The sequence below is a fragment of the Helicobacter pylori genome, from assembly GCF_003638305.1.
Lineage (GTDB): Bacteria > Campylobacterota > Campylobacteria > Campylobacterales > Helicobacteraceae > Helicobacter > Helicobacter pylori_DJ.
In genome coordinates, this window is sequence record NZ_MVYP01000001.1 from 114421 (window position 1) to 172091 (window position 57671).

Below are 57671 nucleotides of genomic sequence, written 5' to 3' on the forward strand. Positions count from 1 at the left end.
AGTAAGCCCCCATTTGTGGATATTGTAATCGGCTTTTAAAATAAACACATTCCCAGTCGTGGCGGCTAAAGCGTAAGTATCGGCTAATAAATGCCCCCTAGCTGTCGGCCAAGAGCGAGCTACTGAGAAAGTCCCTACGAAATTTTTATATTGCACATTCCCTGAAACTTCATAACCATAAATGTTAATGGTTTCGGGTAAATTCCCTGACATGTTTTTTGCAGTCGCGTTACCCCCACCATTTTTAGAAGTGTCTTGCCCGTAGCTGTTGATGAAGTTATTGATCACTTGATAGAACGCTGCCCCGCGCACATTGAAATACTTGCTGTTGTAATCCACATTGAATTCCACATTTTGACCGATTGATGGGCGCAAGTTCCTTTGATAAATCACCGTGGGATCGCGCATCAAAACGCCATCGCCAGGCAAAGCCCCCTTAGTTACATACGCATAACTCACTTTCAAGCCAATGCTTTCAATGGGGTTATAAAGCACGGTCGCAGAAGGCGAAAATCCAGAAGTTACATGCGTGCGGCCATTTTTATCCAACAAAGTATAAATATCATAACGAGTTCCCGCACCCACGATGAGGTTTTTCAAGAGATTGTAGTTCGCTTGCATAAACCCACCGATGATATTCCCAATCGCATGCGAATTTTGAGGCATGTTACGATAGAGCGGGTTAGGCGCATTTAGATTTTGGGGGTATTGAGAGCTTTGATCGGTGTAGTAATGGCGGTAAGGCAAGCCCGGCCCATTAGGGTCGTTAGGGTCAATGTTGTTTTTATAATAGCCGTTTTTGCCTTTATCCAATCCAGAGAAAACGCTCAGGTTTTGATAAATCATGCCGTATTCAAACACGTTCCCATAATCTTCGCTAATGGGGTGGGTTACTTTAAAATTAACGCCTGAGTTGATTAAGAAAATCCTTCTGGCTAAAGTCCCCTCAGCGTCCGCATTCCCTAAAGTCCAATCGTTTGCGCTAGGGTTTTGAGCGTTAGGGGGGGTCATGTCATAATCAGGATTTTTAGGGACAAGCCCATGATAAACATTCGCGCTTGTAGAAAGCATGGTAGCGCTAAGTTGCCCGTATCCTGCTTGCGCCCCTCCACTAGAATCGCTAGTCCCTTGCCAATTAATAGAGTTAGGCGCACCATAGCCTATTTGATACCCTCCATTAGAAGGCCTGATAGCCCCTTGCGTGCACTGGCTGATATTGTCTGGGTTGTTACACCACTCTCTCACTTCAGGGATGTAATCCGGGTTAGCCGGCTCGTTAGAATTGTAAGCGAAAGGATTCACCACAGGGTTATAATCGCCCCCCCTTACCCCTAAAAAGGCAGTAGATTCAACGCGCGGCTGACTAAAACTAGTGCCTCCATCATGCTTATATTTCAGACTCAAATTGTGGTTGAAGTTGATCGTATGGGCTAATTCTTTCCCAAAGTCAATCACAAAAGGCGCTGGCTGGCTTCCTGGGTCGTTGGCTTTAGAGAGGGCTGAAGTGGTGTTAGGGCGTAAAAGCCTGGTGGAATTCTCCCTTGTCATGTTGTAGCTTAAGCTGATGGTATCCGTGTCGTTGATATAGCCATTGACTTTACCTAAAACGCTATTGACTTCGCTTGGAGTCCCTATGCCAATGTCGCTATTGCTCGGGTCTTGTAAATCGTAGTTAGGGTGGAAGAGATTCCTAAAAGCGTTGTTCCCGTCTCTGTAATAAAAAATATTTTGATGGTTGTAATAGGCTAGGATGTCCCAATTTTTACCGCGATAGGCTGCAGTGGCGTTCATGCGGTATCCAAAGTTAGTGTAAAAGCCCGCTTCCGCTTTAGCACCATAAGTTTGGTTCTTTCTTAAAAAGTCGTTAGCGTCAATCGTGGTGAAAGATAATTTACCCGCAACAGCACCTGGACCCGCTGAAGCGTTCGCCGCCCCCTTAATCACTTCCACTTCTTTAATCATGTTGGGATCGATCACGGTGTTAGCGTCATGGTGGAAAATGTTACCATTTTGAGCGACGCCATCTATGGTTACCCTTAAGAGACGGCTCTCAATCCCCCTAACATAGATCTTTTGCGCCATTAAGCCCCCACTGGCCACATTCACATCCGCCCTAGTCCTAAAAATATCACGGATTTGGTTGCTTTGGCGTTGTTGGAGCTCTTTCCTGTTAATATACATTTTATTGTTGTATTCAAAAGTCCTTTCACCCTTAGTGGTTACCTTACCCAAAGTGTGGGTATTTTCTTGAGCTTGCAAACTGCTAGCGACAATACAAGAGACAAACACGATACGAAATTGATTTCTAAGCATTTCTTTTAGCCTTTTTATTTACTTTCTTCTAAAAATTTAGTCAAGTTTTAAACCTAAGGTTATTATTACATTATTCTATTTAATAATACCTTAAATTTGTTTTAGGATTAAGAAAATATGAAGAAAAATGTGATTAAAAAAAGTTTTAGCATTTTACTGAGCGGCTGATTACTGAGCGACCGAATCGATCACTATTCGTGAAGAAGCGCTGCTGATCCCTCTTAAAAAAGTTTGAGAAGACACATTGATTTCAGCGTTTTGGCGGAAAATATCGCTTGGCTGGTTGCTCTGGCGTTCTTCTAAATCATGGCGTTTGATGATAATGGTATTCCCCCATTGAAAAGGTCTATAAGCGCGCTTTTTTTTAATGACAAAATGAGGTTCTAAATTTAAAAATTGCGCGTAACTGGGGAAATATAACGGCTCTAATAAAGGGTTTATGGGGTGCGCTTTTAAAACCATAAGGAGAAAAAAGAGGCTAAAGATTGGTTTCATAGCAAATTTTCACGCTCGCTCCCACTTGAGAATTGGGAGAAATTTCTAACTTGCTGATTTTTAAATAAAGCTCAGAGATTCCACTATAGCGCGTTTTTAAAACATGGCTTAAATCTTTCAGGGCGTCTTCAATGAGAAGATATTGTTTTTCTTGCATCATCTTTTGAATAAGCTCTTGGATTTCCATGTAGTCTAAATAAGCCTTATTGGGTAATTCCGTGTAGAAAAGATCCAAATTCACGCTTATTTTTTGGGGTTTTAAGCGTTCAAATTCTAAAATCCCTAAAATCGTTTCAAACACCAAGTGGTGGATATGGACGGCTTGTTTAGTTTTCATAAGACTTTCTTTTCTTTGCCGGTCAATAAATTAAAAATATTACCCGCATGTTTGATAAGGGTAAAAATAAAAATAAGCACCATCGGCGTTTGTGTGCCGACTTCTTTAAGGATATTGACGCTGTCTGGGATATGCATATAAGGGATAAAAAAGATAAGAACAGTCGCTGTGCCTACCCCTAAAATGCTAGCGAGTGAAGAGATTTTAAGCACCTTACCCACAAAAAACCACACCGTTAAGCCGATGAGGCTTTCAATAGGGATGAGCAACACCACAGAGCCCATGATTGTAGAAACGCCCTTACCTCCATTGAAATTCAAAAAAGGCGAATAACAATGCCCTAAAATGCTAGCGATAGCGACCATCCATTGCAAACTATAATCTAACCCAAACAATTTGCTCAAAAACACCGCAAACATGCCTTTGAATAGATCCAAGATTAAGACTAATAGAGCCATTTGTTTAGCGTTGCTCACGCCCTTACTTTGTAAAGCGCGTAAGACATTTGTTGCGCCAATGCCCCCCGATCCGATTTTAGTAATATCCATGCCGTAAAAGATTTTCATTAACGCATAGCCAAAAGGAATCCCCCCAATCAAATAGCCCAAAAGGGTGAAAATCACATTGATATTGGTTAGGAAATTTAAAACGCCTTCCATAAATACCCTTTCAAATAAAATAGCGATCATTATAACATGTTGCTTTTTAAGTGAAAGCGTTAAGTTGTTAGGGTATAGTGGCTTAAAAATTTTAGGATATTGAGAATGCTTGAAACTTCTAGCCATTTTTTAAAATCGTTTCGCTTGAAGCGTTATATAGGGTTTTTATTGATTTCTTTAGCGCTACTAGTCACGCCCTTTGTTCGCATTGATGGGGCGCATTTGTTTTTGATCTCCTTTGAGCATAAGCAACTGCATTTTTTAGGCAAGATCTTTAGCGCTGAAGAATTGCAAGTTATGCCTTTTATGGTTATTTTGCTTTTTATAGGGATTTTTTTCATCACCACTAGCCTTGGGCGTGTGTGGTGCGGTTGGGCTTGCCCGCAAACCTTTTTAAGGGTGCTTTATAGAGATGTGATTGAAACTAAGATTTTCAAACTCCATAAAAAGATCAGCAACAAACAAGAAAGCCCTAAAAACACCCCAAGCTATAAGATCCGTAAAGCGTTGAGCGTTTTGTTATTCGCTCCTGTTGTGGCGGGGCTAATGATGTTGTTTTTCTTTTATTTCATCGCCCCAGAAGATTTTTTTTCGTATCTTAAAAACCCTAGCGATCACCCTGTTGCTATGGGTTTTTGGCTTTTTAGCGCCTTAGTGGTGCTGTTTGATATAGTGGTGGTTGCGGAGCGTTTTTGCATCTATTTATGCCCTTACGCTAGGGTGCAATCGGTGTTGTATGACAATGACACCTTAAACCCTATTTATGATGAAAAGCGCGGCGGAGCGCTTTATGACAATCAGGGCCGCCTTTTTCCCTTACCCCCCAAAAAACGCAGCGCTGAAAACGAATGCGTGAATTGTTTGCATTGCGTGCAGGTTTGCCCCACGCATATTGACATCAGGAAGGGCTTGCAATTAGAATGCATCAATTGCTTAGAGTGCGTGGATGCATGCACCATCACCATGGCTAAATACAACCGCCCTTCACTCATCCAATGGTCTTCAACCAACGCCACCAACACGCGCCAAAAAGTGCGCCTAGTGCGTTTAAAAACGATCGCTTACATGGGGGTTATCGCTGTTGTGATAGCTCTTTTAGCCATCACTTCGTTTAAAAAAGAACGCATGCTTTTAGACATTAACCGCAACAGCGATCTGTATGAATTGCGATCTAGTGGGTATGTGGATAACGATTACGTGTTTTTATTCCATAACACGGACAATAAAGACCATGAGTTTTATTTCAAAATTTTAGGGCAAAAAGACATTCAAATCAAAAAGCCTTTGAATCCTATCGCCATTAAAGCCGGGCAAAAGATCAAAGCGGTAGTGATCTTAAGAAAACCCCTAAAAAGTAACGCCACAGAATACAAACGCGCTAAAGACGCTTTAATCCCTATTACCATACAAGCTTATAGCGCAGACGATAAGAATATTACGATAGAAAGGGAATCGGTGTTTATCGCACCCAGTGAGGATTGAAGCCTAAAACTAGCGCTCAATCACTTCATAAGGCAAGCCTTGTTTGATCAATTCTTCCATAAAGGGATCGGTGTTTAATTCTTCTATGTTAAACACCCCGGCCCTAAAATGATCCGCGCTCCAAGTGTCATTACAAATCATTTTAGCCGTGCACATCGCTGGCACACCGGTGGTGTAGCTTATGGCTTGCGATCCCACTTCTTCATAGCATTTTTTATGATCGCACACGTTGTAAATGTAGAGCGTTTTGTCTTGGTTGTTTTTAATGCCGGTCATATAGCACCCGATGTTGGTTTTACCGGTGGTGTCTTTGGCTAGAGTCGCTGGATCAGGAAGCAAGGTTTTTAAAAATTGTATCGGCACGATTTTTACGCCTTGATGCTCTATTTCTTTAATGCCTAGCATGCCGACATTTTCTAAGCATTTCATGTGGGTTAAATAATTTTGGGAGAAAGTCATAAAAAATCTCGCCCTCCTCAAGCCTTTAATGTTTTTGACTAACGATTCCAATTCTTCATGGTATAAAAGATACGAATCCATTTCGCCAATCTGTGGGTAAGCCCACACTTGCTTGATTTCTAAAGGCTTGGTTTCAATCCATTTGCCGTTTTCATAATAACGCCCTTTAGAGCTGACTTCTCTTAAATTGATTTCAGGGTTAAAATTCGTAGCAAAAGGGCGTTTGTGATCCCCGGCGTTACAATCTAAAATATCTAAAGTGTGGATGGTGTCAAAATGGTGTTTTTGAGCGTGAGCGACATAAGCGTTAGTAACGCCCGGATCAAACCCAGCCCCTAAAACCCCTAAAATCCTTGCTTCTTTATAGGCCCTATCAAACGCCCATTGCTCTTTGTATTCAAACTTCGCTAAATCCGGGTGCTCGTAATTGGCGGTATCAATGTAATGCGTTTTAGTCTCTAAACATGCTTGCATGATCGTTAAATCTTGATAAGGTAAAGCCACATTAACAACGACTTTAGGCTTGTGTTTTTGGATTAAAGCGACTAAGGCTTGCGTATCGTCTGCATCCACTTGCTCAACGCTGATCTCCCCCAAACCCTTTTTGAGCATGCTTTCTTTAATCGCATAGCATTTGTCTAAGCTCCTGCTCGCTAAAATGATATTTTTAAACACATCTCTGTTCATGCCCATTTTGTGTGCTACCACACTGCCTACGCCACCAGCTCCAATTTGTAATACTGTATGCAAGGAACACCTACTTTCTAACTAATCTCGTTCTTTTAGGGGGGTATTATATTATAATAAGATAAATTTGATTAATAAGGATGCAAGCTTGCAAGAAATTAAGTTGGATATTTATGCCACTTTGGTGTGCATGGTTTTAGTGTTACTCTTGGGGCGTTATGTGATTTCTAAAGTCAAGTTTTTGCGCGATTATGATATTCCAGAGCCTGTTGTGGGCGGGGTTTTAGTCGCTTTTTTTATCATGTTAGTGCGTCAGTTTTATAATTTTGGCTTGCAGTTTGATTCTTCTTTAAAAGATCCTTTAATGCTGACTTTTTTTATCACCATTGGTTTGAGCGCGGATTTCAAATCTTTACAAAAAGGCGGGAAAATGCTTGCGGTCTTTTTGCTGGCTGTGGCGGGGTTTGTGGTGTGTCAAAATGCAGTGGGGATTTCTATCGCTAGCCTTTTAGGGGTCAATCCTTTAATGGGGCTTTTAGGGGGATCTATTGCTTTAGTGGGAGGGCATGGCACTAGCGCGGCATGGGCTAATTTTTTCACCCAACCACCTTACAATTTTAGCTCTAGCTTAGAAGTGGGCATGGCGTGCGCGACTTTTGGCTTGGTGAGCGGAGGGATTATTGGAGGGCCTGTCGCTAAATATTTGATTTCTAAATACAAACTAGAGCCTAAAGACACCAAAGAAAAAGACACTTTAGAGGGCGTGGTGTCTAAAGGCTTTGAAACCCCTAAAGAGCAACGCCTGATCACCGCATCCAGTTTTGTAGAAACTTTAGCTTTGATTGCGATCGCTTTATTGGTGGGGACTTTTTTATCGCATTTGATGCCTAAAAGCTTCACCTTGCCGACTTTTGTGTGGTGCTTGTTTGTAGGGGTTATTTTAAGAAATGCCTTGTCGTTTTTTAAAATCCATAGCGTGTTTGACAGAGAGGTTTCAGTCATAGGGAACGTGAGCTTGAGCTTATTTTTAGCCTACGCTTTAATGAGCGTGAATTTATTGGAATTGTTAAAACTCGCTGTGCCGTTAGCGGTTATTTTGAGCGTTCAAGTGGTGGTTATGATCCTTTATGTGGTGCTTGTAACCTTTAGGGTATGCGGGAAGGATTATGATGCGGCGGTGTTGTGCGCGGGGCATTGCGGTTTTGGGCTTGGAGCGACTCCAACGGCTATGGTGAATATGCAAACCATCACCAACCACTATGGACCATCGCATGTAGCGTTTATCGTCGTGCCTTTAGTGGGGGCGTTTTTTGTTGATATTATTAACGCTTTAGCGATTAAAGGCTTTTTGCTCTTGCCTTTTTTCCCATCATGAGACTTTATGAAAGTTTATTAGAAATGTGCTTGAATAAGGCATGGGAGCATCAAACCCTAGCCTTAGAAAACCCAAGCGTGGCTTGCATGGTGCTAGATAAAAACCATGAGATCTTGAGTTTAGAAACCCACAAAAAAGCCAAAACCCCGCATGCAGAAGTCTTGGCCGCTAAATCAGCGCTAAAGATTTTACGCCCCCATTTAAAAAACGATTTAGAAAAATTAGAAGACCCTAAAACTTTAAGCGATTTTTTAAAAACGCGCCACGATAACGCTTTTAAAGACTGCGTTTTTTTAATCACCCTAGAGCCATGCAATTCTTATGGCAAAACCCCGGCGTGCAGCGAATTGTTAGAAATTTTAAAGCCTAAAAGGGTGGTCATTGCCGCAGAAGAAAACGAAGCTAAAAAAGGGGGTTTAGCAAGGCTACAAAAGGCTCGTATTGAAACAATAATTTGTCATAATTTAGAAAACAAGGCTAAAGACTTGCTCTTGCCTTTTAGAGTAATGGAACAAAAGGGGCGTTTTAATTTGTTCAAACTCGCTTTAAGGATGAATGGGGATTATTACCATGGCAAGATCACCGGGCCAAAAAGCGTTATTTTTACGCACAACCAGCGAGCAATATGCGACACGCTCATCATTTCTGGGAAAACCATAAGAACGGACAACCCCTTATTAGACTCTCGCTTTTGCGATAGCTTTTATCACAATAAAAACCCCAATATCGCTATTTTATCCAAGCACTCAATTAATCCTAATTCAAAAGTTTTTTTTGCACCCAATCGTTTGGTTAATACTTTCCATGACCCCAAAGATTTACCCCTAGAGAAGGGGTTTAATTTCATTGAAGGGGGGTGGGGATTGTTTGAGAGCTTGAGAGACAAAATTGATGTATTGCTTTTGCATTCGCATGCGTCTATGATTAGCGAAGCGTTTAATACGCTCACTCTAAAAACCCCTTTTAAGGGGCGGTTGTTGCATGCGCAAATCTTAGAAAATGAAGCCCTTTTATGGATAGAAAACTCTTAAGATTATACCAGCCCTTAAACGCTTATTCTTACAATAGCGATTCGCTTTTTTTATACGATTTTTCACGCCCTTTTATCAAAAATAGCGGCGTGATTTTAGACATAGGCTCAGGGTGTGGGGTTCTAGGCTTGCTCTGCGCTAGAGATAACCCGCTAGCGAGCGTTCATTTAGTGGAAAAGGATAGCAAAATGGCGTTTTGCTCCCAAAAAAACGCCCTTAAATTCCCTAACGCTCAAGTGTTTGAGAGCGATTTTTTAGATTTCAACCCCCCGATTTTGTATGATATAATTGTGTGTAACCCTCCTTTTTATGCCTTAGGCTCTATTAAATCTCAAATTAAAGGGCATGCGAGGCACCAGAGCGAATTAGACTTCGCTTCTTTAGCGGTTAAAGTGAAAAAATGCCTGAAGCCTAAAGGGTATTTTATTTTTTGCTATGAAGCCTTGTCGCTTTGCTTGGTGGTAGAGGGTTTAAAAAGCGTTAAGCTCACGCTAGAGGCTTTAAGGTTTGTCCAAAGTTTTAAAGACAAAAACGCCCATTTGATGCTTGGAGCGGCTAGGAATAATTCCAAAAGCGCTCTAAAAGTTTTGCCCCCTTTAATCACGCACAATTCCAAAAACCAAAGCGACAACACCAAAGAAGTTTTAAGCATCTATCAAATTTGTAACACTTATTCTATCAAAGCGCTTCTCAATTAGCGCCCTTAAATTAAGGATTAAAAAATGAAATGTTCGCATTGCCAGTTGGAGTTTAAAGAAAGTGAGCTTTTTAAAGAGGTGATCCATCATAAGGAATTATATTTTTGCTGCGCAGGGTGCGCTAGGGTGTATGCGTTGTTGTTGGATTTGAATTTAGAGAGCTTTTATGACAAGTTAAACGATTCCACTTTAGCCCCTGTAACGCCCCAAGATTCAATGAGTGCTTTGGAATTAGAACAAGCCCTTGAAGAAAACAATAAGGGCGATTTTATCCTTAATCTTTTGCTAGAAAAAACGCATTGTAACGCTTGCTTGTGGCTCAATCAAAAGGTTTTAGAACGCTTAAGTGGGGTTAAAAAAGTGAGCGTGAATTTCACCGCCCACCACTTGCAAATCGTGTTTAAGAAGTCCTTAAACCCTAAAGAGATTATTCAAAAAATTGAGAGTTTGGGCTATGGGGCTAAAATCTATAACGCACAAAATTACGCCCTAAAAGCCCAAAAAGAGCAGCGCTCCTACTTGCTCACTTTGAGCGTGGGGTTTTTTGCCACCATGAATTTGATGTTTATTGCCATTGCCAAATACGCAAGCTATGGTAGCGGCATGGACAAGCTCATGCAAAGGAATTTGGATCTCGTATCGCTCTTTTTAAGCTTGTTGGTGTTAGTGGTGGTGGGGCGTTTTTTCATTAAGGGGGCGTTTTATGGGCTAAAAAATGGCGTTTTGGGCATGGATTTGAGCGTGTCTTTTGGGGCGTTGTCGGCGTTTGTTTATTCCATTTATGCGATGTTGGTGTCCCAAGAAACTTATTTTGAAGCGAGCAGCACGATTTTAACGCTTATTTTTGGCTCTAAGTTTTTGGAATTAAAGGCTAGGCTGTTTGCGAATGAAAAATGTTTGGCCCTAGAATCGCATGAAATCCATAGCGTGATCGTTGTAGAAAATGGCAAGCAAACAGAAAAACACCCTAAAGATGTGGCGATAGGCTCGGTTGTTTGGGTGCCAAGCGGGGCTAAAATCGCACTAGATGGCGTGCTTTTAAATAACGCGAGCGTGGATGCGTCTTTGATCAGCGGGGAGTTTAAGCCTTTGGAATTGGGCGTTAATGATCCAATTTTAGGGGGTTATGTGAATGTGGGCGTGCCTTTTAGCTATCAAGTGGGCGCAACTTTTCAAAACTCACGCCTTTCTAGTTTGTTAGAAACTTTAAAAAAGAGTTTTTTAGAAAAGCCCTTAATTGAGAGCAGCGCGAATAAAATTGCGGATATTTTTTCTAAAGCGGTGTTGTTTTTAGCCTTTGTAAGCTTTTTATTATGGCAATTTGGTTTGGGGGGTAATTTTGAAAAAGCCTTAATGGTGTGTATTAGCGTGTTAGTCATCAGTTGCCCTTGCGCGTTCGCCTTGGCTACGCCCATTGCGCTAGTGATAGGGGTGTTTAAAAACCCTTTGATCGTGTTTAAAGAAGCGTTGTTTTTAGAAACTCTGGCTAAAGTGAAAAAAATCTTTATAGACAAAACCGGCACCCTCACGCAAAAAGAAGTCCTTTTAAAAGAAAAAATCATTCATAAAGAATTTGATGAAAGGCTTTTGAAGAGCCTTTTAAAAACCAGGGAGCATTTAGCCCATAATGCGATTCTTAAAACTCTAAATGGCGATGAGGTTAATCTAGAAAAGATAGAGTTTTTCGCTCATGGCTTAAAAGCGAGCTATCAAAACGAAACCCTACTAGTGGGGAGTTTGAAATTTTTAAAATCCATGGGGGTTGGTATAAAGACTAAAGAGAGCGCTAATATCATGGTAGGCTTTGCGAAAAACAAGACTTTATGCGCGTTATTCATTTTAGAAGAGCGTTTGAAAGCTAACGCTAAAGAAGTCATTCAGGCTTTACAAAATCAAGGATTAGAATTAGAAATTTTAAGCGGGGATAATGAAAGCTCGGTTAAGGAGTGTGCGAAAAAATTAGGGATTTCTAAGTATCATGCTAATTTGACCCCTGAAGATAAGGCTCAAATCATCAGCTCTTATAAGGGCGTTTGCGCGATGGTAGGTGATGGCAATAATGACGCGCTAGCCTTAAAACAAGCGAGCGTTTCTTTAGGGTTTGAAAAAAGCGCTTTGAGTAAAAGCGCATGCGATATTTTGCTTTTAGAAGAGGATTTGAGTTTGCTAGAAAAAGCGTTTCATAACGCTCAAAAAGTCTATCAAGTGGTGTTGCAAAACATTGTTTTGAGCTTGATTTATAACGCTATTTTAATCCCGGTCGCTATGCTAGGATACATCAACCCTTTAATAGCGAGTTTGAGCATGAGTGGTAGCTCGCTCTTAGTGGTTTTAAATTCTTTGAGGTTGAAACGCTCTTAAACAAACCACATTGTTTTGGCTAAAACGGCGATTAAAAAGCCAAAAGTTAGAGCGATAGGGTGGATATATTTACCAATAGGGTTTTTCTTACCCAAAAACTTACACGACAAAGAAAAAAGCACCAAAAGAAAAATGCTTAACGCTAAGATCACTTTAAGCATGAGTATTTTTTGAAAAGGGGTTTCACACCAGCCTTTATCGCCCCCCATGTATTGACTGAGCATCATGCCCCCTGTTAAAACAAGCCCTAAAACGCATAAGGGCATGATTTTGATCGCTCTTTGAGTGATTCCTGTATTCGCTTTATTGGCAAACTCTTCGCCAAACATTTTCTTCACATTGGGGAAAATTACCCCATCAAAAAACAAGTAGCCAATAAAAATAATGGCGCACAATAAATGAACAACCAACACATAAGGATAAATCGCATCCATTTAAAATCCTTTATCCATGGGAAAATTAAAGAGTTTTTAATCTACTATAAAAGGGTTTTATTGTCAAGTATCCCACTATTATGGGAATTTTAGGGGTGGTTTTTGTTTGACTTTTAAGATTGCAATTAGCTATAATAAAATAATTAAAAAAGTAACACTTAAGCGGAGACCCTAGAGAGTGATGCTCAATTTTATGACAAAGAAGAAAAATAGAATGCAAGATTGCAAAATGGTTTGTAAAAATTTTAATCGTAAGGAATCTGTTTTGATAGCTCAATCTTTAGAAATTTCTAAAAAAGGCTCGGTAATTTTAGGCGCTCTTTTGAGTTCGTTATGGCTGACAAACCCCTTAAATGCCCATGAAAAAAATGGCGCGTTTGTGGGGATTAGCTTGGAAGTGGGTAGGGCTGATCAAAAGACCAACGCTTATAAAAACGGCGAATTGTTTCAAGTGCCTTTTGGCGATGTTTCGGCTAATGATGATGGCAAAGTTCCTGATGGGCAGACCGGTGGCTGTCAGCCAGCTTCAGGGACGCCAGGGACGCCAGGCTATACTAAGGCTAATTGCGTGGTCAATTGGACTTCTCGCACCATGCTAAGCACTAATAAAAACATTCCTGGCCGTAACCAGCCGATGTATGGGCTAGGCGTGATGACAGGCTATAAGCATTTTATCGGTAAAAAAAGGTGGTTTGGGTTGCGTTATTATGGCTTTTTTGATTATGGGCATACCAACTTCTCTAACTCCAGGGCCGCTAACGCTATATCGCCTTTTTATTTGAGTAATCAAAAAGCGGACATGTATACTTATGGTTTTGGCACAGACATGCTTTTTAACATTATAGACAAGCCTAAAGCCACAGCCGGGTTTTTTCTAGGCGTGAATTTTGCGGGTAACACTTGGACTAACAATCGTGTGGGGTATTTTAAGGACGGGTATGTTTATGGCGTCAATACGGACGCTGACGCTTACATGACTAACGCTGATGGCACGATCACTTGCGGGGACACGACGCCGGCGAGTTGTAATGTGGGGATTAACCCTAATAGCGTCTATACCACAGGAAAATTAAACGCTAAAGTGAATCACACGATTTTCCAATTTTTAGTGAATGTGGGCATTAGAACTAATATTTTTGAACACCATGGCATTGAGTTTGGTATCAAAATCCCCACGCTCCCTAATCACTTTTTTAAAGGCTCTACCACTATCAAAGAACAAAGCCAAGGCCCGCTAAAAGACGGCAAACCAACCACTATCACAGGAGCAGAAACCAATTTCAGCTTAACCCAAACCTTACGCCGTCAGTATTCTATGTATTTGCGTTATGTTTATACTTTTTAAGTTTGGTAGGGTTTTTGGGTAAGACCTATAACTTATATATGAAAGCTTGATTTGTCAAGCTTTAGGGTTGTCATTGAGTTGCAATAACTCTGCGCTGTTTTCTACTTTTTTGATAAAATCATTGATAGCATAACAGCGTATATTAATATTATCTTTGAAATGGGCAAATTCCGCATATTCTTTGGCGTCATCATGGATATTTGGAGCCACAAAAACACTAAATTTCTCTCTAATATCAGCACTATTTTTAATCAATTCTTTTAAATGTCTGGCAATAGGTATCATTTCTAAGGTGCTTTGACTTCTGTCTCTAATCAAGCTCACTTCTATATAACTTTGGGCTTTTGTGTCCATAGCTACAATATCAGGTTTATTACCGCTTGCTGTGTATACGGGCAAGCCTTCATCATCGCTTTTATAATTGGGTATCACGCTTAAATTTTCAAAATGTTGTTTCAAGAAAATAGCACTTAAAAATTCTAAGCGTAAAGGTTTATCAATGAGTCTTAAAAAACTATCTTTTGATTCTTGCTTGTTGCAAGTAATGAGTAATTCTTGCTTGATAAAATCTTTAGTATAAGTGGTTGCTAGTTCATTCAATTTACTTGATTTAACGCTCTCATCAGCGCTGATTGGAGTAACGCTAACAAGAAAGCTATCCACGATCGCCATGTAGTTAAAAAAGGCGAGTCTGTTAGCTTGAGTGTCGTTTAAATAATCCCCTTTAAAAGCCTTATGGGTTTGTAAAATGTAATCTATTTTATTATTTTCATTAGTATTAATATCAATAAACCTACCATTACCACGCAATGAAATAAGTCCTGTAATACGCATTTTTCTAATGCATTCATCAACGGCTTCGTTAGTGATTTGGCTCATTTTAAATCGTGTTTTATTAACACTTTCTAAAAGTTTTAGGCATTTTTCATAGATAAATTCATCTGAGTAGCTGAATTCTGTCTTATTGATAGCAACAATTTCTTGTTTTAAATGAATAATGTGGTCATAAAGCCCATTGGCGTTATCGTCTTTCCAACAAAGTAAAATAGGGATTTCTTTGACAGATAGGGGGGGTTAGATGGGCATTTTTGAGTCGTTTTAAAAGCGAGAGCAATAGTTTGAGGGGGTTGTTATGGTTTAAGTTCTTTTTGTAAGGGTTTCTTGCTTCATATTTAGACAGAGCGTTTAAAAATATAGCCCCAACTACGCTTTCATCAACGCTTTCTTTAAAAATATCGTTTTCTTTATCATAATAAGCAAGAATAAGCATCTTAGCGCTATCGCTGATGAGTATTTTCTCATATTTTGCATAGTAGCAAAAACCAAACTCACACATAAGCTTATACCAAGTGTCAAACCGACTTTCCCATCCATGCTCAAAGCCCATTTCTTTATGCTGTTGTGGGGATATTTCTATAATGCGTTCTAATTCTTCATCGCTAAAGACATATTCATTGGAGTCAAATTTTTCTTTCAATTCCTTATTTTGATTGATAGAAGTAGGCCTATAAAGCCTATGAGCCAAAACGGATTTGATAATTTGCATGATTGTTGAAGATTTAAGGATTTGATTTTCAAATTTTCCTAAAACAGCTAAAAATTGTCCCATTCTTTTAGGGTTTCGCATAGTGGTTGAAAAGCTTAAAATTTTTCGTGCCGGTTTTTTAGTCATAATAATTACCTATAATTAGTTACAAAGATTTCTTGACTATCTTCTTTAATAGTATTGTCATTATAACTGATATAATTACTTTTGATATTAAAAATATAATATTTTTTAGCCCATTCTTTTAAAATAAAATTGGTCTCTCCCTTGTGATAAACAAGATTAGTTATACCAAATAAAACTCCCTTTTTATCTAGTCTATCTAAAACGCCATATAAGGCTATCTCATTATCGCTATCCCATAACTTGTTGTATTCACTATTGGAGATTAAATAAGGGGGGTCAAAATAAACATAATCATCTTTTAAATAGGTAGTATGGTTAAGAAAATCAATATAATCATCATTGTGAAAAATAATGGTGTTTTGCTGTATAAAATCTATGTAGTTTTTTAGGGCATTATAAACATTTTCATTGAAATCCACATTACCCACAGGTAAATTAAAAAGCCCTTTAGAATTAAATCTAATCATGTGATTAAACCCATAAATTAAAAGTAAATACAAATAGAGCATGTTGTTTTGATTGGAGTTAAAATCAGCCCTTAGTTTTTCATAAGCTATTTTATTGTATTTGGCGTAGTAAGTTTTTATATATTGTTTTTTTAATTCATCAGGGGCTGTAATCCCCTTAAAAGAGAAAGACAAGCTATAATGAATGATGATTTTAGACAATTCATCAAAAAGCTCACAAGTATTGAATTTGCTTAAAGTTTTATGTAAATTGATAATATTGGTATCTATGTCGTTAGCTAGGTATCTTTTAGCCTTAGTGTTTAAAAACACGCTACCCCCACCCACAAAAGGCTCAATAAATTGATTAATGTTATTTGGGAATAGCTTATTGAGTTGTGGCATAAGTTTATATTTATCCCCTACATAGAAAAAGGGAGAACGAATACCTTTTTTCAAGGTTTCACTTCCACTATAAATAAAAATTCTTTATGCTCTTTAAAATCAGTTTTTCCTGAATTAAAAAAACCATGAGCCTTTTCTTTAACGCTTAATTTTCCTTTTTGGCTTAAAATTTCCACTAAATCTTTAAGGCCTATTTTATTTTGCGAAGAGCTAGACTTAGAATTATAGGTATTATTATAAGTTAAAGCAATCCTTTTACAATCTAGTTTTTCAATTAAATCGCTCAATTCTTTCATGGCATTAGAGCGACAATATTCGCTCATGTTCTCGCATGATGGCTTTAAAGCTGTTCCATAGAGTTTGGGTTTTTTCCACTGCACTAGGTTTTCATAGAGATGATAAAACCGGCTGTATTGTCTTGAATTGTATGGAGGGTCAATAAAGACTAAGTCTATTTTTAAGGTTTTAGCCAATTCGTTAGCGTCTTTTCTCTCTATCATGATGTTTTTATCATGCTTTATAGGGCTAATAAGTTCAAAAATAAATCTATCTTGCAAAATCTCTTTTTTCCTATAAGCTTCATAATGCCCCACCGTGTTAGCTATCTTATCCATTGAATAAATCAAGCTTGTTAATAAAATATCTTTATTTAATTTATCTAAGTTCAAGCTTTCTATATGCTCTCTAATGCTACCGATTTTGACACAATCTTTATAGCTGAAAAACTTGTCGCTAAAATGTTGGCTAAAATAATTTTCTTCTAGCTTTAAAGCTTGAGTATAATATTCTTTCAGTTCTTCAAGTGCTTTAAAATCAGCGTCTTGCCCCATAAAAAAAGCATGATAAATGATTTCATTAGAAAATAAAATATCATTTATAATAATGTTTTTAATGTTAGGAATAGTAGCAAATTGACCAGCAACTACCCCACTTCCGGCAAAAATATCGCACACGCTTTTGATATTATTTAATTTTAAATTCCCAAATACCCACTCTATGAGCTTGGTTTTTGAGCCGATATACCGGCGGTTTTTTAGATTAAATCTTTCCACTAGCCACCTTTAAACTAAGAGAATAAAACCACTTAGTAACATATAAGATTAAAAATCACAATCTCTTATTGAGTTTTTTAAAATACCAAAGACTGAGGGCTAAGAATACGAAAAAGGGCGATAGCACGCCTATTTCAGGAATGAGTATCCCTGAAATGCTGAACTTCCCTAAAGCAAAGAATAGCCCCCAAACAACGAGCGTGATAATGATAAACTTTAGCCCTAAAAGAGCCAGGTTTTCATAGCGGGCGAGACTGGGCGAAAAATAAGCGATTAAAACGCTTAAAAACGGCACAAAAAAGGGCAAAATCGCAAACACATACAAAAACGAGCGCACTTTTTTCGTGTCCGCGTTTTGGCGTACTAAAGCATGCAAGGATAAAAGAGCGTCTGTGATAGAAACCGCAGGCTTGTTTTGATAAATGGTGTCTAAAACTTTGGGGCGGAAATTTTTGAGCGTTTTAAAGGTTTTTAAACGCGTGGTGTTTAAAGCGTTTGCGCCCAATTCAAAACTTAAGGGCATCTCATAGATAGTAGTGTCATGCAAGATCCAATATTTGTCTTCAAAAAAAGCTTCTTTAGCTTCAGCATAAGATTCCAAAGTCTTATCTTTTAGGCGAAAAACCTTGATATTTTGGGCTTTTTGCAATAAGGGATTAATCTTATCAAAATACACGTAATCATCGTTGTATTTCACTAACAAATGCTCTGAGACGCTCAAAGAATTGTCTTTATAGATCAAATTTTGCGTTTTTTCTTCCATATACACAAAAGGAGTGGCGTTCAACCCCACATAAACAGCCGTGAAAAACAAGCTAATCAAAAAAATAGGGCTTAAAATCTGGCATTTGGAAAAGCCAATGGAGAGCAGGGCGGTGTATTGGTTGGATTTAATGAACGCGATATAAAATAAAACCATCGCCAAAAGCAAGGAAATAGGCAAGGTGTAATTGAGGGCGAATAAAATATCATAGGTGAAAAATAAAATGATCATGTTCGCAGAATCAGGCATTTTATCGGCGTATTTCAGGCTGTCAATGCCTACAAAAAACAATTCCAAAGCCAAAAGCACGATTAAAAAGTATTTGAAATAATACCACCCCACAAATTTAAACAAACGCACTTTAAACCCCTAACTTTCTATTTGTAAAGGTTTTTTAAGCGTGAAACGATTTTGCATAGCGTTAAAATCATGGCTTTCTATAAAAAATTTTAAGGCGTTTTTGGCATGTTCAAACGCAGCGTTTTTTAAAGGCTCTTCGTTTTTGTGGAATTTTGAAAGCACATGCTCAATTACGCCAATTCCTTTAGAAATCCCCACCCTCAAGCGGTAATAAGAATTAGAACACAATAAATCAATGGACTTTAAGCCATTATGCCCCCCATTCCCCCCACCCTTTTTAAACCTCACAACGCCTAAAGGTAAATCCAAGTCGTCATGGATGATTAAAAGCTCTCTGGGTTTGTAAAAATTTTTAGTGCTTAAAACGCTCTCGCCGCTTAAATTCATGTAAGTTTGGGGCTTGAGTAAGATAAAATCCTTATAAACGCACAAACAAGCGTTGTGTTTGGGAGAAAAAGTGAAAGAAAGATCCAGCTCGCTAACGAGTAAATCTAAAATATCAAAACCAGCGTTGTGTCTGGTGTGAGCGTAACGCAAAGTAGGGTTACCTAAACCCACTAAAAGCGTCATCACCTGAAATCACTTCGCTTTAATCACACCGATCACAGCGATAGAATCATGATCTAAGATCTTCACATTTTCGTGTTTTTCTAAATCGCGCACCAAAATAGACTCATTCACATCTAAAGGGGCCACATCCACTAAGTAGTGATCGGGCAAATGCTCTAGAGCGCATTCCACGCTGATACGCTTTTTAGAGAGCATCAAAATCCCTTTATTTTTCAAGCCCACCGGAGTGCCTTGGTGTTTGACAGGGACTTTAAACTTAGACTTCACGCCTTTAGTAACAGCGAGTAAATCCACATGGATAAGCTCGTTAGTAACAGGGTTTTTTTGGTATTCTTGAACCACGACTTCAAAAGTCTTATCCCTTAATTTCACCGGAAAAATCAAATGCTTTTTTTCCTTAAGGTATTTAATGAAAGGGTTTAATTTGAATGCGCAATTCACGTTTTCAACACCCTTTCCATAAACATTTGCGATTAGATAGCCATCTTTTTTTAAAGCTTTAGCGTTAGCTTTAGTAATACTCTCTCTAATAACGCCTTCTAACATGTCAATCCTTTAAAATAAAATAAGGGCTTATTCTATCCAAAAAACCCTTAAAAATCAAAAACTGCTTAAAAGCTTTTCAAAGGATTGTTTGAACGCTATCAAGCCTTCTTTAAGGAGTTTTTGAGCGGTGTTTTCTAAATCAATGTTTTGCGCTTTTAGTTCTTTTTTGAACGCTTCAATTTCTGTAACCTTTAAAGGGGTTTGATACTCGGTGTTTGGGTCAAGCAAATAAGCGTTTAAAGCCTCTAATGGGGCTGTATTGATAGAGTTTTTAAAACACAGCGCTTTAATGTAATAATCTTTAGCTAAAGAATTAGATTTAACGCCGGTGGATGCAAAAAGGGTGCTTGTAAGCGTATTAGCATGCTGATTGATTTGATAATAGCACTCGGTAGCGTTGATAATCCCGCTTTGAGCTTGCAAGTTTTGTGGCACTAAAGGGTCTATTTCTTTGTCAAATCGTGAGACAAACACGCTAATGACCGCTCTTTTTTGCGCTTCTTTGGCTAAGATTTGAGCGATTTCACTAGCAATTTTAGGCGAAAAGACTAAAGTTACATTAATAGGGATAGAGGCTTTAGTCAAAGCGCTAATGACTTCAAGAGCGCTTTCACTCGCCGGGACTTTAATCATCACATTGGGGCGGTTTAATGTTTTGAATAACCGCTTGGCTTCATCAATGCTTTTAATGGCATCGTCTTCTAAAAAGGGATCAATTTCTAGGCTAATGTAGCCGTTGTTAGGGTCTTTTTCATATAAAGGCATTAACGCGCTAGAAGCTTGTAAAATATCCTTTAACGCCAGGGTTTCATAAATTTCTTTAGCTTTTTTGCCCTTGAGTTTAGCGATTTCATCTTGATAAAACGCGCTTTTGGTGATCGCTTCGCAAAACAAACTAGGGTTACTCGTCGCCCCGCAAATAGCCCCCTTATTAATGAGCTTTAAAAAGTCGTTTTCTAAAAAATCCCTTTCTATAAAATCGCACCACAACCTGAATTCTTGCATGTTTATCCTTGTTTTAAATTGAGATAATAATCTTTAACGACTTCCTGGTCGCTAAAAAAAATCGTTTTGTCTTTAAAGATTTGAATGTTTTCATCGCCCTTGCCTAAAATCAACAACACCTCATCGTCTTTTAAATTTTCTAAAGCGTTTAAAATGGCTTTTTTTCGGTCTTTTTCTACAATGACTTTAGAAGAATCGCTGATACCTTTTAAAATATCCTTAATAATGTCTTCTTCGTTTTCGCTTCTGGGGTTGTCTGAAGTTAAGATGATTTGATGCGCGTAACAACTCGCTATCGCTCCCATTTTAGGGCGCTTGGTTTTATCCCTATCGCCCCCTGCCCCAAAAAGAGCGGTGATTTTTTGACTTTTAAAGCTTTCAAAAACTTGTTGCATGCCGTCTGTTGTGTGGGCAAAATCCACGACCACTAAAGGTTTAGAATGCACAATTTCCAAACGCCCTTTCACCCCATAAAAGTTTTCTAATAACGGCGCGATCGCTTCTAGCGGTAATTGAGTGAGTAATTTGACCCCTAAAACGCCCGCTAAGATATTATAAAGGTTGTAACGCCCTAGAAGGGGGGAATGGATGAGAGCGGTTTCTTTAAGATTAGGATCTCTTAAATCTTGTTGGTAGCATAAAGACGCGCTAATGGAGGGGTTGAGCGAAAAGGCCTGAACGTTTAAATGCGCTTTTTTATCCAGCGCGTAAGTGCGCGCGTTAATGGGGTTAAAAAGGGCGTTTGTTTCATCTCTGTTGATGACTTTCAAGCCCTCATCTTTAAAAAAGCTGTTTTTAGCGTCCCTGTAATTTTCTATATTTTGATGGAAATCTAAATGATCGCTTGTGATATTGGTTAAGATTTTAAGGGCGAAATCAAGCCCGGCGATGCGTTTTTGGACAATCGCATGGGAGCTCACTTCCATAATAAAGTATTCACACCCCAAACGAATCGCTTCTTCTAAATCGCTATAAAGCTCTAAAAGAGTGGGCGTGGTCAAGCCCTTTTCTTTGATGCGTTCATCGTTGATAAAAAACCCTCTTGTGCCTAAAAGAGCGGTCTTTTTGTTCAAATCTAAGAGCAAGGAATACATCAAGCTCGCCGTGGTCGTTTTGCCATTAGTGCCTGTAATCCCCACAATCTTAATCTTAAAATCAAAGTAGTTTTTAAGCTCGTTAGAATCTAAAATAGCCAGGTTTTTTTCCGCAATTAAAGGAGAGTATTTTTCATTTAAAGGCGTTTTGACAAAAAGGATTTCTTTAGGGTTTTCTAAAACTTCATTCGTGTTATCGCTTAAAAAAGAATAGGCGCGGTTGCGATAAGTCAGGGTTTTTTTGAGTTTCATTCTTTAAGCCTTATTGGATTTGAGGGCGTCTTCTAAAAGAGAACGCAAAAATTTATCGTAAATAAAAGAATCTTCATGCATGTTTTCAATGTAATTTACCGCTAATTCATAATAGCCATAGTGGTTCAATTCTTTCAAAAATTCATAAAAATCCTCTTTATTGTCAAAAATCACCCTAGAGCTGAACATCAAATCCTCAAACGCTTCCTTAAAACCGCGCTCCAAGCTCAAGCGTTTGAAATCCGCGTACAAAATGCCGTTCAACTCCTCGCCTTTTTGAGAAATCTGCGCATCAATCTTTTCAGCCATTTGGTTTAGCCCCTCATCAAAAGAAGCGATCAAAGCGGTGATCTGCTCTTCAGCCTGGTTTTTTAAACTCCGTTTTTGCATAGCGATCAGGCTTTGATACAATTCATAAAAGCTATGGGCTTCTTTAGGGAAATCTTTAGCGATGTCGCTTAATAACGCCCCCACTCTGGCTTTTTGGTTGTCTTTATCCAAAAACAAAACTTCAGAAAAAAGGCGCAACGCTTCAGCGTAATGGGCTTGCTTGAACGCTAAAAAGCCATCTTTGATCAACGCTCGCTTTTTAAATTCATAATCAAACTTTTGCATGCCTATAATCCTTAAAGCTTATCAAACTCCTTGGCGTTTTCTAAGCACACCACTTCTAAATTGGGGTGAATGTCCATTTTAAGCTGCCTTTCAATGACATTTTTTAGAGTGATTTTACTGCTAGAGCAAGTCTTGCACGCTCCCTCTAAAGCCACATAAATCTTCATGCTTTTCACCCCTAGCACTTCAATATTACCGCCATCTTTGAGCAAGTAAGGGCGGATCTTTTCTATCACAATACGGACCGGTTTTTGTAAATCTTCATCGCTAAATTCTATCATTTTTAAAAACCTTATTTTTAAAATTTTACTTTAAGATACCATATAATGAGCCATTTTTATCAAACGACTCTTTTTAAGAGTGGCTCAAGGGCTAATTGGATAGAATAGAGCCACTATTAGGATAAGGTTTTGATGACGATATGGAAATTAAAAACATCAAAGAGTTTGAAAAAGCTTCCAAAAAACTCCAAAAAGACACTTTAAAGATCGCTCTCGCTCTTTTGTTTCTCATCGGTGCCGCTTTGCTCGCTCTCATTTTTGGGCAGGCTAATTCTAAGGGATTGTTGCTTATTTTTGCGGCTGTGATTGGGGGGTATATGGCGATGAATATTGGCGCGAACGATGTGTCTAATAATGTCGGCCCTGCCGTAGGCTCTAAAGCCATTAGCATGGGCGGGGCGATTTTGATCGCTGCGGTTTGTGAAATGCTAGGAGCGATCATTGCTGGGGGGGAAGTGGTTTCTACGATTAAGGGCCGTATCGTTTCGCCTGAATTTATTAATGATGCGCATGTTTTCATCAATGTCATGTTGGCTAGCCTTTTGAGTGGGGCGTTGTGGTTGCATGTAGCGACTTTAATAGGCGCTCCCGTTTCCACTTCACACTCCGTAGTGGGGGGGATTATGGGGGCTGGAATGGCAGCAGCTGGAATGTCTGCTATTAATTGGCATTTCTTATCAGGCATTGTGGCTAGCTGGGTAATCTCGCCTTTAATGGGGGCTTTGATAGCCATGTTTTTTTTAATGCTCATTAAAAAGACTATCGCTTATAAAGAAGATAAAAAGAGCGCGGCTTTAAAGGTCGTGCCTTATTTGGTAGCGTTGATGAGCTTAACCTTTAGCTGGTATTTGATCGTTAAGGTTTTAAAACGCCTCTATGCGGTGGGTTTTGAAATCCAGCTGGCTTGCGGCTGCATCCTTGCACTTTTGATTTTTATCCTTTTTAAAAGATTTGTGTTAAAAAAAGCCCCACAATTAGAAAATAGCCATGAAAGCATTAATGAGCTTTTTAATGTCCCTTTGATTTTTGCCGCCGCGCTTTTAAGCTTTGCGCATGGGGCTAATGATGTGGCTAACGCTATTGGCCCCTTAGCGGCTATCAGTCAAACTTTAGAAGATGCAAATAGCCCTATGGGGAATACTTTGAGCTCTGTGCCGTTGTGGATTATGGTAGTGGGGGCAGCTGGGATCGCTTTAGGCTTGAGTTTGTATGGGCCAAAGCTCATTAAAACGGTGGGGTCTGAAATCACAGAATTAGACAAAATGCAAGCTTTTTGCATCGCGCTTTCTGCGGTCATTACCGTGCTTTTAGCCTCTCAATTAGGCTTACCGGTAAGCTCTACGCATATTGTGGTGGGCGCGGTGTTTGGGGTGGGCTTTTTAAGGGAGCGCTTAAGGGAGCAATCAAGAAGGCGTTTTGCTAGAATCAGAGACAACATTGTAGCGGCGCACTTTGGGGAAGATTTAGAAGAAATTGAAGGCTTTTTAGAGCGCTTTGATAAAGCCAATTTGAAAGAAAAATCGCTCATGCTAGAGAGCTTGAAAAAAAGCAAGAACACCGCCATCGCTTTGGAATTGAAAAAGAAAGAAAAAAAATCGCTTAAAAAAGTGTACAAAGAAGAAGTGATCAAACGCTCCATTTTAAAAAAGATTGTTACCGCTTGGTTGGTAACCGTGCCGGTTTCTGCGCTTTTAGGCGCGCTTCTTTTTGTGGCTCTTGGTTTTATAGAAAAGTATTTCTAGGGTTTTTGAAGGCTTGATTTTTAAAGTTAGGCTTAATCTTTTATGTTAAAATTCTAAGATTTTATATATTTTATATTTATCGTTAGGTTTTAGGTTTAAATCATGGGGAGGAATCAAGGAGCTTATTTGGATCCGTCTGAATCAATTTTGATGTTGATGGTTACTTTTTTATTGGTGCTGTTGAACGCTTTTTTTGTGCTTTCAGAGTTTGCCCTTGTGAAAGTGCGTAAAACCCGCTTAGAAGAGCTGGTTAAAATCGGTAATTCCAACGCTAAACTCGCTTTAAAGATGAGTCAAAGACTAGACACTTATTTGAGCGCCACGCAGTTAGGCATCACCCTTTCTTCATTAGCTTTAGGCTGGGTGGGTGAGCCCGCTATCGCAAAATTGTTAGCCGCGCTGTTTGAGTCTATGGATTTGAGAGAAAATCCTATTTTTATCCATTCAATGAGCGTGGTCATAGCGTTTTTAAGCATCACTTTTTTGCATGTCGTGTTGGGCGAGATTGTGCCTAAATCTTTAGCGATCGCTAAATCTGAAAAAGCCGCTCTTTTTGCCGCGCGCCCTTTGCATGTGTTTTGGATCGTGTTTTACCCGGTGGTGCGCTTGTTTGATGTGATCGCTCATTTCTTTTTAAAAAAAGTGGGCATCAATCCTAAAGAGCATGACGGCACGCATTCTGAAGAAGAGTTAAAAATCATTGTGGGCGAGAGTTTGAGAGAGGGCATTATTGATTCAGTGGAGGGTGAAATCATTAAAAACGCGGTGGATTTTTCTGACACGAGCGCTAAAGAAATCATGACCCCACGAAAAGACATGGTGTGTTTGGACGAAGAAAACAGCTATGAAGAAAATATAGACATTGTTTTAAAAAGCCATTTCACGCGCTACCCTTATTGTAAAGGCTCTAAAGACAACATTATCGGCATGGTGCATATCAGAGACTTGCTCTCTCGCTCTATTTTTACCCCCAAAATGCATGATTTCAATCAAATCGTTAGGAAAATGATCATCGTCCCTGAGAGCGCTTCCATTTCTCAAATCCTTATTAAAATGAAAAAAGAGCAAATCCATACCGCTTTGGTGATTGATGAATACGGCGGCACGGCCGGGTTGCTCACTATGGAAGACATTATTGAAGAGATCATGGGGGAAATTAGCGACGAATACGACTTGAAACAAGAGGGCGTGAACAAGCTTGAAGAGGGCGTGTTTGAATTAGAGGGCATGCTGGATTTAGAGAGCGTAGAAGAAGTGCTTCATATCCAATTTGACAAAGAATGCGAGCAGGTAACGCTTGGGGGCTATGTTTTTAGCTTGCTAGAGCGCATGCCTATGGAGGGAGATACAATCGTTTCGCATGGGTATTCTTTTGAAGTCTTAAGCGTGGATGGGGCTAGGATAAAACGCTTGAAAGCGGTTAAACAAGATCAGGGAGAAAATGAAGCATGAAAAAAACAACCCTCTTTGTATTGGGCTTATTATTCAATAGCTCTTTAAGTGCTGTTGATGAGACTTCTAAAACCGAGCCTTCTTCTTTGAATTTGGCTGAAGACAGCGCGCCTTTGAACCATCCTAACGCTCAAAAGCTCTCTTTAAAAAACGCATGGAATAGGGTGTTATCCAACCATGAAGGCTTGCATGCGCAAGAATACGCCATTAAGCGAGCGAGTAAAATGAAATTAGCGGCTAAACTTTCTTTTTTGCCTCAAATTGATTTGAGCGCTTTTTATGTGTACCTCTCTAACCCCATTAAAATGGATTTTGCCAGCCAAAAACAACCGGGCGTGCAAAAAGCCACCAACCAGATCCATCAAGGCTTGCAAAACATCCAACAAAATATCCCCCCTCAAGTATTAACCCCTCAAATCCAAGCGGGCATGCAAGGGGTGATGCAAGGCTTTGGGGCTTTGAGCAGCACTTTAGAAGCCCCCTTATTGTTTTCTAAGCAAAATGTGGTGATTGGGGCTTTGAGCATTATTTATCCCCTTTATATGGGTGGGGCAAGATTCACGATGGTGCGCATTGCGGATTTGATGCAAAAAGACGCTAACGAAGTGTATCGCTTGAAAAAGCTTTCCACTTTTCAAGAGCTTGTGAGCGTGTATTATGGCATGGTGTTAAACGCGGAAGTGGCTGAAACTTTAGAAGAAGTGGAAAAAGGCCATTATAAGCATTTCCAAAACGCTTTAAAAATGCAAAAAGTAGGGCAAATCGCTAGGGTAGAAACCTTAGGCGCTCAAGTGGCTTATGATAAGGCCCATATCGCTAGCGTTAAGGCTAAAGACGTGTTAGAAGTTTCGCAGCTCTCGTTCAATTCCATTTTATCTAGCAAGGACGATTTAGCGCCTTCAAGCAAATTAGAGATCCACACCGAGAAAAATCTGCCCAATTTGAGCTTTTTTGTTTCTTCCACGCTCAATTCCTACCCGGCTTTAAAGACCTTAGAAAACCAGGTTCAAATTTCTAAAGAAAACACGAAACTACAGATCGCTAAATTCTTGCCCCAAGTGAGTTTTTTTGGCTCTTATCTCATGAAGCAAAACAATTCGGTGTTTGAAGACATGATCCCTAATTGGTTTGTGGGCGTGGCCGGGCGCATGCCTATCCTTTCCCCCACAGGACGCATTCAAAAATACCAAGCGAGCAAATTAGCGGAGTTGCAAGCTAGTAGCGAACAAATCCAGGCTAAAAAAAACATGGAATTGTTAGTGAATAAGACTTATAAAGAGACGCTTTCTTATTTGAAAGAATACAAAAGCTTGCTTTCTAGCGTGGAATTAGCCAAAGAAAATTTAAAACTCCAAGAGCAGGCTTTTTTGCAAGGCTTAAGCACCAACGCTCAAGTCATTGATGCGAGGAACACGCTTTCTTCTATCATCGTGGAGCAAAAAAGCGTGGCTTATAAATACATTGTTTCATTAGCGAATTTAATGGCGTTAAGCGATCACATTGATTTATTTTATGAATTTGTTTATTAAAGGAAGAAATCATGTCAAATAGCATGTTGGATAAAAATAAAGCGATTCTTACAGGGGGTGGGGCTTTATTATTAGGGCTAATCGTGCTTTTTTATTTGGCTTATCGCCCTAAGGCTGAAGTGTTGCAAGGGTTTTTGGAAGCCAGAGAATACAGCGTGAGCTCCAAAGTCCCTGGGCGCATTGAAAAGGTGTTTGTTAAAAAAGGCGATCACATTAAAAAAGGCGATTTGGTTTTTAGCATTTCTAGCCCTGAATTAGAAGCCAAGCTCGCTCAAGCTGAAGCCGGGCATAAAGCCGCTAAAGCGCTTAGCGATGAAGTCAAAAGAGGCTCAAGAGATGAAACGATCAATTCTGCAAGAGATGTTTGGCAAGCGGCAAAATCCCAAGCGACTCTAGCCAAAGAGACTTATAAGCGCGTTCAAGATTTGTATGATAACGGCGTGGCGAGCTTGCAAAAGCGCGATGAAGCTTATGCGGCTTATGAAAGCACCAAATACAACGAGAGCGCGGCTTACCAAAAGTATAAAATGGCTTTAGGGGGGGCGAGCTCTGAAAGTAAGATTGCCGCTAAGGCTAAAGAGAGCGCGGCTTTAGGGCAAGTGAATGAAGTGGAGTCTTATTTAAAAGATGTCAAGGCTACAGCCCCAATTGATGGGGAAGTGAGTAATGTGCTTTTAAGCGGTGGCGAGCTTAGCCCTAAGGGTTTTCCTGTGGTGCTCATGATTGATTTAAAGGATAGTTGGTTAAAAATCAGCGTGCCTGAAAAGTATTTGAACGAGTTTAAAGTGGGTAAGGAATTTGAAGGCTATATCCCAGCGTTGAAAAGAAGCGCGAAATTCAGGGTCAAATATTTGAGCGTGATGGGGGATTTTGCGACTTGGAAAGCGACGAATAATTCCAACACTTACAACATGAAAAGCTATGAAGTGGAGGCCATACCCTTAGAAGAGTTGGAAAATTTTAGGGTAGGGATGAGCGTGTTAGTTACCATTAAACCTTAAAAAGGATTGTTTTGTTCAGATTGATAAGCGCATGGGTTTTACAAGATAAGTTCTTGTTTGTCGTGTGTTTTATATTGCCTTTTTGTTTAGGGGTTTTAGGCACGCAAATCTTTAAACAAGAAATCCCAAGACAGCTCCCTATCGTGGTGGTGGATTTGGATAAGACCACGACAAGCCATCAGGTAGCGTTTGAATTAGGTGCAACGAGCGCGCTTCAAATCAAACACCAAGTAGCTAGCCTTTTAGAAGCCAAACGCTTTTTAAACTCCGCTGAAGCGTATGGGGCGTTAGTTTTGCCTAGAGATTTAGAGAAAAAAATCAAAATGGGGCGAAAGGTGGATTTGCCCTTTTACTATAACGCTGAGTATGTTTTGGTTGGGAAAACGCTCAAAAACGCCTTCTTACAAACCGCTTTGACTTTAGACGCTAAAACCTTAGCCACCAAAGCTTTAGTGCGAGATTCCAATTTGATTTCTGCTAAAGCCCAAGCAATGCCTATTGTTTTGCAATTGCATGCCCTATACAATGAAGAAAACAATTACACGCAATACCTTTTAAGCGTGATGCTGCCTTGCATGTGGCTTATTTTCATTGCGATTGGCATGCTCAATTTCATTCAAAAAGCCTCTAACATGCGAGAGCTTTTAATCAGTATTTTAGCGAATGTGTGCGTGTTTAGTTTTTGGGGGATGGGCATGGCGTTTTATTTTAATTTCATTGGCATGCAGGGGCATTATGCGCATTTGTTGTTGGTCTTTTTGGCGGTAGTTTTAATGGCACTCGTTATGAGCGGGTTTGTGGTGCTAGTCTATGGCATTTCAAAAAGCGTTATTGAAACCGCGGGCGCGATTGGGGTCTATACCGCTCCAAGCTTTGCGTTTGCTGGGGTAACTTACCCGCAAAACAACATGGAAATTTTTGGGGATTTTTGGAGCCATTGCTTGCCCATTAGCCATTTTATGAAGTTCTTTTTACAAGAGGCTTACTATAAGACGGATTTTACCGATTCTTTAAATTCTTTAATGCCGCTTGTGTTCTTTTTAATCTTTTTAGCCTTAGGGCTTTTAGTTTTTTATTTTTCTTTTAAAAAAGACAAGGCTAGCGCATGAATTTTTTTAAAATCCTTTTAATGGAGTTAAGAGCCATTGTTTCTCATAAGGGCGTTTTATTAATCCTTATAGGCGCTCCTTTAATCTATGGCTTGTTATACCCTTTGCCTTATTTAAAAGACATTGTAACGCAGCAAAAAATCGCCCTTGTAGATGAAGACAATTCCTTTCTTTCCAGGCAATTAGCCTTCATGGCGCAAAGCTCCAACGAGTTAGAAATCGCTTTTTTTAGCCCCTCTATGTTGGAAGCCAAAAAGCTTTTAAAAGAAGAAAAAATTTATGGGATCTTGCATATCCCTTCGCATTTTGAAGCCAATATCCATAAACAAGTGCCTGTAACGATAGATTTTTATGCGAATTCCAATTACTTTTTGATTTATGGTGCCTTAGCGAATGCGGTGGTGGGGAGCATCAACGCTTTAAACGATGAAATCAGGTTCAAACGCAACGCTCAAATAGAAGAAGCTGAATTAGGGACAGACGGGATTAAAATCAGGCCTATCGCTTTGTATAACCCTAGTGAGGGGTATTTGAATTACGCGCTCTCTAGCGTGTTTATTTTCATCTTACACCAGGTGATGCTCATTGCAAGCAGCATGTTTACTAGCTCCAGGCGTTTGGAATTGGCCCTTTTAGACAAAAAAGAAATCGCTTTAAGGCTGTGCGCAAGACTCTTGGTGTTTATGGCAGCGTTTAGCGTTTTTATTTTATGGTATTTTGGGGCGCTGTTTTCTTTTTATGGGATCGAACGGCATGGGAGTGCTTTAATGGTGTTTTTGAATAGCTTGATTTTCATGCTTGCGACCTTGAGTTTGGGGTCGTTTTTAGGTGCATGGATTAAAGATGAAGCCCACACCACTCAAATCGTTTTAATCTCTTCTTTGCCCTTGATTTTTATGATGGGTTTTGTGTGGCCTTTTGAATCCTTGCCCTCTTATTTACAGGTTTTCGTTCAAATAGTGCCTGCTTATCATGGGATCAGTTTATTAGGGCGATTGAATCAAATGCATGCGGAATTTATAGATGTTTCCATCCATTTTTATGCGCTTATTGCGATTTTTATCGTGAGTTTTATAGGGAGTGTCTTTAAACTCAGCTCTTTAAAGAAAGCTTGTGAAAACGCTTAAAAACCTCATCGCTTCCAAGCACCAGATTAAAGCGTCTCGCTTTTTAGGGTATCTTATGCCTTTTGATGATTTTGAAAAAACCCTTTTAGAATTGAAAAAAGAGCATTTTAAAGCCACGCATTTTGTAACGGCGTTCCGCTATTCTTTGGAGGGCAAAATCACGGAGGGTTTTAGCGATGATGGCGAGCCTAAAGGGAGTTCAGGGATGCCTGTGCTTAGCGTTTTAAAGCGAAAGGATTTGATCAATATAGGATTAGTGAGCGTGCGTTATTTTGGAGGCACGCTTTTAGGGGTGGGGGGCTTGATGAAAGCTTATGCCACTAGCGCGTTATTGTGCGTAGAAAACGCTCAAAAAGAAAACGCTTTGAAGGATTTTGTGGAGTTGGAAACTTTAAGCGCTCATTATTCTTACAAAGAATTAGACGCTCTTCAGCGTGAAATTAAGAAATTTAGCTTACAATTAAGCAAGAAGAATTTTTCAAACCAAAGCGTGGAAGTGGAAATCAGCGGCGAAAGAGAAAATTTGCAAGCGTTTTTACAACAAAATAAGATAAATTAGGGAGAGTGGTATGGGATTTTTGAATGGGTATTTTTTATGGGTTAAGGCTTTCCATGTGATAGCGGTCATTTCGTGGATGGCGGCGTTATTTTATTTGCCGCGCCTTTTTGTCTATCATGCAGAAAACGCGCATAAAAAAGAGTTTGTAGGAGTGGTTAAAATCCAAGAAAAAAAGCTTTATTCCTTTATCGCTTCACCGGCTATGGGTTTCACGCTTATCACAGGGATTTTGATGTTGTTGATAGAGCCTGCACTCTTTAAAAGTGGAGGGTGGTTGCATGCTAAGTTGGCTTTAGTGATCTTACTTTTAGCCTATCATTTTTATTGCAAAAAATGCATGCGTGAGCTGGAAAAAGACCCTACAAGAAGAAACGCAAGGTTTTATCGTGTGTTTAATGAAGTGCCAACCATTTTAATGATCCTCATTGTGATCTTAGTGGTTGTCAAGCCTTTTTAAAGACAAGCCATGAAGAAAGAAAATCGCCTCAAGCAAGAAAAGATCATCAACATGTTTGATGATATAGCCAGCTCTTACGATCAAGCCAACCGCTTGATGAGTTTTGGCTTAGACGTTAAATGGCGCCAAAGGGCTTGCGAGCATGCGTTTTTGTTTTTGGAAAACAAGAAAGCGTTAAGGCTTGTGGATGTGGCATGCGGGACAGGGGATATGCTTGTGGCTTGGCAAAAAAGCGCTCTCAATTGCGGTATAGAATTTAAGGAATGTTTGGGGATTGACCCCTCTAATAACATGCTTGAATTAGCTATCAAAAAATGTGAAGAGCTTGAAAACAAAGCTTCTTTCATCCAAGCTCAAGCCAAAGATTTAAAGGGCGTTGAAAGTAACAGCGTGGATATCCTCTCCATTGCGTATGGCTTGCGTAATATCGTGGAAAGACAAGAAGCTTTAAAAGAGTTTTTTAGGGTGTTAAAGCCTAGGGGCGTTTTAGTGATTTTAGAATTTTTAAAAAAAGACAACCCCACATGGCTGGATAAAATCTCAGGGTTTTACACGAATAAGGTTTTGCCTTTGGTGGGAGGGGCTATCAGTAAGAATTATGGCGCTTATTCTTATTTACCGCAATCCATTGAGGGGTTTTTGAGTTTGGAGAGTTTGAAGCATGAATTGAAAAACGCAGGGTTTGAGATTTTAAGGACTGAAGATTCTATCGCTCAAATTTCAACGACCATGCTTGTTAAAAAAAGCTAAAGGAATGTCATGCAAGATGAATTATTTGAAACCGAAAAAACCCCCCCAAAAAACACTAAAAACGCTAAAAACGCCCCTAAAAAAAGTTTTGAAGAGCATGTTCATTCCCTAGAGCAAGCCATAGATCGCTTGAATGATCCCAATTTATCCTTAAAAGACGGGATGGATTTGTATAAAACGGCCATGCAAGAGTTGTTTTTGGCTCAAAAGCTTTTAGAAAACGCTTATTTAGAGCATGAAAAACTCCAAACGCCAGACCAAAAGGCTTAAAGCATGCGCGTGTTTGCCTTACAGCTAGAGTCTTTTGAAGAAAACCTCATGCAATCCTTATTCAACTCCATACCCAAGCAAAGCGTGGTGGTGTTGCCTGAATACGTGATCAACCCCTTTTTCCACCATAACATGGGATTGGATGCGAATGAAATCAACGCGCAGTCTGCGCGAGCGATGGAGTTTTTATCGCAAAAATGCGAAGAATTAGATTTGATCGTTTCAGCCCCAATGCTTTTAGAAGAACATTCTAAAATCTATAAAAAAATCGCCCTCATTTCTAAAGAAAAAATCCAGTATTACACGCAACAACGCTTAATTCCCTATTCTCATTGGGATGAAGAAAGCTTTTTTGACAATGAAAAAAGCGCTTTTAAAGAATTGCTCGTGTTTGAAAGAGATGGCTTGAAATTCGCCCCTTTGTTTGGCTTTGAAGCGCATTTTGATGAAATATGGGTTCAGGCTAAAAATCAGGGCGTGGATGTGGTGCTTTTAAGCAGCGTGGCCACTTTTGAATCCAATGAAAGGTGGCGGCTTTTGTGCCAGATGCGCGCTTTTTGCACTTCTTGCGTGGTGGTTAGGGCTAATAGGATCGGAGCGTATCACCAGATCATTGTAGAAGAAGATCAAAAAAACGAATTTTTGTGGAAATTTTATGGGGATAGTTTTGTGGCCTTGCCCAATGGCGCTATTGAAGATTCTTTAGAGGGTAAAATGGGGGCTTTGAGTGCTCAAATAGATAAAAACGATATAGACGAATGGGCTAAATTGTGGCATTTTAGAACGATTAAAGAGGGTTGAATGATTGATAGAAAATTTTTATTGCAAGATTTTGACAAGGTGGCTCTTTCTTTAAAAAAGCGTAATGATGCGATGGGTGATGAGTTGGAGCGTTTGCGCGAAGTCATCACGCATTATAAAAAACAGCTCATTGAATTGGAAGGCTTGCAAGCCTTTCAAAACAAGGTTTCTAAAGAATTTGGTATCAAAATGGCTCAAAAAATGGATACAAGCGATCTCAAAAAAGAGCTAGAAAACAATAAAATCAAATTGAATGAGCTTTCTAAAAGCGTGGGCGAATTGGAGCAACAAATTGATTTGAAGCTTTCCATAATCCCTAATCTAGTGGATGAAAAAACTCCTTTAGGCGCGAATGAAGAAGACAACATAGAAATTAAAAAAATCTTAACCCCCAGGGTTTTTAATTTCAAACCCAAAGAGCATTTTGAACTCGCTCAACAAAATGGCTGGATTGATTTTGAAAGCGGCGTGAAACTCGCCAAAAGTCGTTTTTCGGTCATTAGGGGTTTTGGGGCGAAAATTTATCGCGCGCTCATTTATTTAATGTTAGATTTTAATGAAAAAAATGGCTTTGAAATCATCTACACGCCGGCGTTAGTGAATGAAAAAATGCTTTTTGGGACCGGGCAATTGCCCAAATTCAAAGAAGATGTTTTTAAAATAGAAAATGAAAATTTGTATCTGATCCCCACCGCTGAGGTAACGCTCACTAATCTATACAACGACACCATTATTAGCGTTGAAAACCTCCCCATTAAAATGACCGCGCACACGCCTTGTTTCAGGAGCGAAGCAGGGAGTGCGGGCAAGGACACAAGGGGGATGATAAGACAGCACCAGTTTGATAAAGTAGAGCTAGTGGCTATCACGCACCCTAAAGAAAGCGATTCCATGCAAGAATATATGCTAGAGAGCGCGAGCGAGATTTTAAAGGCTTTGGAATTACCGCACCGGTTCGTGCAATTGTGCAGTGGGGATTTAGGCTTTAGCGCGAGCAACACGATAGACATTGAAGTGTGGCTGCCTGGGCAAAATTGCTACAGAGAAATCAGCTCCGTGTCTAACACGAGGGATTTTCAAGCCAGGCGCGCCAAAATCCGCTTCAAAGAAAATCAAAAAAACCAATTAGTGCACACCTTAAACGGCTCTTCTTTAGCGGTAGGAAGGACTATGGTCGCTTTAATGGAAAACCACCAGCAAGCGGATGGGAGCATTCATATTCCTAAGGCGTTAGAAAAATACCTTTAAGGCTAGTTCGTGCTGAATGAAGAGCAAAATTCATTAGAAGAAAAAGGGGGCGAAAATAAAAACGAAAAAGAAACCCCCCTAAAGGGCATTCATTCTAAAATCCCCTCTTTGAAGCAGGCTTTAAAGCAGACGCTCAATAAAATCAAAAGCTCTAAAGAGTTTTTTAAACAATTCTTACACAATAAAAAAAAGCTTTATATCGCGCTTGGAGCATTGCTTTCACTCATCGCGCTCATTGTGGCTTTGAGCTTGTTATTAGGGCATAAAAAAGAAAACCAACAAACTTCTTTACAAACTAATATTGCCACCACCAATAACGAAACGCCTAACGACACCAACAACGCTAACAACACACAAGCCGAGGGGCAAATAGAGAATTTAGACTTACCCGATTTAATCGGCAAGGACTCCCTCAAACGAAGTGATGAGAATCAAGTGGATGCGATGATGCAAAAAGCGAGCCTTTTGTATGAGCAAGGGCAAAAAGATGAAGCCTTACACCTGTTTGACAAAGCCGCTTCTTTTTCGCAAGGGATTGCGAGCCATAATTTAGGGGTGATTAAGTTTAAGGAAAAGGATTTTAACGGGGCGTTGGATTTGTTTGATTCTAGCATCGCTTCTAAAGAAAACGCGAGCGTGAGCGCGATTGATGCGTTAGTTACGGCTTATCATTTGCAAGATGCGGATTTATATTATCATTATCTAAAAATTGTAAGAGACACTTTGTATAAAGATTATAAAAAGTCTTTTTATTCCTACGCTTACGCGCTCAAATCCTATTACGCCGGGGAGTATTTTGAAGCCCTTTCGCCCTTAATGCACCCTAATTCCAACGCCTTTTTAAAGCCTAACGCGCGCCTAGCGTCTAAATTGTTTTTGATGTTTAAAGATGAAACGAACGCTTACAAGCAATTACAAAAAAGCGCAAACGCCCAAGATGAGCTTGCTTTAGGGCTTTTGCAGGCGCGTTTGGGCCATTACAAGCAGGCTTTGGAGCATTTGCAGCATTATTTGCACAACTACCCTAAAGATTTAAACGCTTTGATGGCTTTGGAATTGGTGAGTTTGAAAAAAGGCGACACCCTTAAAGCGAGCGAAGCCTTAAAATTAGCCAGCCACACAAAAGAAGACACGCTATTAGCCAACTCTTTTTACCCCATCAAGCCCACTATCAACCCTGTTTTTTTGGATAAAGAAAGGGCCAAAGAGCGTTTTTGGAACACGCAATATTTTGAAGGTAAAAGGGATTTTATCTACCGCTTGTTATTTTATTACGCCCCTTTTAAGGTTTTAGACTCTAAAGAAACCTTAGGCGTGATTGAAGAGGGGCTGTTTCTTTTAGATTCTGACACGCAAAAGGATTTAGAGGGGGCAAGCCTTGCTTTTAAAAGGGGGCGTTTGATGGCGATAGCGGATAAAAACGCGCTCAAAGGGTTGAAAGCGTTAGAAAAGAAGCGCCTAAAAAAAGCCCTTTCTTTTTTTGATTTGTCTTTAAAAAATAGCCCCAATAACGCGCTTTTGCATTATAATGTGGGTTTGATTTATGCGCAATTGGAAAATTACCACAAAGCTTATTTCCATTTTTTAAGGGCTTTCCATTTGAATTCTGCGGATTATTTGAGCGCGATTTTTGCGATTCTAGCCTCGCATTTCACCCATGAAGACACCACGGAGTTTTTAAGAGAAATCACCGAGAATTTTTATAGTCATGATTTTTCTAGCCCCACGCAAAAAGCCTTACTCTCTTCGCTCATCGCTTATTTGAATTACCGCACGAATTGGGATATGGACTGGCTTAAAAACGCCCCTAAAAAACTCCCCTTTTATTACGCGCTAGAAGCGGTGTTCGCTAAAGAGAGCAAAGATAAAAAATTGATGGTGAAATCTTTTGGGAATTTAAAAAAAATGCTCCCTAAAGATCTCATCTCTAATATTTTTTATGAAATCGTTTCGTATTATGATGCGAGTATCCGGCACACTTTAAGCATTTACACCCTTTTAGATTCGCATAAAATCAGTTGGGATCAAACCATGCAAGGGCCCATTTTAGGGCGTCATTTCTACACTTACATGGGATTTATGGTCAATGATTTAGATCATCAAGAAAGATTACTAGAGCAAAAAATCGCCAGTTTAGAAGAGGGCGAAGCCCCTAACGATTGGTTGGAAAATTTAGCCTTAGTGAGTTTGTTTCAAGGCCAGTATGAAAAAGCGGGCGCGTTGTATCAAAACTTAATTAGCGATCTTAAGGACAATGAGACACGCTTAAAAATCCTAGCGGGTTTGACTTATATCGCGCAAAGTAATTACAATAACGCCGCTTTATGGCTAGAGCTTGGGAAATTAGACGATCCTAATAATGAAAATATCCGTTACGCTTTAGGGTTGTTGTATCAAAGAAAAGGGGACTTGAAATCAGCGCTAAACCATTTTTTAGCCATTAAAACCTCTGATTTTTCTTCGCCTTATTTTGATTTTGAAATTGATGCTAACCTTTTAAAAGAGCGTTTAAACCAAGAAAAAAAAGGCGAGTTTTTAGAATAATGGGTTTTGAAAAAAGCATTTTAGACAATTTGAACGAAGCACAAAAAATCGCTGCAAGCCACATTCAAGGGCCTTTGTTGATTTTAGCGGGAGCTGGGAGCGGCAAGACTAAGACTTTAACGAGCCGTTTAGCGTATTTGATTGGCGCTTGTGGCGTGCCTAGCGAAAACACTTTAACGCTCACTTTCACCAATAAAGCGAGTAAAGAAATGCAAGAAAGGGCTTTGAAATTGTTGGAAAACCAAGCCTTTATCCCCCCCTTGCTTTGCACTTTCCATCGTTTTGGTTTGCTGTTTTTAAGGCAACGCATGAATCTTTTGAAAAGGGCGTGCGATTTTTCGGTGCTAGATAGCGATGAAGTCAAAACGCTGTGCAAACAGCTCAAAATTTCAAACTTTAGAGTCAATATTTCTCAAATCAAAAACGGCATGATGGATTTGAGCATGCAAGATAGCGAATGTCATAAAGCGTATGAGCTTTATCAAAACGCGCTCAAAAAAGACAATTTAGTGGATTTTGACGATTTGCTTTGTTTAAGCCTTAAGATTTTACAAGATAATGAAAAACTCGCCAAAGAGACTAGCGAGCGCTACCATTACATTATGGTAGATGAATACCAAGACACGAACGCCTTACAATTGGAGCTTTTAAAACAATTGAGTTTCACGCACCATAATTTGTGCGTGGTGGGCGATGACGATCAGAGCATTTATGGTTTTAGGGGGGCTGATATTTCTAATATTTTAAATTTTTCCAAGCATTTTAAAGGGGCTAAAATAGTGAAATTAGAGACCAATTACCGCTCTAGCGCTGAAATTTTAGCGTGCGCTAATTCTTTGATTAGCCATAACCAACACCGCCACATTAAAACGCTTCAAAGTTTCAAAGGCTCGCATAAAAGCGTGGTTTGTAAGGAATATTTGACGCAAAAAGAAGAGAGCCTGGATGTGGCTTATCAAATCAAAGCCCTTTTAAAGAAGGGCGAAAATTTAGAAAATATCGCTATTTTGTATCGTTTAAACGGGCTTAGCCGCAGCATTGAAGAGAGCTTGAACGCTTTGAATATCCCCTATAGGCTTATTGGGGCGGTGAGTTTTTATGAAAGAGCCGAGATTAAAGACGCTTTGGCGTTCATGCATGTAGTGGCTAAAAAAGACGATCGCTTTTTTATCAAGCGCGTTTTAAACAAGCCCCCAAGAGGCCTTGGCAAGATCACTCAAGAATGGATTTTTTCCCTTTTAGATGATGGAGGTTTGAATTTAGAAGAAGCGCTAAAACTTGGGGCGTTTAAAGGCAAATTAAACCCTAAAAACGAATACGCTTTAAAGAAATTCACCGCTATGATAGGGCGTTTGAGGGAGGCTTTTGAAATTTCAGTAGAGGAGTTTTGCGAGCGGTTTTTAGAAGAAACTAACCTTTTAAAAAGCTATGAAAAAGAAGACAATTACGAAGAAAGAGAGGGCTTTGTTAAAGAGCTTTTAAGTTTAGTGAAAGAGCATTTTAAAACTAACCCCACGCATTCCTTATTGGATTTTTTGAATGAAAGCGTGCTAGATGTCCATAATACAGAAAACGCGCAAAAAGTGAGCTGCATGAGCGTGCATATGAGTAAGGGCTTAGAGTTTAAGCATGTGTTTGTGATCGGATTAGAAGAAGGGTTTTTCCCGCATAGGGGGTTCAATCAAGAAAGCGATTTAGAAGAAGAAAGGCGCTTGGCTTATGTGGCGATCACTAGGGCTAAAGAAGGATTGCAACTTTCTTATGTCAAAGAGCGTTCGTATTTTGGGAGGAAAATTTCTTGCTCGCCCTCTGTGTTTTTAGAAGAAGCCAAGCTGCTTAAAAGCGATCAAGCCCCTAAACAAAATCACCAAAAAAATACGCCCATTAAAGTGGGGGATTTGATCAAACATAAGATTTTTGGCACCGGGAGGGTTTTAGGCGTGGAAAAGGGCTTGAGCGGTTTGTGCTTGAAAATCAATTGCGGAGGGAATGTCTATGATAAAATCTCAGAAAAATTTGTAGAAAAAGTGGATAACGAGTTTTGAAAATTTTAACCCTTTTTTTGATAAGTTTAAACGCGCTCTTCGCCCTAGATTTAAACGCGCTTAAAACAGGGATTAAAGAAACCTATCTCAAAGAATACCAAGACTTAAAATTGGAAATTGAAACAATTAATTTAGAAATCCCGGAGCGTTTTTCTCACGCTTCCATTTTAAGCTATGAATTGAGCGCTTCTAACAAGCTTAAAAAAGATGGGGTTGTGTTTTTAAAATTGGAAAATGAGCCTAATTTACGCCTACCGGTGCGTTATAGCGTGATAGCGAGCATGCAGGTTTTTAAAAGCATAAGCGCGATTAAAAAAGATGAAAACATCACCGCTAACAACACCAAAAAAGAGCGCGTTTTATTTGGCGCGCTTTCTAATCCTTTATTAGAGGGCGCGATTGATAGAGTGAGCGCGAAACATTTTATCCCCCCTGACACGCTTTTAAGCATGGATAAAACCCAAGCTTTAATCATCGTGCGTAAAAACGACATCATCACCGGGGTGTATGAAGAGGGGCAAATCAGCATAGAAATAAGCCTAAAAGCCCTAGAAAATGGCGCGCTTAATCAAATCATTCAAGCCAAAAATTTAGAAAGCAATAAAATACTCAAAGCAAAAGTGTTGAGCAGCTCTAAAGTGCAAATCTTATAAAGGACATTCATGAAATTGGTTTTAGGCATCAGTGGAGCAAGCGGGATACCCCTAGCCTTGCGGTTTTTAGAAAAATTACCCAAAGAAATTGAAGTTTTTGTCGTGGCGTCTAAAAACGCGCATGTCGTGGCGTTAGAAGAATCGAATATCAACCTTAAAAACGCCATGAAAGATTTACGGCCTGGTGCTACTTTTTTCAACGAGCAAGACATCCATGCGAGCATCGCTTCAGGGAGTTATGGTATCCATAAAATGGCGATCATTCCAGCGAGCATGGACATGGTGGCTAAAATTGCGCATGGCTTTGGGGGGGATTTGATCTCTAGGAGCGCCTCTGTCATGCTTAAAGAAAAGCGCCCCTTACTCATTGCCCCTAGAGAAATGCCTTTAAGCGCTATCATGTTAGAAAATTTGCTCAAACTCGCCCATTCTAATGCGATCATTGCGCCGCCGATGATGACTTATTACACCCAGAGCAAGACTTTAGAAGCGATGCAAGATTTTTTAGTGGGGAAGTGGTTTGACAGCTTAGGGATAGAAAATGACTTATACCCACGATGGGGAATGAACTGATGCAAAAAATCGGCATTTACCCGGGCACTTTTGATCCGGTCACTAACGGGCATATAGACATCATCCACCGCTCTAGCGAATTGTTTGAAAAGCTCATTGTCGCTGTGGCGCATTCAAGCGCTAAAAACCCCATGTTTAGTTTAGATGAGCGCTTAAAAATGATGCAACTAGCCACTAAAAGTTTTAAAAATGTAGAATGCGTTGCGTTTGAAGGGCTATTAGCTAATTTGGCTAAAGAATACCATTGTAAGGTGTTAGTTAGGGGCTTAAGGGTGGTGAGCGATTTTGAATACGAATTGCAAATGGGCTATGCGAACAAATCCTTAAACCACGAATTAGAAACCTTGTATTTCATGCCCACTTTACAAAACGCATTTATTAGCTCTTCTATCGTGCGATCCATTATCGCGCATAAGGGCGATGCGAGCCATTTAGTGCCTGAAGAAATTTATCCTTTGATTTCAAAGGCTTAAAATGTATGTGGTGTTAGAAGGCGTTGATGGCGCGGGCAAAAGCACTCAAGTAGAATTATTAAAAAACAGGTTTAAAAACGCCCTTTTTACCAAAGAGCCAGGAGGGACAAAAATAGGCGAAAGTTTAAGGCGTATCGCTTTAAATGAGAATATCAGCGAATTAGCCCGAGCGTTTTTATTTTTAAGCGATCGGGCTGAGCATACAGAAAGCGTCATCAAACCGGCATTGAAAGAAAAGAGACTCATCATTAGCGACAGGAGCTTGATCTCTGGCATGGCTTATAGCGAGTTTTCAAGCTTAGAATTGAACCTGCTTGCCACTCAAAGCATCTTGCCTACAAAAATCATTCTTTTAGTGATAGATGAAGAGGGCTTAAAACAGCGCTTAAGCCTTAAAAGTTTAGACAAAATAGAAAACCAAGGCACAGAAAAATTACTCACAATCCAGCAAAAGATCAAAACCCACGCTTATGCGTTAAAAGAAAAATTCGGGTGCGAAGTTTTGGAACTGAACGCCAAAGAAAGCGTTAAAAACTTGCACGAACAAATCACCGCTTTTATAAAATGCGTTGTTTAATTTGTTTGAAGCTTTCTTTTAAGCCTCTTTGCCCAAATTGCTTAAACGATCTGCCCTTAAGTTTAAGAGTAAGGGTTTTAGAGGGCGTGAGCGTGTATAGTTTTTACGCTTATAGCGAAGTAGAAGAACTCATTAAAAGCAAATACGCGCTGATTGGATCTCGCATTTTGCCCTTGCTTTCTCAAAAGGCCGGCGCGGAATTTGTGAAAATCCTGCAAGAACAAGGCTTGAATATCCCCCTTTATGGTATCGCCATTGATGATAAAATCAAATCCTTTTACTCGCATTCCGCCGCGCTTTTAAAAGGCTTTTGTCAAGGGAATTTAAAGCCCACTTACGGGACTTTAAGAGCCACAAATACTATTTCGTATGCCGGGAAAAGCCTGGAATTTCGCGCTAACAACCCACGAAATTTCATCTTCAAAGGCGATGAGAATTTAGATTATTTTTTATTAGATGACATTATCACCACCGGCACCACCCTAAAAGAAGCCCTAAAACACCTTAAAACCCTAAACATCAAAGCGCACTTTGCGATCGCGCTTTGCAGCGCGGACGAATGAGTTATAATTTTGTTTTTTTAAAAAGGATAAAAATATGCTAGCTTTTCAATTAGAAGATGATGTTGATGACTATGTCAAAAAAGAATTGACCAATTTAGGGCTTGTGAAAAATAAGGATTTTAATGTTAAAAGCCAAATGAGTCCTAGCCTTAAAAACGCTCTTTTGAATGCGAGTAAAACCAAAGATAAGACTTCTTATGGCGAGCCAGATTTCAGCTTAGAAAAATACACGCACCCAAAAAATAAAGGGAGCGTTATCCCTATAATCATAGAAAACAAACTCTACGCTAAAAATTTAAAAAAGCTCAAAAACGACGCGCTTGCAAACGATGACATTTCCATTTCAAAATTCGCCGTGAATGGGGCTTTACACTACGCTCAAAACATCTTAAGAGACAAAGAAAAATATAAAGAATGCGTCGCCATAGGCATCGCCGGCGATGATGAAGAAAACCTTTTGATAGAAGTGTATTATGTTTTTGCGAGCGGGATCAATTCGCACAAACTCACTAACGCTAAAAACTTGCATTTTTTAGAAAATCAAGAATCGTTTAACGCTTTTTATAAAGAATGCACGCTCACTGAAGAAGAAAAACACCTTATCTTAATCAAAACCAAAGCCGAGTTGAACGAAACCGCTAAAAAACTCAACCGCCTGATGCATAACCACAACATCACCGCGCCTCAGCGCGTGCTATACGTGAGCGGCATGCTTTTGTCCATGCAAGAAATTAAGGGCAAAAAAGGGGGCTTAAAACCAAGCGATTTAAAAGGCGAATTGACTGATACTAGCCGTGATGGCGTTTTAGTGTTTAACCAAATTGGTGAGTTTTTGAAAACCAAAAACTTGAGCGAAGAAAAACGAGATCTGATGCTCGCTAGTTTTAAAGAAATCAGTAAAGATCCGCAGCGCGATAAAGAAACGAGCCTGGATAAAGCCATCAGCATGCTTTTAGAAAAAGATTCAAGCATCACCAAGCAAATTTTTACCTTTCTTTATGAGTTTGTCCATAAGCCCATTAATGAAAGCGACAATACCGGTCATTTAGACATCATGGGCGAACTTTATAGCGAATTTTTAAAATACGCTTTAGGGGATGGTAAGGAATTAGGCATTGTTTTAACCCCGCCTTATGTAACTAAAATGATGAGCGAGCTTTTAGGGGTTAATGCGAAATCCTTTGTGATGGATTTAGCCGCAGGGAGTGCCGGCTTTTTAATTTCTTCTATGGTGCTAATGATTGAAGACATTGAAAAAACCTATGGTAAAAACACCACTATAGCGAATGAAAAAATCAAAAACATGAAAACCACGCAACTTTTAGGCGTGGAGCTTAACGCTGAAATGTTTTCTCTAGCCACCACTAACATGATTTTAAGAGGCGATGGATCAAGTTTAATCATCAAAGGCAACACTTTTGAAACCAGTAAAAAGATTTATGAAGATTTTAAGCCCAATATCCTTTTATTAAACCCTCCTTTTAGCTACGAAGAAAACGGCATGCCTTTTATCAAGTTCGGGTTAGAGCATATGCAAAAAGGCGGTTTAGGCACGATCATTATCCAAGATAGCGCAGGGAGTGGGCAAGCGTTAAAATCCAATGTTGAAATTTTAAAAAAGCATTCGCTTTTAGCGAGCATTAAAATGCCTACTGATTTATTCATGCCTCAAGCCGGGGTGCAAACGAGCGTCTATATTTTTAAAGCCCATGAGCCGCACGACTATGAAAAGCCCGTTAAATTCATAGACTTTAGAAACGATGGCTTCAAGCGCACCAAAAGAGGCCTAAATGAAATCTCTAACCCCACCAAACGCTATGAAGAAATCATTAAAATTTACAAAGCCGGCTTAAACGCTAAAGTCTCTAAAGAGCTGTGGGGCAATTTAGAGACGATCTATATTGAAGACTTTATCGCCAAGCCGCGCGAAAACAAGCATGCTAAAGACTTTAATTTTGAAGCCCACCAAAAGAATGACACCAAACCCGAATTAGAGGATTTTAAAAGAACGATAGCCGATTACCTTTCTTATGAAGTGGGTTTGATTTTAAAAAACCAAACGCCCCCAAAGTGATTGGCCCCCTTAGTAGCCAACTCAACGCTATTAAGTGGGGCGAGTTCAAACTAGGGGATTTGTTTGAAATTGAAAAAACCTTAAGCTTTAATAAAGACGCTTTAACGCAAGGAGAAGATTATGATTATATTACAAGGACTTCGCAAAATCAAGGCGTTTTGCAAACCACAGGATTTGTCAATGCAGAAAATTTAAACCCACCATTTACTTGGAGTTTGGGGCTTTTACAAATGGATTTTTTCTATCGTAAAAAATCATGGTATGCGGGACAATTCATGCGAAAAATCACGCCAAAAACTGAAATTGAAAATAAAATTAATTCGCGCACAGCCTACTATTTCACAACGCTTTTAAACGCCTTAAAACGCCCTTTATTGAGTGTATTAGTTAGGGATATTGATAAAACTTTTAGGGAGCAAAAAATCCAACTACCCCTAAAACCCACCGCTAACGCTCAAACCCTTAAGGATATTGATTTTACTTTCATGGAAAAATTCATAGCCGAACTTGAGCAGTGTCGGCTCGCCGAACTTCAGGCTTACTTAAAAGCTACAGGGCTAGAAAACACCACCCTTTCTAACGAAGAAGAAAACGCCCTTAACGTTTTCAATGGCAACCATTCTGGGGGTAATACCCCATGCGGCTTAACATGGCAAAGCTTCAAAATTGTAGATATTTTTGAAGTCAAAAACACAAGAAATATTTTAGCAAGGGATGTTGTCAAAGATAGTGGGACAACCCCCTACTTGTGTGCTAGTAAAGAGAATAATGCTGTAAATTCTTATATTAATTACAATGCGGATTTTTTGGATAAGGGCAATTGTATTTTTATTGGTGGTAAAACTTTTGTTGTTACATACCAACAAAAAGACTTTTATTCAAACGATAGCCATAATTTAGCTTTGTATCTTAAAGACACGCATTCAAAAACCAAACTTAACCAACTATTTATTATTACTTGCATTTATAAAGCTTTAAATAATAAATATTCTTGGGGTGATAGCATAAGTAACACAAAAATACAAAATGATAGCATTCTACTACCCACCAACCCACATGGCGGTATTGATTTCAATTTCATGCACACCCTCATCAACGCCCTGATGAAACAAACCATTCAAGGCGTGGCTCAATACTGCGACGCTAAAATCCAGGCTACAAAAGAAGTTATTAACCAAGAAACGCCCGTTCAAAAAGACTCGTTATTTTGAAAGAGATGAGGTCAAGCTTGTGTTACAATAAATTTAAAATTCGCTTGATTGAAGAGGGTTGAATCATGGAGCAGCCAGTCATTAAAGAAGGGACTTTAGCCTTAATTGATACTTTTGCGTATTTGTTTAGAAGCTATTACATGAGTGCTAAAAATAAGCCTTTAACCAACGATAAGGGCTTTCCTACAGGGCTTTTAACGGGGCTTGTGGGCATGGTTAAAAAATTTTATAAGGATAAAAAAAACATGCCTTTTATCGTGTTCGCCCTAGAAAGCCAGACTAAAACTAAAAGAGCCGAAAAATTAGGCGAATACAAACAAAATCGTAAAGACGCCCCTAAAGAGATGCTTTTACAAATCCCTATCGCCTTAGAATGGTTGCAAAAAATGGGTTTTACTTGCGTGGAAGTGAATGGGTTTGAAGCCGATGACGTGATCGCCAGTTTGGCCACGCTAAGCCCTTATAAAACGCGCATTTATTCTAAAGATAAGGATTTTAACCAGCTTTTGAGCGATAAAATCGCGCTTTTTGATGGTAAAACGGAGTTTTTGGCGAAGGATTGCGTGGAAAAATACGGGATTTTGCCGAGTCAATTCACGGATTATCAGGGCATTGTAGGGGATAGCAGCGATAATTACAAGGGGATTAAAGGCATTGGGAGCAAGAACGCCAAGGAATTGTTACAGCAATTAGGGAGTTTGGAAAAAATCTATGAAAATTTAGACTTGGCGAAAAATTTACTCAGCCCTAAAATGTATCAAGCCCTGATACACGACAAAGGAAGCGCGTTTTTAAGCAAAGAATTAGCCACTTTAGAAAGAGGGTGCATTAAGGAATTTGATTTTTCCAGCTGCGCTTTTCCTAGCGAAAACCCCCTATTGAAAATTAAAGACGAACTGAAAGAATATGGTTTTATTTCCACTTTAAGGGATTTAGAAAATTCCCCTTTAATTGTAGAAAACGCCCCTATATTAGACAGCGTGCCTATATTAGAAAACGCGCCCGCCTTAGACAACGCCCCTAAAAAATCGCGCATGATCGTTTTAGAAAACGCCGAGCTCTTGAGTATGTTTTTAGAAAAATTAAAAAATCCTAGCACTAGGGTTTTTGCACGCTTGGTGTTAAATAAAGAAAAAAAAGTTCTAGCCCTAGCGTTTTTATATGAAGATCAAGGCTATTTTTTGCCTTTAGAAGAGGCGTTATTTTCGCCCTTTTCTTTGGAATTTTTGCAAAACGCTTTTTCTCAAATGTTACAGCATGCGTGTATCATTGGGCATGATTTAAAACCCTTATTAAGCTTTTTAAAAGCCAAATACCAGGTGTCTTTAGAAAATATTCATATCCAGGACACTCAAATTTTAGCGTTTTTAAAAAATCCGGAAAAAGTGGGGTTTGATGAAGTTTTAAAGGAATATTTAAAAGAAGATTTAATCCCGCATGAAAAAATCAAAGATTTTAAAACAACAAGCAAGGCGGAAAAATTAGAGCAATTGAATATGGAATTAAACGCTTTAAAGCGTTTGTGCGAATACTTTGAAAAAGGGGGGCTAGAAGAGGGTTTGCTTATTTTGGCTAGAGACATTGAAACGCCGTTCATGAAAGTCTTAATGGATATGGAATTTCAAGGCTTTAAGATTGATGCGCCTTATTTCAAGCGCTTAGAGCAGGAGTTTAAAAATGAATTGCATGTTTTAGAGCGCCAAATTTTGGATTTAATCGGCGTGGATTTTAACCTCAATTCGCCCAAGCAACTCAGCGAGATTTTGTATGAAAAATTAGGGCTTCCTAAAAATAAAAGCCATTCTACCGATGAAAAAAACTTGTTAAAAATCCTAGACAAGCACCCAAGCATCCCTTTGATTTTAGAATACAGGGAATTGAATAAGCTTTTTAACACTTACACCACTCCCTTATTGCGCTTAAAAGACAAAGACGATAAAATCCATACCACTTTCATCCAAACCGGCACAGCTACCGGGCGTTTAAGCTCACATTCGCCTAATTTGCAAAATATCCCGGTGCGATCGCCTAAAGGCTTACTCATTCGTAAGGGCTTTATCGCTAGCTCTAAAGAATATTGTTTGTTAGGGGTGGATTATTCGCAGATTGAATTGCGCTTGTTAGCCCATTTCAGCCAGGATAAGGATTTAATGGAGGCGTTTTTAAAGGGGCGAGACATCCATTTAGAAACTTCTAAGGCGTTGTTTGGTGGAGATTTAGCCAAAGAAAAACGATCCATCACTAAAAGCATTAATTTTGGGCTGGTGTATGGCATGGGGAGTAAGAAATTGAGCGAAACTTTAAACATCCCTTTAAGTGAGGCTAAAAGCTACATAGAAGCGTATTTCAAACGATTCCCTAGCATTAAAGATTATCTAAATGGCATGAAAGAAGAGATTTTAAAAACTTCTAAAGCTTTTACTTTGCTTGGGCGTTACCGGGTGTTTGATTTTAATGGCGTGAATGATTATGTTAAGGGCAATTATTTGCGAGAGGGTGTGAATGCGATTTTTCAAGGGAGTGCGAGCGATTTATTGAAATTGGGCATGCTCAAAGTGAGCGAGCGTTTCAAAAATAACCCTTCGGTGAGGCTGCTTTTGCAAGTGCATGACGAATTGATTTTTGAAATTGAAGAAAAAAACGCCCCAGAGTTGCAACAAGAAATCCAACGCATTCTTAATGATGAAGTGTATCCTTTGAGGGTGCCGTTAGAAACAAGCACGTTTATCGCTAAGCGTTGGAATGAACTAAAAGGTTAGTTTTTAATTGAGTTTAAGAAAAAATATATTATTATTTCTTTATAAGTAATACTTAGCCATTTTAAGCTAAATATAAAGTCATTATCAAAGAATAAAGGGAAGAGACTGAATGTTGAAAAGAATTATATTGTTAGGGGCTTTGGGTGTTTTAGCGAACGCTGAAGAGAGCGCGGCTTTTGTGGGAGTCAATTACCAGGTGAGCATGATACAAAATCAGACTAAAATGGTGAATGAAAACGGCTTGCAAAAACCTTTGATAAAATTCCCGCCTTATGCAGGAGCGGGTTTTGAAGCGGGCTATAAGCAGTTTTTTGGCAAGAAAAAATGGTTTGGCATGCGTTATTATGGGTTTTTTGACTACGCGCACAACCGCTTTGGCGTGATGAAAAAGGGTATCCCGGTGGGCGAGAGCGGGTTTATTTACAATAGCTTTAGTTTTGGTGGGACTACCTTGACAGAGAGGGATTCTTATCAAGGGCAATACTATATCAATTTATTCACTTATGGTGTGGGGTTGGATACGCTGTGGAATTTTGTGAATAAAGAAAACATGGTTTTTGGTTTTGTCGTGGGGATCCAATTAGCGGGGGATAGTTGGGCAACGAGCATCAGTAAAGAGATCGCTAGTTATGCAAAACACCATAGCGATTCCAGTTATAGCCCGGCGAATTTCCAGTTTTTATGGAAATTTGCGATCCGCACCCATATCGCTAAACACAATAGTTTGGAATTAGGGATTAAAGTGCCTACGATCACGCACCGGCTTTTCTCCATTACCAACGAAAAGGGATACACTTTACAAGCTGATGTGCGTAGAGTTTATGCGTTTCAAATCAGTTACTTGAGGGATTTTTAACCCCTTTTTAGATACAATCACGCCTGAAACTATCCATTTAAAGGTGTGAAATGCCAAATTTAGAAAATTTAGACTGGAAAAATCTGGGCTTTAGCTACATTAAAACGGATTTTCGCTTCATCGCTACTTATAAAAACGGCTCGTGGTCGCATGGCGAATTGGTGAGCGAAAATGTGTTACAGCTCAGTGAAGGCTCGCCGGTCTTACACTACGGGCAGGCTTGTTTTGAAGGCTTGAAGGCTTACCGCTCTCAAAAGGGGAAGGCTTTACTCTTCCGCCCTTTAGAAAACGCCAAACGCTTGCAAACTTCATGCGAAAGACTGCTCATGCCCAAAGTGAGCGAAGAGCTGTTTTTAAAGGCATGCGCTGAAGTAGTCAAAGCGAATCAAAAATGGCTCGCTCCTTACAAAAGTGGGGCGAGTTTGTATTTGCGCCCTTTTGTCATAGGCGTGGGGGATAATTTGGGGGTAAAGCCGGCTAATGAATACCTTTTTATCGTGTTTTGCGCACCGGTGGGGGCGTATTTTAAGGGGGGTATAGAAAAAGGGGGGGCTAGGTTTATCACTACAGCGTTTGATAGAGCCGCGCCTAAAGGCACCGGTGGGGTGAAAGTGGGGGGGAATTATGCCGCAAGCCTGTTAGCCCACAAAATGGCCACAGAGCAAGGCTATGATGATTGCATTTATTTAGACCCCACCACGCACACTAAGATTGAAGAAGTGGGGGCGGCGAATTTTTTTGGCATCACGCATGATAACGCCTTTATCACCCCGCATTCGCCAAGCATTCTGCCAAGCATTACCAAAAAAAGCTTGATGGTTTTGGCTAAAGAATATTTGAACCTCAACATAGAAGAGAGGGAAATCTTAATGGATGAGTTGGGCGCGTTTAGAGAAGCTGGGGCGTGCGGGACAGCCGCAATCATTACGCCCATTAAAGAAATCGCGCACAACAACAAGTCTTATTTTTTTGAAGCGCCAGGCAATATCACTAAACAACTCTATGACTTGCTTTTATCCATCCAGCAAGGCGAACAAGAAGCCCCCAAAGATTGGATTTTTGAAGTTGGCTAAAAGGTTAAAATTTATAGCTGTATGCCGCATAAAATAAGGGCGAAGTCTCAAAGCGACTAGAGCCAGAAAGCAATCTGGCGGTGGGCAAGATCTTAAACCCTAATTCAATGCGGTGCCTTAAAAAAAGCGTGAGCATAACCCCCCCATTAATCGCTAAGCCCCCTGAAACCACAGAATGTTTAAAAAACTTGAAATTTTGCTTGTCTGTATAAACGACTAAAGCCCCCCTAGCTCCCCCAAACGCCCCTAAATAATGCTTATAACTCCCTAAAGGGAATTCCATAATCACATCCAAACCCACCGCAAGCATGGTAAAAAAAGAGTTGGTAGGATCTTTATGGCTTTGGTAATTCACTTTTCCTGACCCAAGATCCCATGCAAAAACCCCCCTGATCCCAATGTATTTTTTAAAAAAACTTTGCACGCCGGTTTTTAAATTGAGCGTGGCGATCCAATCTTTCATTTCTTGGCCTTGATAGTCCTTAATGGCCTCTACAGCGCCAAACCCTCCTAAAAAATACCACCCGCTTTTTTTACGAGTGAGCTTTTGGCGGTTAATGATGCTTCTATAGAGCTTTTCATGGGCTTCTTGGTAATTTTTTTTAGGGGTTTTATCGTGCAAAATAGGCATTGCATCAAGGGGCAAGACAACAAAACCCCCCATTAAGAAAACACCAAAAAAAATGATTTCTTTAAACGTTTTAAAAATAACTAATCCTTTATTAAACAGAATATTGTTTAACCTTTTGTTTTATCATTGTGTTAAAATAGCCGTTTTAACAAACAAAATTTTGTTAATAGATTTTACCTAATCTAAGAGAGAATATATTTTAATGAAGACAGAGAAACAAAAATTTTTAGAGATGCGTAAAGATGGGGCTAACTCTGTGCTGATTTTAAGAGGGGATTGGGATTTTAGAACGAGCGTGTTTCGTTTAGATGAGTTGAAAAAAAAATTATTAGATCATCAAGGGTCTTTAAAAATAGATTTTTCAGGGTGCCAAAAAATAGATTTTGTTTTTGGCATGTTTTTATTTGATTTAGTTAAGGAGCGTTCTTTAAACATTGAATTGTGTAACGTGAGCGAGAATAACGCATGCGCTTTGAAAGTGGTTAAAGACTGGCTTGAAAAAGAAGACGATTTGGAATCTAAAAAAGCGGGCAAAAAATACGAACTCATGATCACTAAATTGGGTAAGAGTATCGTAGAGACTTATAACACCTTTTTAAACGCATTCAATTTTTGCGGCATGATTTTATTTTACTTCATTAAAAGCGTTTTCAACCCCAAACGCTTTTGCATCACTCCTTTGCTCTATCATATCAATGAATCCGGGTTTAAGGTTTTGCCGGTGAGTATTTTAACGGTGTTTATCGTGGGGTTTGCCGTTGCTTTACAAGGGGCTTTACAATTACAAGACTTGGGTGCGCCTTTGATGTCGGTGGAAATGACGGCCAAACTCGCTTTAAGAGAAATCGGCCCTTTCATTTTAACTCTCGTGGTGGCCGGGAGGAGCGCGAGCAGTTTTACCGCCCAAATTGGGGTGATGAAGATCACTGAAGAATTGGACGCCATGAAAACCATGGGCTTTAACCCTTTTGAATTTTTAGTGTTGCCTAGGGTGTTAGCCTTAGTGATTGTTTTGCCTTTATTGGTGTTTATCGCTGATGCGTTCGCTATTCTTGGGGGCATGTTTGCGATTAAATACCAATTGGATTTAGGCTTTCCAAGCTATATAGACAGATTTCATGACACAGTGGGTTGGAACCATTTTTTGGTAGGGATTGTCAAAGCCCCTTTTTGGGGGTTTGCGATTGCGATGGTGGGGTGCATGCGCGGGTTTGAAGTCAAGGGGGATACTGAGAGCATTGGGCGCTTGACCACTATTAGCGTCGTGAATGCGTTGTTTTGGATCATTTTCTTAGACGCTATTTTTTCTATTATCTTTTCTAAGTTGAACATATAATGAACGCTACTAACAATCAAGTCTTAATTGAAGTGAAGGATCTCCATAGCGCTTTTGGAAGCACCATTATTCATAGGGGCGTGAGTTTTAGCGTGCATAAGGGCGAAGTGATGGCGATTTTAGGGGGTTCAGGGAGCGGTAAAAGCACGCTTTTAAGGTGCATGATCTTGCTCAATCGCCCTACAAAGGGGGAAGTGTTGCTTTTTGGGGAAGATATATGGAAACTTGAAGAGGGAGAACAGCAAAAGATTTTTAACCGCTGCGGGATTTGCTTCCAGTTTGGGGCGCTCTATAGCTCTTTAACGGTTTTAGAAAATGTGGGTGTGATGCTAGAGCAATACGGTGCTTATTCTAAAAAAATTGTTGAAGAAATTTCTAAAATGTGGATTGAAAAAGTGGGTTTGCCCCCTAGGGCTTACCACCTTTACCCCTATGAATTGAGCGGGGGGATGAAAAAGCGCGTGGGTATAGCTAGGGCTATGGCGACTAATCCGGAAATCTTATTTTTAGATGAGCCAACAAGCGGGCTAGATCCTTATAGCGCGGGCAAATTTGACGAACTGATTATGACGCTCAAAGAGAGCTTACAGCTTACGGTGGTGATGATCACGCATGATTTGGACTCCGTGCATGATTGCGTGGATCGATTCATCATGCTCAAAGACGGGCTATTAGAATTTAATGGGGATTTAAAGGATTTTATTAAAAAGGCTCAAACTCAAGGGCTAGATGAAGGCAATTTATTCAATTCAACACGAGGAGAGAAATTTTGGAAAGGCATGTGAATTACACTTTAATCGGCGGGCTCTTCTTTTTATGCTTAGTGTGCATGGTAGGCTTTATTTTATGGCTAGGCCATTTGGGATTAGATGACGGGAAGTATTATGAATATGTGGTCTATACGGACAAAGACTTGGGAGGCATTGCGACCAACTCGCCCATAAATTACAAAGGGATTCAAGTGGGTAATGTCATTAAGGTGGGTTTTGCAAAGGATAAAGTGGGGGTGGTCCGTTTGGATTTGATGATCAAATCCAGCGTTAAGATCCGTAAAGACTCTAAAGTGGCGGTTTCTTCTAGAGGGTTTATGGGGTTAAAATTTTTAGCCTTAGAGCAAAGCCACAATGAAGAATTTTATGGTAGCAGCGATAAAGGGGAGCGGATTTTAATCTTTAAAGAAGGGCTTATGGATCGCTTGAGTGGTGATGCTAATCAAGTGGTGCAAGAAGTGATGAAAGCGATCAGGAATGTGAATAGGATTTTAGACGATGAAAACGTGGAGAAATTCAAGCACATTCTCGCTTCAGTGGATGATCTCATCGCTAATTTGGATTCAAGAAAGACTCAATTTGATTCGCTAATCAGCAACGCTAACAACCTTGTTTCTAATGTCAATAATGTGGCTTTAGATGTGGATAAGCGCCTAAAACAGGGGCAATACGACTTTAAGGCGATGTTTACTCCCTTAATCATGCAAGCGCAGTTGAGCTTAAGAAACATTGATAATTTTGTGGAAAAAGGCTCTGCTTTGATAGATAAATTTGACGCTAACCCCTATAAAACGATTTTTGGAGAAAGGAAATAATCATGAGAGCTACGGCGATAAAAATCTTTTCACTCTCATCAACATTAGCCCTATTGCTTCAGGGTTGCTTGAGCATCAATTTAAAACAAATGCTGCCAGAGATCAGAACTTATGATTTGAATGCGGGTTCTTTTGAAATCATGCAATGCCCTAAACCTTTGACTGAAGTGAGACTCATTAGTATTTTGAGCGCGGATTTATTCAACACTAAAGAGATCGTTTTTAAAGCGCAAGACGGGCAGATCACGCATGGGAAGCACCAAAAATGGATAGACTTGCCTCGCAACATGTTAAAAACCATGTTCATGCAAGAAGCGCAAAAAGCATGCTTAGGCGTGGCTTTGCCTCCTTATGGTGCGGGCGCACCCACTTATGCGGTTCGTTTTACGATTTTATCGTTTTCTCTTTTAGAAAAAGAAAATTCTACCTATAGGGCGGAATTCGCGCTAGGCTATGACATTAGCGTGAAAGGCGATTCGCATTCTGGAGTGATCATTAAGCATGAAAATATTTCTAGCTTAGAAAATAAAACGACCAAAACGAGTAAAAATGGCAATCAAGATTTTCAAGAAAGCGCGATACAATCTCTCCAACATGTCAGCACGCAAGCGATGCAAGAAGCGATCTCTTTGATTAAAAAAGCCATTGAAGCGCAAAGCGTAAGCCCGTTAAAAAAATAAAAAATAAGGAGAATTGTTTGAATTTACGATTGGCTGGAGCAAGCGTTTTAACGGCTTGTGTCTTTTCGGGGTGTTTTTTTTTAAAAATGTTTGATAAAAAGCTTTCTAGTAACGATTGGCATATCCAAAAAGTAGAAATGAACCATCAAGTCTATGACATTGAAACCATGCTCGCTGATAGCGCTTTTAGAGAGCATGAAGAAGAGCAAGATTCCTCTCTAAATACCGCTTTACCTGAAGATAAAGCAGCGATTGAAGCCAAAGAGCAAGAGCAAAAAGAAAAAAGAAAACACTGGTATGAGCTTTTTAAAAAGAAGCCAAAGCCCAAAAGCTCTATGGGAGAGTTTGTGTTTGATCAAAAAGAAAATCGTATTTATGGGAAAGGCTATTGCAACCGGTATTTTGCCAGCTATGTATGGCAGGGCGATAGGCACATTGGGATTGAAGATAGCGGGATTTCAAGAAAAGTGTGTAAAGATGAGCATTTAATGGCGTTTGAATTGGAATTTATGGAGAATTTTAAGGGTAATTTTACGGTAACTAAAGGCAAGGACACGCTCATTTTAGACAACCAAAAAATGAAAATTTATTTGAAAACGCCATGAGTGGGTTGTTGTGTTTTTAACACAGAGATTTTTTGTTTTGTTCCAATGGTTAAAAAATGCTTTTAGCATTTTTACAATCAACAATTTAAGCATAAACTTTACGCTATAATTTTCTCACTTTTTCATCAAGGGATTTTATGCAAGGTTTGTTCACTCAAAGTTACCCCCCCAATCAGCAGTAAAAGGTTGTGCACACCATAAAGAGTAAAATAAGAGAAAACTTGAAACCTATCAAATTAAAACAATTAGACACTAAAGTAGCTTATTACTTGACCACTAAAGAAGAAGTATTGTTGTATCTCAATGAATTGATTCAAAAAGAAAAAACAGATGAATTTTGCACTGCTTTATACCAATTAGTCAAATCTAAAGGCTTTGATAATATTGCTAAAGAAACGACTTTGAATAGAGATTATATTTATAGGGAATTTAAAATTAAGAAAAATCCATGCACTAAAATATTCTTTTTAGTTTTAAACTCTCTAGGGTTTCAATTGAGATTAAATGAAACAAATAGGTTTGTGCTAGTTTAATGCTAAAAGTAGCTAGTGTATTTAGTGGTATAGGAGCGTTTGAATGGGCTTTAAAGCGTCTAGATTTAGAACATAAAATCTTATTTGCTTGTGATAATGGGAATATTGATTTAAAATTAGATTATGATGCAGAATTAAACAAAATCAAAAGTCTTTCTAGTATAAAAGAAAAGAAAAATTACACAAATAATCTCTATAAACAACATAGCAGAAAAACTAATTTCGTTAAACAATCTTATTTAGCTAACTATACTATTCAAAATGATTGTTTTTTTCAAGATATTAAATTGTTTGATGGCACAGACTTCACAGATAAAGTGGATATTTTAGTGGGTGGTAGTCCATGTCAGAGCTTTTCAAGCATTGGGAATAAACTAGGATTAGAAGACACTAGAGGCACTTTATTCTATGATTATATTAGAGTGCTAAATGAAATCAAGCCTAAGGTTTTCATTTTTGAAAATGTCTATGGGATGCTAAGGCATGATAAAGGAAAAACTTTTGAAATAATCCAAAAAGCTTTTGAGAGTTTGGATTATCATTATAAGTATGGAATTTTAGATGCGAGAAATTATGGCATTCCACAAGGGCGTAGGCGTTTATTTTTGGTGGGTTTTAAAGAACAAGAAAAATGCGCTAATTTTACATTCCCTAGTCCTAAAGAACTCACTATCACTATGCAAGATTTATTGCAAGACAATATTAAAGAGGGGAATTTATTGAGCAAAAACGCTATTTTAGATACCAAGTCCTTTTTGGGTGGGGAATTAGTGGATGAAAAGTATTTTCTAAGCGAGAAACTTCTTAAATACTGCTTGAGTGCAGGCACAAAAAACTTCTATCATGCTGATGCTAAAATTGATTTGCCTATCGCAAGAGCTTTGCTCTCTACTATGGGAAACCACCACCGCTCAAGTGTGAACAATTATGTTACCACTAATAATAGAGTGCGTTCTTTAAGCGTGCGAGAAGCTCATAGGCTTATGGGCTTTGATGATGATTATAAAATTGTCGTTTCTAAAGCTCAAGGATACAAACAGGCAGGCAATTCTATTGTAGTAGATGTCTTAATTGCCTTAATTAAAGAAATCATTAAGGTTATTTGATGAAAATTGCAAGCTTGTTTAGTGGTATTGGAGGGCTTGATTTAGGGTTTATACAAAATGGCTTTGAAATTATATGGGCTAATGATTTTGATAAGCATGCAGTAGAGACTTATAAAGCTAATATAGGACAAAATATTGTCTTAGGCGATATTGAAATTGAAAAAGACCATATTTTTGAGCATGATATTTTAATAGGCGGTTTTCCTTGTCAGCCTTTTTCCACATTAGGTTCTTTGCAGGGTTTTGAAGATAAGAGAGGGACTTTATTTTTCACTATTTGTGAAATTATTAAAAAACATAGACCCAAGATTGTTGTTTTAGAAAATGTTAAAAACTTAATCAACCACAATAAGGGGGAGAGTTTTAAACGCATTCTTTTTGAATTGAATGAGCTTGACTATCAAGTTAATTACGATATTTTAAATACCCTAGATTTTGGTATCCCCCAACAGCGCAATCGTGTATTCATTGTCGCATTAAGAAAAAATAGTTTTACAAACTTAGAATTTATTTTTCCTTCAAAAACTTCTTGTAAAATAAGCACTCTAGATTTATTGGACAAACAAGTGGAATTAAAATATTTCATTTCTCAAAGAATGATTAAAACTATTTTGGGTAAAGGGACAAAAGGCTATATTGTAGAGCCTAGTATAGACACTCCTATTGCAAAAACTCTCACAGCTACCATGCATAAATGCCACAGGGCTAGTCAAGATAACTATTACACGGATTTAAAAAATTGGGAACGCTATAAAGACAATAATTACTCTACTATTAGGCGTCTAACCCCTAATGAAGCTAGAAAATTACAAGGGTTTCCTAGCAATTTCAAACAAGTTGTCTCTGACACTCAAAGCTATAAGCAATTTGGTAATGCAGTCAGTGTGAATGTAAGCTTCGCTCTAGCTAAAGCGATTAAAAAACATTGTGAATTGTTTTTAAAAAAGGGTTAAAAATGGGTAATTCTAAGCAAGAGAAAAGCATCTATAGAGTGGAAAATTTTGAGGAAATT

At 39.2% G+C, this 57671-nt stretch carries 55 protein-coding genes and 2 pseudogenes (2 of these 57 only partly in view); 40 read left to right on the forward strand and 17 right to left on the reverse strand.

The features are described 5' to 3' along the window. From EAL04_RS00560 to plsY, 4 genes are all read right to left on the reverse strand, one after another. Positions 1-2313 carry the 5' portion of a TonB-dependent receptor gene (locus EAL04_RS00560; RefSeq protein ID WP_120972522.1) on the reverse strand. It extends 327 nt beyond the left edge of the window, so only the first 2313 of its 2640 coding nucleotides appear in the window; its start codon is at positions 2311-2313; the stop codon falls past the left edge of the window. 168 nt (positions 2314-2481) lie between these two features. Next, positions 2482-2808: a Plug domain-containing protein gene (locus tag EAL04_RS00565; protein WP_120868360.1), complete on the reverse strand. Its 327-nt coding sequence runs from the start codon at positions 2806-2808 to the stop codon at positions 2482-2484. Beyond that, positions 2792-3145 (reverse strand): dihydroneopterin aldolase, encoded by a 354-nt coding sequence (locus EAL04_RS00570; protein WP_120972524.1) that lies wholly within the window; start codon positions 3143-3145, stop codon positions 2792-2794. Before EAL04_RS00570 ends, EAL04_RS00565 begins: the two co-directional genes overlap by 17 nt. After that, positions 3142-3804, reverse strand: coding sequence for a glycerol-3-phosphate 1-O-acyltransferase PlsY (gene plsY, locus EAL04_RS00575; RefSeq protein WP_041201731.1), 663 nt, complete (start codon positions 3802-3804; stop codon positions 3142-3144). The genes EAL04_RS00570 and plsY overlap by 4 nt, the downstream gene beginning before the upstream one ends. A 105-nt stretch (positions 3805-3909) precedes the next feature. On the opposite strand from plsY, the gene ccoG reads away from it, so the two are divergent. After that, positions 3910-5286, forward strand: coding sequence for a cytochrome c oxidase accessory protein CcoG (gene ccoG, locus EAL04_RS00580; RefSeq protein ID WP_120972526.1), 1377 nt, complete (start codon positions 3910-3912; stop codon positions 5284-5286). 9 nt (positions 5287-5295) lie between these two features. Here the strand turns inward: ccoG and EAL04_RS00585 are convergent, their stop codons facing one another. Continuing rightward, positions 5296-6495 (reverse strand): saccharopine dehydrogenase family protein, encoded by a 1200-nt coding sequence (locus EAL04_RS00585; RefSeq protein WP_120972529.1) that lies wholly within the window; start codon positions 6493-6495, stop codon positions 5296-5298. 85 nt (positions 6496-6580) lie between these two features. On the opposite strand from EAL04_RS00585, the gene gltS reads away from it, so the two are divergent. From gltS to EAL04_RS00605, 4 genes are read left to right on the forward strand one after another with little or no spacing between them, the layout of a single operon-like run. Continuing rightward, on the forward strand, positions 6581-7807 hold the full coding sequence (gene gltS / locus EAL04_RS00590) for a sodium/glutamate symporter (RefSeq protein WP_120972531.1): 1227 nt from the start codon (positions 6581-6583) through the stop codon (positions 7805-7807). After that, entirely contained in the window at positions 7804-8838 is a 1035-nt protein-coding gene (locus EAL04_RS00595) for a dihydrofolate reductase family protein (protein ID WP_120972533.1), read from the forward strand. Before gltS ends, EAL04_RS00595 begins: the two co-directional genes overlap by 4 nt. After that, entirely contained in the window at positions 8820-9536 is a 717-nt protein-coding gene (locus EAL04_RS00600; protein WP_120972535.1) for a tRNA1(Val) (adenine(37)-N6)-methyltransferase, read from the forward strand. The genes EAL04_RS00595 and EAL04_RS00600 overlap by 19 nt, the downstream gene beginning before the upstream one ends. A 24-nt stretch (positions 9537-9560) precedes the next feature. Continuing rightward, positions 9561-11897 carry a heavy metal translocating P-type ATPase gene (locus EAL04_RS00605; RefSeq protein ID WP_120972537.1) on the forward strand — a complete coding sequence of 779 codons (2337 nt, stop codon included), beginning with the start codon at positions 9561-9563 and terminating at the stop codon, positions 11895-11897. Here EAL04_RS00605 and EAL04_RS00610 read toward each other — a convergent pair. Continuing rightward, positions 11894-12331 (reverse strand): CopD family copper resistance protein, encoded by a 438-nt coding sequence (locus EAL04_RS00610; protein ID WP_000338877.1) that lies wholly within the window; start codon positions 12329-12331, stop codon positions 11894-11896. The genes EAL04_RS00605 and EAL04_RS00610 overlap by 4 nt on opposite strands. A 181-nt stretch (positions 12332-12512) precedes the next feature. On the opposite strand from EAL04_RS00610, the gene EAL04_RS00615 reads away from it, so the two are divergent. Further along, on the forward strand, positions 12513-13676 hold the full coding sequence (locus tag EAL04_RS00615) for an outer membrane protein (protein ID WP_162982437.1): 1164 nt from the start codon (positions 12513-12515) through the stop codon (positions 13674-13676). A gap of 54 nt (positions 13677-13730) precedes the next feature. On the opposite strand, the pseudogene EAL04_RS00620 reads toward EAL04_RS00615, so the two are convergent. The 10 genes and pseudogenes from EAL04_RS00620 to EAL04_RS00665 form a co-directional block, all read right to left on the reverse strand. Continuing rightward, positions 13731-15348 (reverse strand): annotated as a pseudogene (locus EAL04_RS00620) (AlwI family type II restriction endonuclease). Positions 15349-15353: 5 nt separating this feature from the next. Continuing rightward, on the reverse strand, positions 15354-16199 hold the full coding sequence (locus EAL04_RS00625; protein ID WP_240454635.1) for a Dam family site-specific DNA-(adenine-N6)-methyltransferase: 846 nt from the start codon (positions 16197-16199) through the stop codon (positions 15354-15356). Positions 16200-16249: 50 nt separating this feature from the next. Beyond that, complete coding sequence (locus EAL04_RS00630) at positions 16250-17251, reverse strand: DNA adenine methylase (protein ID WP_120972542.1); 1002 nt, start codon at positions 17249-17251, stop codon at positions 16250-16252. A gap of 55 nt (positions 17252-17306) precedes the next feature. Continuing rightward, positions 17307-18374: an LptF/LptG family permease gene (locus tag EAL04_RS00635; RefSeq protein ID WP_120972545.1), complete on the reverse strand. Its 1068-nt coding sequence runs from the start codon at positions 18372-18374 to the stop codon at positions 17307-17309. Between the two features lie 9 nt (positions 18375-18383). Beyond that, a complete protein-coding gene (gene pth / locus EAL04_RS00640) occupies positions 18384-18944 on the reverse strand; it encodes an aminoacyl-tRNA hydrolase (RefSeq protein WP_120972547.1) in 561 nt (186 codons plus the stop codon). 9 nt (positions 18945-18953) lie between these two features. Continuing rightward, positions 18954-19490, reverse strand: coding sequence for a 50S ribosomal protein L25/general stress protein Ctc (locus tag EAL04_RS00645; RefSeq protein ID WP_120972549.1), 537 nt, complete (start codon positions 19488-19490; stop codon positions 18954-18956). Positions 19491-19544: 54 nt separating this feature from the next. Continuing rightward, a complete protein-coding gene (gene tal / locus EAL04_RS00650; RefSeq protein WP_120972551.1) occupies positions 19545-20495 on the reverse strand; it encodes a transaldolase in 951 nt (316 codons plus the stop codon). A 2-nt stretch (positions 20496-20497) separates the two neighbouring features. Beyond that, positions 20498-21841, reverse strand: a complete 1344-nt coding sequence (locus tag EAL04_RS00655; protein ID WP_120972553.1) for a UDP-N-acetylmuramoyl-L-alanyl-D-glutamate--2,6-diaminopimelate ligase — start codon at positions 21839-21841, stop codon at positions 20498-20500. 3 nt (positions 21842-21844) lie between these two features. Beyond that, on the reverse strand, positions 21845-22456 hold the full coding sequence (locus EAL04_RS00660) for a histidine kinase (RefSeq protein ID WP_120972555.1): 612 nt from the start codon (positions 22454-22456) through the stop codon (positions 21845-21847). An 11-nt stretch (positions 22457-22467) separates the two neighbouring features. Further along, on the reverse strand, positions 22468-22737 hold the full coding sequence (locus EAL04_RS00665; protein ID WP_000569296.1) for a NifU family protein: 270 nt from the start codon (positions 22735-22737) through the stop codon (positions 22468-22470). A gap of 140 nt (positions 22738-22877) precedes the next feature. Here EAL04_RS00665 and EAL04_RS00670 point away from each other — a divergent pair, with 140 nt between their 5' ends. The 24 genes from EAL04_RS00670 to ilvE all read left to right on the forward strand — a co-directional run bounded on the left by EAL04_RS00670 (position 22878) and on the right by ilvE (position 50183). Next, positions 22878-24479: an inorganic phosphate transporter gene (locus EAL04_RS00670; protein WP_120972557.1), complete on the forward strand. Its 1602-nt coding sequence runs from the start codon at positions 22878-22880 to the stop codon at positions 24477-24479. Between the two features lie 102 nt (positions 24480-24581). Continuing rightward, positions 24582-25931, forward strand: coding sequence for a hemolysin family protein (locus EAL04_RS00675; RefSeq protein ID WP_120972559.1), 1350 nt, complete (start codon positions 24582-24584; stop codon positions 25929-25931). Continuing rightward, positions 25928-27460 carry a TolC family protein gene (locus EAL04_RS00680; protein ID WP_120972561.1) on the forward strand — a complete coding sequence of 511 codons (1533 nt, stop codon included), beginning with the start codon at positions 25928-25930 and terminating at the stop codon, positions 27458-27460. The genes EAL04_RS00675 and EAL04_RS00680 overlap by 4 nt, the downstream gene beginning before the upstream one ends. Positions 27461-27471: 11 nt before the next feature. Then, positions 27472-28461 (forward strand): HlyD family secretion protein, encoded by a 990-nt coding sequence (locus EAL04_RS00685; protein ID WP_120972564.1) that lies wholly within the window; start codon positions 27472-27474, stop codon positions 28459-28461. An 11-nt stretch (positions 28462-28472) separates the two neighbouring features. After that, a complete protein-coding gene (locus tag EAL04_RS00690) occupies positions 28473-29570 on the forward strand; it encodes an ABC transporter permease (RefSeq protein WP_120972566.1) in 1098 nt (365 codons plus the stop codon). Continuing rightward, entirely contained in the window at positions 29567-30697 is a 1131-nt protein-coding gene (locus tag EAL04_RS00695; RefSeq protein ID WP_120972568.1) for an ABC transporter permease, read from the forward strand. Before EAL04_RS00690 ends, EAL04_RS00695 begins: the two co-directional genes overlap by 4 nt. Then, positions 30684-31256 carry a YigZ family protein gene (locus EAL04_RS00700; RefSeq protein ID WP_120972570.1) on the forward strand — a complete coding sequence of 191 codons (573 nt, stop codon included), beginning with the start codon at positions 30684-30686 and terminating at the stop codon, positions 31254-31256. The genes EAL04_RS00695 and EAL04_RS00700 overlap by 14 nt, the downstream gene beginning before the upstream one ends. A 10-nt stretch (positions 31257-31266) precedes the next feature. Next, positions 31267-31713 carry a protoporphyrinogen oxidase HemJ gene (gene hemJ, locus EAL04_RS00705; protein WP_120972572.1) on the forward strand — a complete coding sequence of 149 codons (447 nt, stop codon included), beginning with the start codon at positions 31267-31269 and terminating at the stop codon, positions 31711-31713. Between the two features lie 9 nt (positions 31714-31722). After that, on the forward strand, positions 31723-32463 hold the full coding sequence (gene ubiE / locus EAL04_RS00710) for a bifunctional demethylmenaquinone methyltransferase/2-methoxy-6-polyprenyl-1,4-benzoquinol methylase UbiE (protein WP_120972574.1): 741 nt from the start codon (positions 31723-31725) through the stop codon (positions 32461-32463). A gap of 9 nt (positions 32464-32472) precedes the next feature. After that, positions 32473-32733: an exodeoxyribonuclease VII small subunit gene (locus tag EAL04_RS00715; RefSeq protein WP_120972577.1), complete on the forward strand. Its 261-nt coding sequence runs from the start codon at positions 32473-32475 to the stop codon at positions 32731-32733. A 3-nt stretch (positions 32734-32736) separates the two neighbouring features. Beyond that, entirely contained in the window at positions 32737-33534 is a 798-nt protein-coding gene (locus EAL04_RS00720; RefSeq protein ID WP_120972579.1) for a carbon-nitrogen hydrolase family protein, read from the forward strand. Beyond that, the gene (gene serS, locus EAL04_RS00725) at positions 33535-34782 is read left to right on the forward strand and encodes a serine--tRNA ligase (protein WP_120972581.1); all 1248 of its coding nucleotides are present in this window, start codon (positions 33535-33537) and stop codon (positions 34780-34782) included. 9 nt (positions 34783-34791) lie between these two features. Further along, on the forward strand, positions 34792-37326 hold the full coding sequence (locus tag EAL04_RS00730) for a tetratricopeptide repeat protein (protein ID WP_120972583.1): 2535 nt from the start codon (positions 34792-34794) through the stop codon (positions 37324-37326). Further along, the gene (uvrD, locus tag EAL04_RS00735) at positions 37326-39371 is read left to right on the forward strand and encodes a DNA helicase UvrD (RefSeq protein WP_205585771.1); all 2046 of its coding nucleotides are present in this window, start codon (positions 37326-37328) and stop codon (positions 39369-39371) included. Before EAL04_RS00730 ends, uvrD begins: the two co-directional genes overlap by 1 nt. Continuing rightward, positions 39368-40024, forward strand: coding sequence for a flagellar basal body P-ring formation chaperone FlgA (gene flgA / locus EAL04_RS00740; RefSeq protein WP_120972587.1), 657 nt, complete (start codon positions 39368-39370; stop codon positions 40022-40024). Before uvrD ends, flgA begins: the two co-directional genes overlap by 4 nt. A 9-nt stretch (positions 40025-40033) precedes the next feature. Further along, on the forward strand, positions 40034-40597 hold the full coding sequence (locus tag EAL04_RS00745) for a UbiX family flavin prenyltransferase (RefSeq protein WP_000780095.1): 564 nt from the start codon (positions 40034-40036) through the stop codon (positions 40595-40597). Further along, the gene (gene coaD, locus EAL04_RS00750; protein WP_001169240.1) at positions 40597-41070 is read left to right on the forward strand and encodes a pantetheine-phosphate adenylyltransferase; all 474 of its coding nucleotides are present in this window, start codon (positions 40597-40599) and stop codon (positions 41068-41070) included. Before EAL04_RS00745 ends, coaD begins: the two co-directional genes overlap by 1 nt. A 1-nt stretch (position 41071) precedes the next feature. Continuing rightward, the gene (tmk, locus tag EAL04_RS00755) at positions 41072-41647 is read left to right on the forward strand and encodes a dTMP kinase (protein WP_120972589.1); all 576 of its coding nucleotides are present in this window, start codon (positions 41072-41074) and stop codon (positions 41645-41647) included. Then, positions 41635-42210 carry a ComF family protein gene (locus EAL04_RS00760; protein ID WP_120972590.1) on the forward strand — a complete coding sequence of 192 codons (576 nt, stop codon included), beginning with the start codon at positions 41635-41637 and terminating at the stop codon, positions 42208-42210. The genes tmk and EAL04_RS00760 overlap by 13 nt, the downstream gene beginning before the upstream one ends. 34 nt (positions 42211-42244) lie before the next feature. After that, entirely contained in the window at positions 42245-44284 is a 2040-nt protein-coding gene (locus EAL04_RS00765; RefSeq protein ID WP_120972592.1) for an HsdM family class I SAM-dependent methyltransferase, read from the forward strand. Further along, positions 44281-45495, forward strand: coding sequence for a restriction endonuclease subunit S (locus tag EAL04_RS00770; RefSeq protein WP_120972594.1), 1215 nt, complete (start codon positions 44281-44283; stop codon positions 45493-45495). The genes EAL04_RS00765 and EAL04_RS00770 overlap by 4 nt, the downstream gene beginning before the upstream one ends. Before the next feature lie 65 nt (positions 45496-45560). Further along, positions 45561-48254, forward strand: coding sequence for a DNA polymerase I (polA, locus tag EAL04_RS00775; protein WP_162982438.1), 2694 nt, complete (start codon positions 45561-45563; stop codon positions 48252-48254). A gap of 109 nt (positions 48255-48363) precedes the next feature. Next, positions 48364-49110 (forward strand): outer membrane protein, encoded by a 747-nt coding sequence (locus EAL04_RS00780; RefSeq protein WP_120972598.1) that lies wholly within the window; start codon positions 48364-48366, stop codon positions 49108-49110. Positions 49111-49160: 50 nt separating this feature from the next. Then, positions 49161-50183: a branched-chain-amino-acid transaminase gene (gene ilvE / locus EAL04_RS00785; protein WP_120972600.1), complete on the forward strand. Its 1023-nt coding sequence runs from the start codon at positions 49161-49163 to the stop codon at positions 50181-50183. Between the two features lie 4 nt (positions 50184-50187). Here the strand turns inward: ilvE and EAL04_RS00790 are convergent, their stop codons facing one another. Then, positions 50188-50847: an outer membrane protein gene (locus EAL04_RS00790; RefSeq protein ID WP_120972602.1), complete on the reverse strand. Its 660-nt coding sequence runs from the start codon at positions 50845-50847 to the stop codon at positions 50188-50190. Positions 50848-51016: 169 nt separating this feature from the next. On the opposite strand from EAL04_RS00790, the gene EAL04_RS00795 reads away from it, so the two are divergent. The 10 genes and pseudogenes from EAL04_RS00795 to EAL04_RS00840 form a co-directional block, all read left to right on the forward strand. Further along, positions 51017-52150 carry an ABC transporter permease gene (locus tag EAL04_RS00795; RefSeq protein WP_120972604.1) on the forward strand — a complete coding sequence of 378 codons (1134 nt, stop codon included), beginning with the start codon at positions 51017-51019 and terminating at the stop codon, positions 52148-52150. Further along, positions 52150-52935 (forward strand): ABC transporter ATP-binding protein, encoded by a 786-nt coding sequence (locus EAL04_RS00800; RefSeq protein WP_120972606.1) that lies wholly within the window; start codon positions 52150-52152, stop codon positions 52933-52935. The genes EAL04_RS00795 and EAL04_RS00800 overlap by 1 nt, the downstream gene beginning before the upstream one ends. Then, positions 52920-53735, forward strand: a complete 816-nt coding sequence (locus EAL04_RS00805) for an MlaD family protein (protein WP_108253919.1) — start codon at positions 52920-52922, stop codon at positions 53733-53735. The genes EAL04_RS00800 and EAL04_RS00805 overlap by 16 nt, the downstream gene beginning before the upstream one ends. 2 nt (positions 53736-53737) lie before the next feature. Further along, the gene (locus EAL04_RS00810) at positions 53738-54415 is read left to right on the forward strand and encodes a hypothetical protein (protein ID WP_120972608.1); all 678 of its coding nucleotides are present in this window, start codon (positions 53738-53740) and stop codon (positions 54413-54415) included. Positions 54416-54432: 17 nt separating this feature from the next. Next, positions 54433-55020, forward strand: coding sequence for an META domain-containing protein (locus tag EAL04_RS00815; RefSeq protein WP_001053504.1), 588 nt, complete (start codon positions 54433-54435; stop codon positions 55018-55020). Between the two features lie 95 nt (positions 55021-55115). Continuing rightward, a pseudogene (locus EAL04_RS08035) lies at positions 55116-55202 on the forward strand (type III restriction endonuclease subunit R); the annotation flags it as partial. A 39-nt stretch (positions 55203-55241) separates the two neighbouring features. Then, positions 55242-55553, forward strand: coding sequence for a helix-turn-helix domain-containing transcriptional regulator (locus EAL04_RS00825; RefSeq protein WP_000802612.1), 312 nt, complete (start codon positions 55242-55244; stop codon positions 55551-55553). Continuing rightward, entirely contained in the window at positions 55553-56659 is a 1107-nt protein-coding gene (locus EAL04_RS00830; RefSeq protein ID WP_120972610.1) for a DNA cytosine methyltransferase, read from the forward strand. Before EAL04_RS00825 ends, EAL04_RS00830 begins: the two co-directional genes overlap by 1 nt. Then, on the forward strand, positions 56659-57612 hold the full coding sequence (locus EAL04_RS00835; protein WP_120972612.1) for a DNA cytosine methyltransferase: 954 nt from the start codon (positions 56659-56661) through the stop codon (positions 57610-57612). Before EAL04_RS00830 ends, EAL04_RS00835 begins: the two co-directional genes overlap by 1 nt. A gap of 2 nt (positions 57613-57614) precedes the next feature. After that, positions 57615-57671, forward strand: the 5' portion of a protein-coding gene (locus EAL04_RS00840; RefSeq protein ID WP_120972614.1) for an HNH endonuclease signature motif containing protein. 1206 nt of this gene lie beyond the right edge of the window; only the first 57 of its 1263 coding nucleotides appear in the window; its start codon is at positions 57615-57617; its stop codon lies off the right edge, out of view.

Bases quoted from the DNA above. Each gene is read 5' to 3' on its own strand.
- EAL04_RS00565 (WP_120868360.1), bottom strand. From the start codon at position 2,808: ATGAAACCAATCTTTAGCCTCTTTTTTCTCCTTATGGTTTTAAAAGCG.
- EAL04_RS00810 (WP_120972608.1), top strand. From the start codon at position 53,738: ATGAGAGCTACGGCGATAAAAATCTTTTCACTCTCATCAACATTAGCC.
- EAL04_RS00615 (WP_162982437.1), top strand. From the start codon at position 12,513: ATGCTCAATTTTATGACAAAGAAGAAAAATAGAATGCAAGATTGCAAA.
- tal (WP_120972551.1), bottom strand. From the start codon at position 20,495: ATGCAAGAATTCAGGTTGTGGTGCGATTTTATAGAAAGGGATTTTTTA.
- EAL04_RS00670 (WP_120972557.1), top strand. From the start codon at position 22,878: ATGGAAATTAAAAACATCAAAGAGTTTGAAAAAGCTTCCAAAAAACTC.
- polA (WP_162982438.1), top strand. From the start codon at position 45,561: ATGGAGCAGCCAGTCATTAAAGAAGGGACTTTAGCCTTAATTGATACT.
- EAL04_RS00790 (WP_120972602.1), bottom strand. From the start codon at position 50,847: ATGGGGGGTTTTGTTGTCTTGCCCCTTGATGCAATGCCTATTTTGCAC.
- EAL04_RS00600 (WP_120972535.1), top strand. From the start codon at position 8,820: ATGGATAGAAAACTCTTAAGATTATACCAGCCCTTAAACGCTTATTCT.
- hemJ (WP_120972572.1), top strand. From the start codon at position 31,267: ATGGGATTTTTGAATGGGTATTTTTTATGGGTTAAGGCTTTCCATGTG.
- EAL04_RS00610 (WP_000338877.1), bottom strand. From the start codon at position 12,331: ATGGATGCGATTTATCCTTATGTGTTGGTTGTTCATTTATTGTGCGCC.
- EAL04_RS00680 (WP_120972561.1), top strand. From the start codon at position 25,928: ATGAAAAAAACAACCCTCTTTGTATTGGGCTTATTATTCAATAGCTCT.
- EAL04_RS00645 (WP_120972549.1), bottom strand. From the start codon at position 19,490: ATGTTAGAAGGCGTTATTAGAGAGAGTATTACTAAAGCTAACGCTAAA.
- EAL04_RS00595 (WP_120972533.1), top strand. From the start codon at position 7,804: ATGAGACTTTATGAAAGTTTATTAGAAATGTGCTTGAATAAGGCATGG.
- pth (WP_120972547.1), bottom strand. From the start codon at position 18,944: ATGACGCTTTTAGTGGGTTTAGGTAACCCTACTTTGCGTTACGCTCAC.
- EAL04_RS00720 (WP_120972579.1), top strand. From the start codon at position 32,737: ATGCGCGTGTTTGCCTTACAGCTAGAGTCTTTTGAAGAAAACCTCATG.
- EAL04_RS00660 (WP_120972555.1), bottom strand. From the start codon at position 22,456: ATGCAAAAGTTTGATTATGAATTTAAAAAGCGAGCGTTGATCAAAGAT.
- EAL04_RS00835 (WP_120972612.1), top strand. From the start codon at position 56,659: ATGAAAATTGCAAGCTTGTTTAGTGGTATTGGAGGGCTTGATTTAGGG.
- EAL04_RS00655 (WP_120972553.1), bottom strand. From the start codon at position 21,841: ATGAAACTCAAAAAAACCCTGACTTATCGCAACCGCGCCTATTCTTTT.
- EAL04_RS00800 (WP_120972606.1), top strand. From the start codon at position 52,150: ATGAACGCTACTAACAATCAAGTCTTAATTGAAGTGAAGGATCTCCAT.
- serS (WP_120972581.1), top strand. From the start codon at position 33,535: ATGATTGATAGAAAATTTTTATTGCAAGATTTTGACAAGGTGGCTCTT.
- EAL04_RS00685 (WP_120972564.1), top strand. From the start codon at position 27,472: ATGTCAAATAGCATGTTGGATAAAAATAAAGCGATTCTTACAGGGGGT.
- EAL04_RS00760 (WP_120972590.1), top strand. From the start codon at position 41,635: ATGCGTTGTTTAATTTGTTTGAAGCTTTCTTTTAAGCCTCTTTGCCCA.
- uvrD (WP_205585771.1), top strand. From the start codon at position 37,326: ATGGGTTTTGAAAAAAGCATTTTAGACAATTTGAACGAAGCACAAAAA.
- plsY (WP_041201731.1), bottom strand. From the start codon at position 3,804: ATGGAAGGCGTTTTAAATTTCCTAACCAATATCAATGTGATTTTCACC.
- EAL04_RS00795 (WP_120972604.1), top strand. From the start codon at position 51,017: ATGAAGACAGAGAAACAAAAATTTTTAGAGATGCGTAAAGATGGGGCT.
- ubiE (WP_120972574.1), top strand. From the start codon at position 31,723: ATGAAGAAAGAAAATCGCCTCAAGCAAGAAAAGATCATCAACATGTTT.
- EAL04_RS00665 (WP_000569296.1), bottom strand. From the start codon at position 22,737: ATGATAGAATTTAGCGATGAAGATTTACAAAAACCGGTCCGTATTGTG.
- coaD (WP_001169240.1), top strand. From the start codon at position 40,597: ATGCAAAAAATCGGCATTTACCCGGGCACTTTTGATCCGGTCACTAAC.
- tmk (WP_120972589.1), top strand. From the start codon at position 41,072: ATGTATGTGGTGTTAGAAGGCGTTGATGGCGCGGGCAAAAGCACTCAA.
- EAL04_RS00745 (WP_000780095.1), top strand. From the start codon at position 40,034: ATGAAATTGGTTTTAGGCATCAGTGGAGCAAGCGGGATACCCCTAGCC.
- EAL04_RS00765 (WP_120972592.1), top strand. From the start codon at position 42,245: ATGCTAGCTTTTCAATTAGAAGATGATGTTGATGACTATGTCAAAAAA.
- EAL04_RS00570 (WP_120972524.1), bottom strand. From the start codon at position 3,145: ATGAAAACTAAACAAGCCGTCCATATCCACCACTTGGTGTTTGAAACG.
- EAL04_RS00715 (WP_120972577.1), top strand. From the start codon at position 32,473: ATGCAAGATGAATTATTTGAAACCGAAAAAACCCCCCCAAAAAACACT.
- ccoG (WP_120972526.1), top strand. From the start codon at position 3,910: ATGCTTGAAACTTCTAGCCATTTTTTAAAATCGTTTCGCTTGAAGCGT.
- EAL04_RS00625 (WP_240454635.1), bottom strand. From the start codon at position 16,199: ATGCCACAACTCAATAAGCTATTCCCAAATAACATTAATCAATTTATT.
- EAL04_RS00830 (WP_120972610.1), top strand. From the start codon at position 55,553: ATGCTAAAAGTAGCTAGTGTATTTAGTGGTATAGGAGCGTTTGAATGG.
- ilvE (WP_120972600.1), top strand. From the start codon at position 49,161: ATGCCAAATTTAGAAAATTTAGACTGGAAAAATCTGGGCTTTAGCTAC.
- EAL04_RS00695 (WP_120972568.1), top strand. From the start codon at position 29,567: ATGAATTTTTTTAAAATCCTTTTAATGGAGTTAAGAGCCATTGTTTCT.
- EAL04_RS00780 (WP_120972598.1), top strand. From the start codon at position 48,364: ATGTTGAAAAGAATTATATTGTTAGGGGCTTTGGGTGTTTTAGCGAAC.
- EAL04_RS00675 (WP_120972559.1), top strand. From the start codon at position 24,582: ATGGGGAGGAATCAAGGAGCTTATTTGGATCCGTCTGAATCAATTTTG.
- EAL04_RS00605 (WP_120972537.1), top strand. From the start codon at position 9,561: ATGAAATGTTCGCATTGCCAGTTGGAGTTTAAAGAAAGTGAGCTTTTT.